This is a genomic window from Secundilactobacillus paracollinoides DSM 15502 = JCM 11969 (assembly GCF_001311135.1).
Lineage (GTDB): Bacteria > Bacillota > Bacilli > Lactobacillales > Lactobacillaceae > Secundilactobacillus > Secundilactobacillus paracollinoides.
Genome location: NZ_BBAG01000002.1, coordinates 1 through 57,671, shown reverse-complemented (window position 1 = coordinate 57,671; position 57,671 = coordinate 1). Strand labels below are relative to the sequence as shown.

At 46.8% G+C, this 57,671-nt stretch carries 49 protein-coding genes, 8 pseudogenes, 1 riboswitch and 1 other annotated feature (1 of these 59 running past the window's edge); of the genes and pseudogenes, 43 read left to right on the top strand and 14 right to left on the bottom strand.

From position 1 onward, the window contains the following. The 3 genes and pseudogenes from JCM11969_RS20180 to JCM11969_RS17485 all read left to right on the top strand — a co-directional run. Nucleotides 1-149: pseudogene (locus tag JCM11969_RS20180) on the top strand (FecCD family ABC transporter permease) (it extends 387 nt beyond the left edge of the window). Continuing rightward, entirely contained in the window at nucleotides 139-927 is a 789-nt protein-coding gene (locus JCM11969_RS01650) for an ABC transporter ATP-binding protein (protein WP_054707443.1), read from the top strand. The pseudogene JCM11969_RS20180 and the gene JCM11969_RS01650 overlap by 11 nt, the downstream one beginning before the upstream one ends. 41 nt (nucleotides 928-968) lie before the next feature. Then, nucleotides 969-1,139: a hypothetical protein gene (locus tag JCM11969_RS17485; RefSeq protein ID WP_156319222.1), complete on the top strand. Its 171-nt coding sequence runs from the start codon at nucleotides 969-971 to the stop codon at nucleotides 1,137-1,139. 128 nt (nucleotides 1,140-1,267) lie between these two features. Here the strand turns inward: JCM11969_RS17485 and rpsN are convergent, their stop codons facing one another. After that, a complete protein-coding gene (gene rpsN / locus JCM11969_RS01645; RefSeq protein WP_054707440.1) occupies nucleotides 1,268-1,537 on the bottom strand; it encodes a 30S ribosomal protein S14 in 270 nt (89 codons plus the stop codon). Between the two features lie 382 nt (nucleotides 1,538-1,919). On the opposite strand from rpsN, the gene JCM11969_RS01640 reads away from it, so the two are divergent. From JCM11969_RS01640 to thiW, 3 genes and pseudogenes are all read left to right on the top strand, one after another. After that, nucleotides 1,920-2,837, top strand: coding sequence for a metal ABC transporter solute-binding protein, Zn/Mn family (locus JCM11969_RS01640; RefSeq protein ID WP_054707437.1), 918 nt, complete (start codon nucleotides 1,920-1,922; stop codon nucleotides 2,835-2,837). A gap of 440 nt (nucleotides 2,838-3,277) precedes the next feature. Then, a riboswitch (TPP riboswitch) is annotated at nucleotides 3,278-3,379 on the top strand. A 100-nt stretch (nucleotides 3,380-3,479) separates the two neighbouring features. After that, the gene (cytX, locus tag JCM11969_RS01635) at nucleotides 3,480-4,661 is read left to right on the top strand and encodes a putative hydroxymethylpyrimidine transporter CytX (RefSeq protein WP_054707435.1); all 1,182 of its coding nucleotides are present in this window, start codon (nucleotides 3,480-3,482) and stop codon (nucleotides 4,659-4,661) included. A gap of 21 nt (nucleotides 4,662-4,682) precedes the next feature. Continuing rightward, nucleotides 4,683-5,132 (top strand): annotated as a pseudogene (gene thiW / locus JCM11969_RS01630) (energy coupling factor transporter S component ThiW). Nucleotides 5,133-5,172: 40 nt separating this feature from the next. On the opposite strand, the gene JCM11969_RS01625 reads toward thiW, so the two are convergent. The 5 genes and pseudogenes from JCM11969_RS01625 to JCM11969_RS01605 form a co-directional block, all read right to left on the bottom strand. Beyond that, nucleotides 5,173-5,616, bottom strand: coding sequence for a GNAT family N-acetyltransferase (locus JCM11969_RS01625; protein WP_054707432.1), 444 nt, complete (start codon nucleotides 5,614-5,616; stop codon nucleotides 5,173-5,175). Between the two features lie 681 nt (nucleotides 5,617-6,297). After that, nucleotides 6,298-6,752: pseudogene (locus tag JCM11969_RS01620) on the bottom strand (MarR family winged helix-turn-helix transcriptional regulator). A gap of 16 nt (nucleotides 6,753-6,768) precedes the next feature. Continuing rightward, nucleotides 6,769-7,720: pseudogene (locus JCM11969_RS01615) on the bottom strand (FAD:protein FMN transferase). Between the two features lie 2 nt (nucleotides 7,721-7,722). Continuing rightward, nucleotides 7,723-8,004, bottom strand: coding sequence for a LysR family transcriptional regulator substrate-binding protein (locus JCM11969_RS01610; RefSeq protein WP_054707429.1), 282 nt, complete (start codon nucleotides 8,002-8,004; stop codon nucleotides 7,723-7,725). Nucleotides 8,005-8,038: 34 nt separating this feature from the next. Next, nucleotides 8,039-8,647 carry a LysR family transcriptional regulator gene (locus JCM11969_RS01605; RefSeq protein ID WP_054707426.1) on the bottom strand — a complete coding sequence of 203 codons (609 nt, stop codon included), beginning with the start codon at nucleotides 8,645-8,647 and terminating at the stop codon, nucleotides 8,039-8,041. Between the two features lie 263 nt (nucleotides 8,648-8,910). Here JCM11969_RS01605 and JCM11969_RS01600 point away from each other — a divergent pair, with 263 nt between their 5' ends. From JCM11969_RS01600 to JCM11969_RS01570, 9 genes and pseudogenes are all read left to right on the top strand, one after another. Beyond that, nucleotides 8,911-9,339: an NADPH-dependent FMN reductase gene (locus tag JCM11969_RS01600; RefSeq protein ID WP_225353081.1), complete on the top strand. Its 429-nt coding sequence runs from the start codon at nucleotides 8,911-8,913 to the stop codon at nucleotides 9,337-9,339. Further along, nucleotides 9,329-9,472, top strand: a complete 144-nt coding sequence (locus tag JCM11969_RS18445) for a hypothetical protein (protein ID WP_225353080.1) — start codon at nucleotides 9,329-9,331, stop codon at nucleotides 9,470-9,472. Before JCM11969_RS01600 ends, JCM11969_RS18445 begins: the two co-directional genes overlap by 11 nt. Then, nucleotides 9,469-10,401: pseudogene (locus tag JCM11969_RS20645) on the top strand (NADPH-dependent FMN reductase); the annotation flags it as partial. The gene JCM11969_RS18445 and the pseudogene JCM11969_RS20645, both read left to right, overlap by 4 nt. A gap of 231 nt (nucleotides 10,402-10,632) precedes the next feature. Next, nucleotides 10,633-12,537, top strand: a pseudogene (locus JCM11969_RS20640) (flavocytochrome c); the annotation flags it as partial. A 197-nt stretch (nucleotides 12,538-12,734) separates the two neighbouring features. Continuing rightward, the gene (locus tag JCM11969_RS01590) at nucleotides 12,735-12,989 is read left to right on the top strand and encodes a hypothetical protein (RefSeq protein WP_156319221.1); all 255 of its coding nucleotides are present in this window, start codon (nucleotides 12,735-12,737) and stop codon (nucleotides 12,987-12,989) included. Nucleotides 12,990-13,191: 202 nt separating this feature from the next. Then, complete coding sequence (locus JCM11969_RS01585; RefSeq protein ID WP_054707420.1) at nucleotides 13,192-13,611, top strand: hypothetical protein; 420 nt, start codon at nucleotides 13,192-13,194, stop codon at nucleotides 13,609-13,611. Beyond that, nucleotides 13,580-14,053 carry a hypothetical protein gene (locus tag JCM11969_RS18020; protein ID WP_054707417.1) on the top strand — a complete coding sequence of 158 codons (474 nt, stop codon included), beginning with the start codon at nucleotides 13,580-13,582 and terminating at the stop codon, nucleotides 14,051-14,053. Before JCM11969_RS01585 ends, JCM11969_RS18020 begins: the two co-directional genes overlap by 32 nt. A 122-nt stretch (nucleotides 14,054-14,175) precedes the next feature. Further along, nucleotides 14,176-15,147, top strand: coding sequence for a bacteriocin-associated integral membrane family protein (locus tag JCM11969_RS01575; RefSeq protein WP_156319220.1), 972 nt, complete (start codon nucleotides 14,176-14,178; stop codon nucleotides 15,145-15,147). Between the two features lie 111 nt (nucleotides 15,148-15,258). Further along, nucleotides 15,259-15,888, top strand: coding sequence for an ATP-binding cassette domain-containing protein (locus tag JCM11969_RS01570; RefSeq protein WP_191982288.1), 630 nt, complete (start codon nucleotides 15,259-15,261; stop codon nucleotides 15,886-15,888). A gap of 646 nt (nucleotides 15,889-16,534) precedes the next feature. On the opposite strand, the gene JCM11969_RS01565 is transcribed toward JCM11969_RS01570, so the two are convergent. Beyond that, a complete protein-coding gene (locus JCM11969_RS01565; RefSeq protein ID WP_054707408.1) occupies nucleotides 16,535-17,476 on the bottom strand; it encodes an L-lactate dehydrogenase in 942 nt (313 codons plus the stop codon). A 584-nt stretch (nucleotides 17,477-18,060) separates the two neighbouring features. On the opposite strand from JCM11969_RS01565, the gene JCM11969_RS01560 reads away from it, so the two are divergent. Beyond that, entirely contained in the window at nucleotides 18,061-18,495 is a 435-nt protein-coding gene (locus JCM11969_RS01560) for a GNAT family N-acetyltransferase (RefSeq protein ID WP_054707405.1), read from the top strand. A gap of 323 nt (nucleotides 18,496-18,818) precedes the next feature. Here the strand turns inward: JCM11969_RS01560 and JCM11969_RS01555 are convergent, their stop codons facing one another. From JCM11969_RS01555 to JCM11969_RS01540, 4 genes are all read right to left on the bottom strand, one after another. Beyond that, a complete protein-coding gene (locus JCM11969_RS01555; protein WP_156319219.1) occupies nucleotides 18,819-21,743 on the bottom strand; it encodes a beta strand repeat-containing protein in 2,925 nt (974 codons plus the stop codon). Between the two features lie 24 nt (nucleotides 21,744-21,767). After that, nucleotides 21,768-22,625 (bottom strand): hypothetical protein, encoded by an 858-nt coding sequence (locus tag JCM11969_RS01550; RefSeq protein WP_054707399.1) that lies wholly within the window; start codon nucleotides 22,623-22,625, stop codon nucleotides 21,768-21,770. Then, the gene (locus JCM11969_RS17480) at nucleotides 22,622-22,795 is read right to left on the bottom strand and encodes a hypothetical protein (protein WP_156319218.1); all 174 of its coding nucleotides are present in this window, start codon (nucleotides 22,793-22,795) and stop codon (nucleotides 22,622-22,624) included. The genes JCM11969_RS01550 and JCM11969_RS17480 overlap by 4 nt, the downstream gene beginning before the upstream one ends. 206 nt (nucleotides 22,796-23,001) lie before the next feature. Beyond that, entirely contained in the window at nucleotides 23,002-23,241 is a 240-nt protein-coding gene (locus JCM11969_RS01540; protein WP_054707393.1) for a hypothetical protein, read from the bottom strand. A 551-nt stretch (nucleotides 23,242-23,792) separates the two neighbouring features. Between JCM11969_RS01540 and JCM11969_RS01535 the strand changes: the two genes are divergently transcribed. The 13 genes and pseudogenes from JCM11969_RS01535 (at nucleotide 23,793) to JCM11969_RS01490 (ending at nucleotide 38,160) form a co-directional block, all read left to right on the top strand. Next, nucleotides 23,793-24,296: a hypothetical protein gene (locus JCM11969_RS01535; protein WP_054707390.1), complete on the top strand. Its 504-nt coding sequence runs from the start codon at nucleotides 23,793-23,795 to the stop codon at nucleotides 24,294-24,296. A gap of 1,932 nt (nucleotides 24,297-26,228) precedes the next feature. Then, nucleotides 26,229-26,369: a hypothetical protein gene (locus JCM11969_RS20175; protein WP_369523174.1), complete on the top strand. Its 141-nt coding sequence runs from the start codon at nucleotides 26,229-26,231 to the stop codon at nucleotides 26,367-26,369. 53 nt (nucleotides 26,370-26,422) lie between these two features. Next, nucleotides 26,423-27,573 (top strand): annotated as a pseudogene (gene gdhA, locus JCM11969_RS01530) (NADP-specific glutamate dehydrogenase). A 176-nt stretch (nucleotides 27,574-27,749) separates the two neighbouring features. Continuing rightward, a complete protein-coding gene (locus JCM11969_RS01525; RefSeq protein WP_054707387.1) occupies nucleotides 27,750-28,232 on the top strand; it encodes a GNAT family N-acetyltransferase in 483 nt (160 codons plus the stop codon). Nucleotides 28,233-28,322: 90 nt separating this feature from the next. Then, nucleotides 28,323-28,754 (top strand): universal stress protein, encoded by a 432-nt coding sequence (locus JCM11969_RS01520; RefSeq protein WP_054707384.1) that lies wholly within the window; start codon nucleotides 28,323-28,325, stop codon nucleotides 28,752-28,754. A 98-nt stretch (nucleotides 28,755-28,852) separates the two neighbouring features. Further along, the gene (locus JCM11969_RS01515; RefSeq protein WP_054707381.1) at nucleotides 28,853-29,311 is read left to right on the top strand and encodes a hypothetical protein; all 459 of its coding nucleotides are present in this window, start codon (nucleotides 28,853-28,855) and stop codon (nucleotides 29,309-29,311) included. Between the two features lie 5 nt (nucleotides 29,312-29,316). Next, nucleotides 29,317-29,460, top strand: coding sequence for a hypothetical protein (locus JCM11969_RS17475; protein WP_156319217.1), 144 nt, complete (start codon nucleotides 29,317-29,319; stop codon nucleotides 29,458-29,460). Nucleotides 29,461-29,817: 357 nt separating this feature from the next. After that, nucleotides 29,818-29,958 carry a hypothetical protein gene (locus JCM11969_RS18165; protein WP_169790382.1) on the top strand — a complete coding sequence of 47 codons (141 nt, stop codon included), beginning with the start codon at nucleotides 29,818-29,820 and terminating at the stop codon, nucleotides 29,956-29,958. Between the two features lie 58 nt (nucleotides 29,959-30,016). Continuing rightward, nucleotides 30,017-30,664: a KxYKxGKxW signal peptide domain-containing protein gene (locus JCM11969_RS01510; protein ID WP_054707378.1), complete on the top strand. Its 648-nt coding sequence runs from the start codon at nucleotides 30,017-30,019 to the stop codon at nucleotides 30,662-30,664. Nucleotides 30,665-30,679: 15 nt separating this feature from the next. Then, nucleotides 30,680-31,774, top strand: a complete 1,095-nt coding sequence (locus JCM11969_RS01505; RefSeq protein WP_054707376.1) for a hypothetical protein — start codon at nucleotides 30,680-30,682, stop codon at nucleotides 31,772-31,774. Continuing rightward, nucleotides 31,732-36,360 carry a beta strand repeat-containing protein gene (locus JCM11969_RS01500; RefSeq protein WP_054707372.1) on the top strand — a complete coding sequence of 1,543 codons (4,629 nt, stop codon included), beginning with the start codon at nucleotides 31,732-31,734 and terminating at the stop codon, nucleotides 36,358-36,360. The genes JCM11969_RS01505 and JCM11969_RS01500 overlap by 43 nt, the downstream gene beginning before the upstream one ends. Before the next feature lie 37 nt (nucleotides 36,361-36,397). Then, a complete protein-coding gene (locus JCM11969_RS01495; protein WP_156319216.1) occupies nucleotides 36,398-37,513 on the top strand; it encodes a mucin-binding protein in 1,116 nt (371 codons plus the stop codon). Then, a complete protein-coding gene (locus tag JCM11969_RS01490; RefSeq protein WP_225353086.1) occupies nucleotides 37,426-38,160 on the top strand; it encodes an LPXTG cell wall anchor domain-containing protein in 735 nt (244 codons plus the stop codon). Before JCM11969_RS01495 ends, JCM11969_RS01490 begins: the two co-directional genes overlap by 88 nt. 152 nt (nucleotides 38,161-38,312) lie before the next feature. On the opposite strand, the gene JCM11969_RS01485 is transcribed toward JCM11969_RS01490, so the two are convergent. The 3 genes from JCM11969_RS01485 to JCM11969_RS16890 all read right to left on the bottom strand — a co-directional run bounded on the left by JCM11969_RS01485 (nucleotide 38,313) and on the right by JCM11969_RS16890 (nucleotide 40,371). After that, complete coding sequence (locus JCM11969_RS01485) at nucleotides 38,313-39,002, bottom strand: PTS sugar transporter subunit IIBC family protein (RefSeq protein ID WP_156319215.1); 690 nt, start codon at nucleotides 39,000-39,002, stop codon at nucleotides 38,313-38,315. A gap of 172 nt (nucleotides 39,003-39,174) precedes the next feature. Continuing rightward, on the bottom strand, nucleotides 39,175-39,690 hold the full coding sequence (locus JCM11969_RS01480; protein ID WP_054707360.1) for a PTS sugar transporter subunit IIBC family protein: 516 nt from the start codon (nucleotides 39,688-39,690) through the stop codon (nucleotides 39,175-39,177). 273 nt (nucleotides 39,691-39,963) lie between these two features. Next, nucleotides 39,964-40,371 (bottom strand): EAL domain-containing protein, encoded by a 408-nt coding sequence (locus JCM11969_RS16890; RefSeq protein ID WP_082409116.1) that lies wholly within the window; start codon nucleotides 40,369-40,371, stop codon nucleotides 39,964-39,966. A gap of 776 nt (nucleotides 40,372-41,147) precedes the next feature. On the opposite strand from JCM11969_RS16890, the gene JCM11969_RS18160 reads away from it, so the two are divergent. The 14 genes and pseudogenes from JCM11969_RS18160 to JCM11969_RS01425 all read left to right on the top strand — a co-directional run bounded on the left by JCM11969_RS18160 (nucleotide 41,148) and on the right by JCM11969_RS01425 (nucleotide 57,345). Beyond that, entirely contained in the window at nucleotides 41,148-41,288 is a 141-nt protein-coding gene (locus JCM11969_RS18160) for a hypothetical protein (RefSeq protein WP_169790381.1), read from the top strand. A gap of 62 nt (nucleotides 41,289-41,350) precedes the next feature. Next, nucleotides 41,351-43,150, top strand: a complete 1,800-nt coding sequence (locus tag JCM11969_RS01470) for an MBG domain-containing protein (protein WP_054707357.1) — start codon at nucleotides 41,351-41,353, stop codon at nucleotides 43,148-43,150. 8 nt (nucleotides 43,151-43,158) lie between these two features. Next, nucleotides 43,159-44,202 carry an MBG domain-containing protein gene (locus JCM11969_RS01465; protein WP_054707354.1) on the top strand — a complete coding sequence of 348 codons (1,044 nt, stop codon included), beginning with the start codon at nucleotides 43,159-43,161 and terminating at the stop codon, nucleotides 44,200-44,202. Beyond that, nucleotides 44,199-47,354, top strand: a complete 3,156-nt coding sequence (locus tag JCM11969_RS01460; RefSeq protein WP_156319213.1) for a beta strand repeat-containing protein — start codon at nucleotides 44,199-44,201, stop codon at nucleotides 47,352-47,354. Before JCM11969_RS01465 ends, JCM11969_RS01460 begins: the two co-directional genes overlap by 4 nt. Further along, on the top strand, nucleotides 47,255-47,653 hold the full coding sequence (locus JCM11969_RS01455; protein WP_082409114.1) for an LPXTG cell wall anchor domain-containing protein: 399 nt from the start codon (nucleotides 47,255-47,257) through the stop codon (nucleotides 47,651-47,653). Before JCM11969_RS01460 ends, JCM11969_RS01455 begins: the two co-directional genes overlap by 100 nt. 328 nt (nucleotides 47,654-47,981) lie before the next feature. Continuing rightward, complete coding sequence (locus tag JCM11969_RS18155) at nucleotides 47,982-48,122, top strand: hypothetical protein (RefSeq protein WP_169790380.1); 141 nt, start codon at nucleotides 47,982-47,984, stop codon at nucleotides 48,120-48,122. A gap of 37 nt (nucleotides 48,123-48,159) precedes the next feature. Next, nucleotides 48,160-48,300, top strand: a complete 141-nt coding sequence (locus JCM11969_RS18150; protein WP_169790379.1) for an RH3 domain-containing protein — start codon at nucleotides 48,160-48,162, stop codon at nucleotides 48,298-48,300. Nucleotides 48,301-48,349: 49 nt separating this feature from the next. Continuing rightward, nucleotides 48,350-48,478, top strand: a complete 129-nt coding sequence (locus JCM11969_RS20170) for a KxYKxGKxW signal peptide domain-containing protein (RefSeq protein ID WP_082409113.1) — start codon at nucleotides 48,350-48,352, stop codon at nucleotides 48,476-48,478. Next, a complete protein-coding gene (locus tag JCM11969_RS01450) occupies nucleotides 48,460-50,874 on the top strand; it encodes an MBG domain-containing protein (RefSeq protein ID WP_054707345.1) in 2,415 nt (804 codons plus the stop codon). The genes JCM11969_RS20170 and JCM11969_RS01450 overlap by 19 nt, the downstream gene beginning before the upstream one ends. Nucleotides 50,875-51,688: 814 nt before the next feature. After that, nucleotides 51,689-52,600, top strand: coding sequence for an EAL domain-containing protein (locus tag JCM11969_RS01445; RefSeq protein ID WP_065928475.1), 912 nt, complete (start codon nucleotides 51,689-51,691; stop codon nucleotides 52,598-52,600). Continuing rightward, the gene (locus JCM11969_RS01440; RefSeq protein ID WP_225353079.1) at nucleotides 52,503-53,135 is read left to right on the top strand and encodes a hypothetical protein; all 633 of its coding nucleotides are present in this window, start codon (nucleotides 52,503-52,505) and stop codon (nucleotides 53,133-53,135) included. Before JCM11969_RS01445 ends, JCM11969_RS01440 begins: the two co-directional genes overlap by 98 nt. Before the next feature lie 46 nt (nucleotides 53,136-53,181). Continuing rightward, nucleotides 53,182-54,444 carry a glycosyltransferase family 2 protein gene (locus tag JCM11969_RS01435; protein WP_082409128.1) on the top strand — a complete coding sequence of 421 codons (1,263 nt, stop codon included), beginning with the start codon at nucleotides 53,182-53,184 and terminating at the stop codon, nucleotides 54,442-54,444. A gap of 228 nt (nucleotides 54,445-54,672) precedes the next feature. Beyond that, nucleotides 54,673-54,910: a binding site (T-box leader), on the top strand. A gap of 162 nt (nucleotides 54,911-55,072) precedes the next feature. After that, nucleotides 55,073-56,478, top strand: a pseudogene (brnQ, locus tag JCM11969_RS01430) (branched-chain amino acid transport system II carrier protein). A gap of 561 nt (nucleotides 56,479-57,039) precedes the next feature. After that, nucleotides 57,040-57,345: a hypothetical protein gene (locus tag JCM11969_RS01425; protein ID WP_054707337.1), complete on the top strand. Its 306-nt coding sequence runs from the start codon at nucleotides 57,040-57,042 to the stop codon at nucleotides 57,343-57,345. Nucleotides 57,346-57,671: the final 326 nt, after the last annotated feature.

Genomic DNA, 57,671 nt, shown 5'->3' with positions numbered 1-57,671 from the left:
TACTGAGTGGGGCTTGGTTACTCTTGATCTGTGATACGGTTGGTCGGCTGATTATTTTACCGAGTGAACTGCCTGTGGCCACATTAATGACTGTCATTGGTGGCCCATTCCTGATTTGGCTTGTCTTGAAAGGGGGTCTTGGCCGTTGAACTGAAACACGTTAGTTTTGCGTATACTCCGGATCACCCGCTGGTAAAAGACTTCACTGCCCAAGTACCAGAAGGCCAAATTTTGACGATTTTGGGGCCAAATGGCGCGGGTAAGTCGACGCTCTTAAACTTATTGGATGGTCAGTTAATGCCTAGTGAGGGCGAAATTTTGCTGGCTGATAAGCCGTCGGCAGATTATAGTTTGAAGGATCGGACCGCTCAGATTGCGGTTGTGAGTCAGCAACACCAAACATACGATGACATGACTGTCCGCGAAATTGTTAAGATCGGCCGACGTCCGTTTCATGGGTTATTGGATACGGTGACGGATGCTGAAGTAGCGCCGTTTTTAGATCAGGTTCAATTAACGGCATACGCTGACCGGGCACTGACTTCACTTTCTGGTGGTCAGCAGCAACGCGTATGGATCGCGATGGCCCTGGCACAGGAACCGAACTATCTGTTGTTAGATGAACCAACGACCTATTTGGACATTCGCTATCAGGGCGAATTGATGGCGTTGATCAAACAACTGCAACAGGATCAGAGCATGACCGTTATCTTGGTGCTGCATGATATCAACCAGGCGTTGCAGGTGAGTGATGCGGTCTGGCTAATTAAAAATGGGGCGCTGGTTCAGGCTGGGACGCCGCAGGATGTGATTAATGAGCAGTTGTTGAGTGATGTGTTTGAGATGACTGTTCGGATTGTGGACCTGCCGGATTACGGGCGGTATGTGATTCAAGTGCCGGAGGTTGTTGGACAGGATTTTGATTAGGACACTTATATATACGAAAAGCGTTCCGAGGATGGTCTTTTTTGACCGGGCTCGGAACGCTTTTTCTTTGGATGTTTGGGGATTTTTATTTAGGAATAGTGTTTGATGCTTTTTATGCGGAGGGCTTACTTTATTTAGTGAACCTTCCAATTTTTTTGGAGTGGGTTTTCGTTGATTTAGTGCTTGTTGCTGCGCTGGTTTTGGCAACGTAGCCGAAACGTGTTCCAGGGGGCTGAGGGCTCCTGCGTAAGGCACTTCGACCCAAAAAGTCAGGCCCGGACTTTTCGGGTCAAAGTGCCTTACGCTCCGCCCTCAAAGCGCCCCCTTCCACACTCTTATACTACCAACTAGCCTTCTTAACCCCCGGAATCTGCCCTAAATGCGCATACTTGCGGAAGTTCAACCGTGACATTTCGAACTTTCTCATATAGCCGTGGGGACGGCCGTCTATTCTGTCTCGGTTGTGCAATCGGACTGGACTTGAATCCTTTGGTAACTTAGCTAATGCTTCGTAGTTACCCTCTTTTTTGAGTTGCCGACGGATGTCAGCGTACTTTGCGACTAGTGCTTGTTGCCGTTGGAACTTTGCGATTTTTGATTTCTTTGCCAAATTTTGGCCTCCTAATGATGTAGTGTTTGGGTAATGGTGTTGGTTTTCTCGGCCACCGTGCCGAAACGTGTTCCGCAAGGCTGAGGCTCCTGCGTAAGTAACTTCCGGCACAAAATCCAAAACCGGGATTTCTACCGAAAGTTACTTACGCTCCGCCCTCAAAGCGCCTTGCTACACACTCTATAAAATGATCACGAACAATCTACCATATTCAAAAAGAATAACGGTTACGGTTTAGAATTATGCCTGAAAGTCGTTGTTAAAGCAAGTAAATAGCTTACGAATTTGTAAAACGTAACATTTACTATTTACAAAACTGGTTGACTTTGGTAACCTTTAAAACGTAATAATTACTATTTAAAATCATTTGGAGGTTATTGGTATGTTTAAAGGTAGATTAGAACGTAGTTTGGTCGCGATAGCAGCACTGATTGGGATTGGTGCCGCTTTGACCGGTTGCGGGAAAGCGTCGACTAGTAGTAACGGCCACAAAATCGATGTGGTCACGAGTACTGATTTTTATGGTGGCGCGGCTAAGGCTGTGTTGGGCAACAAGGGGACGGTGCATTCAATCATCAATAAACCATCAGTGGATCCCCACGCCTATGAGCCAACACCGGCTGTGGCCAAGCAAGTGCACGCGGCGGATGTGACGGTCGCAAACGGTATCGGCTACGATAGCTGGATGACAAAGCTGACGGCAAATAGTAAAGCGACTAACATCAAGGTCGGCGACGATCTAATGGGTAAAAGAGACGGCGACAATCCGCATATCTGGTATAATCCGGCAACGATGCTGAAGCTAGCAAATCGACTAGCAGCAACCTTTGCGAAGGCGCAGCCAAAGAACAAAGCCTACTTCGAGAAAAAAGCGCAGACCTACATTAAATCACTGAAAAATATCCAGACTGAGATCACAACCATCAAACAGTTAGCCCAAAAATTGCCGAATAAGCGCGTGTACGTCAGCGAACCGGTCTTCGACTATGCGTTGGAAGCAACTGGTTTTAAGGTCGCAAACAAGTCATTTGAAGAGGCTATTGAAAACGAAAGTGACCCATCGCCAAAGTCTATTGCGGCAATGCAGGCGGGCATTAAACACCACAAGGTTGCCTTCTTTGTCAACAACAGCCAGGTCACCAGCAAGACAACGCAAAATATTATGAACCTGGCAAAGGCCAACCACGTACCGGTGTTACAAGTCACAGAGACATTGCCAGCTGGCAAGAATTACGATCAGTGGATGATGAGTCAGTACCGGCAGTTGACGAAAATTTTGAAGACTGAAGTCGGAAAATAGCGGGATGTCTGTGTCTGGTTAACCAATAGTCATGAAAAATGAGTCCATTCAATTATGACTTGAGAACAACCGGCAGTCACCACGCCATGAGAAGCAATGCTTTTAATAGGCTAGGCACAGTCGAGGGCGGATTTCTCTGCAAACAGTCTTTGATTATATTTCGATAGTTAACAAGTGGAAAAAGTAATTTCAATGTCAGTGGAATGCAGTAATTTGGCACGGCGCTGTGGTGTCGACATCAGTTGGCGACCGTACTTTGGTCGGTTACTGATGTGCGAGACGATGAAGATCCATTCGAGAGCTGCGCAGCAGAAATCGAATTAGCTTCATCGCGAGCCACTTCAGCGTCGTGCCAAATTGCGGAATGCAACGGACGCTTAACACCATCATTTTACAGACTTGCACAGAAACAAATAAACCGATAAAATTAAACTAAATTGAAAACGCACTAGGGGTGCCAGAAATGGCTGAGATAGAAGAAATTCTGATCCCTTCGAACCTGTTAAGTTAATTCTTGCGAAGGAAAGTGTCGACATCCATCGGGTAAAATAAGGATCTCTCACTGGTTGCGGTTAACCGTATTCAGTGAGAGATTTTTTGGGTTAAAGCGTCCGATGGCAGTTAAAATGAGGAAGGTTTCACTTGGGTAACACGAAGTTGAGCGGTTTGTTCCTGTTGTGGGCGGGGGCCGCGATTTCCATCGCTGAAATTGTAACGGGGACGCTGGTAGCGCCGCTGGGTTGGCTGGAAGGGCTGACGGCGATTTTGCTGGGGCATTTGATTGGCTGTTTTGTGTTTCTGCTGCCGGCTGGCTATTTGTCGGCTAAGCGAGACCAGACGGCGATTCAAGCAACAGGCTCAGTGTTTGGCAGCGCTGGCGTCGGGTTGTTTTCGATTCTAAATGCGGTTCAACTATTGGGCTGGACGGCGGTGATGATCGTCAACGCACAACAGGCGATGAACGGAATCGCTAAAACGCTATTCCACTACCAGTCTGCGGTGGTGATGTCAGTGATTGTGGCGGTTCTGATCGTTGTTTGGCTGCTGATGGATCACAACTGGCTGTTCAAAATTAACAACGCAATCGTTATTCTGTTAGCCGTTGGCATGCTGCTGATCCTATGGACGATCATTGCCCATAGCGGCGGACACACTGCGTCCAATTTGGCACCCATGAGTTTCGGGTCGGCTGTTGATTTGAGTGTGACCATGGCGCTGTCGTGGCTGCCGCTGATCGGTGACTACACGCAGCATACTGACAAACCGTTTCAGGCCAGTTTGGCCAGTGTCAGCGGCTACTTTGTGGCCAGTTTCGGCATGTTTGCGTTGGGGATGTTCACCGTTATTTTAACCGGTGAATCCAATTTTACAGTGGCTCTGTCGCAAACAAAACTGGGGTTGATTGCGCTGTTTATCATTGTGTTTTCAACGGTCACAACAACATTCATGGACGCCTATTCGGCAGCAACGAACATTGCTAATTTGGTCAAAGCCAAGCGCGTTAATGTGATTGCTATCATCGTTACTGTGCTTGGTTTGGTGATTGCGCTGGGCGTTTCTATGGCGTACTACGAAAACTTTCTGTACGCGATTGGGGCCGTTTTTGCGCCGTTGTTTGCGATCCTCTTCGTCAGTGTGTTCTTCATGCACGCACGGCTAGCCGTATGGTTGAACTTTGTTTGGTGGTTAATTGGTGTGGTGGGCTATTCCTGGCTGCAGAAACTGGACTTCTTTTTGGGGACAACGTTCTTCCTGGCGCTTATTTTGGGTGTCGGCGTCTACCTGACTGGTCTGGTGGCTAGGAAATACCCATTGCTGGACTAGACAAAGGGGTTATTTGGTCTCATGACAAAACGCGTTTACTATCTCGCCATGACGTCGGTGCTGGTGGCACTGGGCGTTATTGGTGGCAGTTTATTTGAATTTACGGTCGGTGTTGCCAAGGTGGCACCAATGCAACATTTGATCAATGTGGTTTCAGGCGTGTTACTCGGGCCATGGTTGGCAACCACGCAAGCGTTTTTAACGTCCTTGATCCGCAACTTGATGGGAACGGGTACAATTCTGGCGTTTCCCGGCAGCATGTTCGGTGCTTGGTGAACTCATTGGCACAGGCATTATTGGCGCCTTTGTGGCTTACCCGATTGCTGCGCTATTTCTGGGAACGAAGGGCGCACTTTGGTGTTTGTCCCGAGCTTTTTCTTGAGTGCTTTGGTTGGCGTGATTGTTGCCTACGTTGTGCTGAAAAGCATGTGGGCGACGGTGATCAAACCGCAAATGGATCGATTGAAATGAAAAAAAGCGATGGTCACCAGTAACCCGGTGGACATCGCTTTTAGTTTTGTTTTGGCATTAATACCATATCTAAGTGTGGAATATCATCTTCAAGATAAACATCAGATTTAGGTTCAAACCCAAATGATTCATATAATTCTTGTAGGTATGCCTGCGCTTGAATCTTGATCGGCTTATTCGGGAAACGTTGTGCAATCACGTCCAGCGTTTCTTGGACGATTTTTCTGCCAAGGCCATCTTTCCGAAATTGGTCAACAACCAGTACCCGACCGAAATTTACTTCGGTGTCTCTATTCATGACTCGGGTGTAGGCTTGTAGGTCGCCATTATCGTTAAAAAGGGCCACGTGCAGGTCGTCGAAATCATCATCGTCCACTTCCTGATAGGGACAGTTTTGCTCGACCACGAAGACCGCAACACGGGCTTTAAGGATGGTAATCAGTTGTTGGGGTGTCAGTTCATCAGTTTGTTTGATAAGAAGCATACGCATTCCTCCCATGAATTAAATGAATGCATCGAGTATAAAACTATTTTGTGGTAAATGCAACTAAAACTATTTGTAACGTGTAGAATTAGATGATTTATATAAATCTTGTATGCCGCTTCGTTCCGCCGGTCGGCCCTGCAGGCTGAGGTGGGTCGCTTCGGAGCTATTGAATTTCCTTTCAGAAATTCAAGGATTTCCTATGTCTCCCGTATTAGTAGCCGACCCCAAAACGGTCGCTAACTAATACCGACACCACAACCTGCAATGCCGACCGGCTCCACTACGCTACAGCGTGCAATCTTGATAGAAACTGCTTGCCAATACGTATCTAAATTAGGTCAACTGATCGTCTGGTCGCAATCCATCCTAATACTGCAACTGAACTAGCATACCTGAAATTGATTGACTAGCAGTCGAGTGCGGATTTCTCTACAAACTGTGTTTGACTGTATTTTGATACTTAACCAGCGTAATCAGTAAGCTCACTGTGAGTGGAATGGAGCAATTTGGCACGGAGACATGGTGTCGATGTCACTTGATGGCCGTTTTTGGGCCATTTAGTGACATGCGAGACGATGAAGATCCATTCGAATGGCGCACAGCGACAGTCGAATTAGCTTCATCGCGAGCCACTATGGCGGAGTGCCAAATTGCGCAATGCAACGGACTACATACACCTTAGTAAGCTCGCTGATGCCCATCCTTAACCAGCGTCCAATCAGCCCAACATTCTGTGCCATCTGGTTCGTCAGTTCAAGTAATTTCTGCCGGTCGGCTTCACTGATACCGGTCAGGGCGACTTCATTTGAGTAGTCGTTTTCCCGTTTCAGCGTTGGGTAAACGGCCATGCCCTTATCCGTTGCGAACAGTGCCTTATTCTTATCGTTACCGGGCTGTTTGCGCCGTTCAACTAGCCCGTTTGCTTCCAGTTTTTTGATGGCTCGGGCAGCGGTGGAACGGTCGATCTTCACCAGTTCGGCCAAGTGGCTCTGGACGATACCAGGATGCTCGCAAATGCGCACGAGGTACACGTACTGGCCTTTTGTGAGGTCGAATTGTTTGAACTCCACGTTGGCAATGGCGTCCAGTGCGCGCGCAATCGTGCCGATATTTTTTAAAACGTCATCTTCCATTTAATGACCTCCGATCCTAGTGGGTGCTGATCATGTGGTATTCACTATCAACTAAGCGGAAGGTGTCTTCCAGACCGCTTGTGACGGCGACTTCGTGGTTCCGAGTGACAAAGACAGCCTCAAGTCCCGGTTGGGCTTCGATCAACGCCGGTCCCTTTTCCATGCCTTGATAAAACGCTTGGGTGGTCCAAATATCACCGTCGATGGAGCGGTCGCTGACGATGGTCACGCTGGCCAGGTCGTTTTTGATCGGGTAGCCGGTGTGCGAGTCAAACATGTGGTGGTATTCTTGGCCGTCAATGACGAGAAAGCGTTCGTAGATGCCAGATGTGACCAGCGATTTTTCAGCAGTGTTTAGGACGCCAGCTGGCACATCCCGTTTTTCGTCCGGACTCTGAATCCCGACACGCCATTTTTGGTCGTCATGGGTGCTGGGTCCGACTAACAGAATGTTGCCGCCGAGGTCGATGATGCCCGTTTTGACGCCGCGTTGCAGCCACAGCGTTTTGATGGCGTCGGCAATGTAGCCCTTCGCAATGGCACCCAGGTCGAGTTCCATGCCTTTTTTTGTCAGGAAAACGGTCTGGCGCTCATCGTTGAGTTCGATGTTGTCTGGGTCGATCAGCTGCAGCCGTTCTTGAATGTCGGCGTCCTTGGGCAGGTTAGCGCCGTCGAACCCGATGGCCCATAGTTTAACGAGCGGGCCAATGGCAACGTTAAACAAGGTGCATGGCGCTCACCGCCACCGCTCGTTTGACCAGCAGGTAGGTGATGGGCGATACCCCAACGGCGTGGTCGCCCGCCGCGTGGTTGATGGACATGACCTCAGACTCATTCCGGTTGACGGTCAGCAGGTCTTCGTAGTGTTGAATGAGTTGGAAACCGGCAGTGATGTCGGCTTCAGTAGCGGGTTCGGCAACGGTCAAATTGATGGCCGTGCCCAGTCCGTAAAATTCTTTATGCAGCAAGATTAGTCGCGCTCCTCGTGTGTGGTTTCAAAAATTCTGGTTGCTAGGTCGATAAAGCTTTGCGCCTGTTTTGTCGGCTCATTTTGATTGTTGTAAACGATGGCGATGTCGCACTGTAATGCGGTGGGTGTCAATTTGATGACCTGGGTCCGTGCCAATAATTCCGGTGTGAGTGCCGACTGTGGCGCAATCGTGGCACCCATACCACCGGCTGTGAGACTCATCGCGGTGGTAATGTTGGCGGTGCGCAGTACGATGTTCGGCCGGACGTTGTACTTGGTCAAATAACTGTTTACGATCCGTTGAAAGCCGGTCCGCTCAGTTTCGACAACGAAGTCCTTGCCGTTGATCAGTGGCTGATGTCCAGTTGTTCTTCGGGTACGTGTTCGATTGCCCACTGTTTTGGCAGCAGTAGCGCACCGCCATCGGTATACAGTCGCTGATAGTGCAGGCGTTCGTTATAGGCTGGCGTAATGCGACGTACAGGTCAAGTTCCTGGTTCAACACTTCTTCTTCCATTGTAGCAGACGTTTTCTCGCTGAGCTGCACCTGAATCTGCGGGTAGCGCCGGTGAAATTCAGGCAACACGGCAGGCAACACCACCTGGGCCAGCGATTGGTTGACGCCGATAGTGAGTCGGCCGACTCGGTTATCCGCAAAGTTATTGAGGTCGTGGGTCATGGTTTGATAATCGGCAACCAGTTTGCGGACTCGGTCGAGGTAAAATTCTCCGGCGTAGGTGAGTTTTAACGGATGTTCGGTTCGGTCGAGAAACGAGATTCCGTACTGTTTTTCCTGATTGCGGATGATCTTGCTAACCGTGGGCTGGGTCATAAAGAGTGCTTCAGCGGCCTGTGAGACATTGCCGTAAGCCTGGATGGCCTCTAATATCTGAATCATTTGGCGTTCACGTTCCAACTGTTTCACGAAATAACCCCCTTCAAACGTGGTAGATAGTTATAGTATGCCAAAAACGGCATAGTTTTTCAATTAAGAATCTATTTCACAAACAAGATTAGCCGTTGCATAATGGTAGTGTCAAAATAGATAAGAAAGCGTTTTAATTTTATGCTCACCAAATAACAACTGGGCGCATCAACCTGCCAACCAGCTCACTTTCTTAAACACGTTGGCCGCGGGGACTTACCCGCGTTGTGTCAGTACTAACTCCATTATTTGAGGTGAAAACTGTGAAAATAACGGCACTTGTTGGATCAAACTCGAAACACTCGTCTAACCGCAAACTCTTACAGTTCATGGCCCGTCACTTTGACGACCAGGATATTACGGTGGCCGACATCGACCAGATTCCAATGTTTAATGAAAACTATCCGGGCGGTGACCCTCAGTCGGTCATTGACCTGGCGCACCAAATAGAATCGTCGGACGCGGTCATTATCAGTTGCGCCGAACACGCGCACACGGTGGCCTCGTCACTGAAGAGCGTTATCGAATGGTTGTCCTACAATCTTCATCCGTTCGCCAACCAACCCGTCATGATCGTCAGCGTCTCGTCGAAGCCACAGGGTGGCTCGCGTGCAGATGGCCTTGCGCGGCATCCTGAACTCGCCCGGTGTCAACGCGGAAGCCTGGCAGGGCAACGAATTTATGCTGGGTAACGGCGACACCGCGTTTGATGACAACGGTGACCTGAAGGACGCTGGGACTGTTAAGTTTCTCGAGTCTTGCTTCAGCGACTTTTTGACGTTTGCTGAACGCAAGAACATGGGTAAAAAGGAGGCCGCTAAATGAAAATTGCTGCCATTGTCGGCACGAACGCTGACTTTTCCTATAACCGTCTGCTGCTAAAGTACATGAAGAAACATTTCAAGCAGCTGGCTGACATTGATGTGCTGGAAATTGCTCAGCTACCAGCATTTGACCAGGATCTGTCCTACGAAGAACAGTCCATGGCTGTTTGGCAGTTCAAACAGGCCGTGAAGAACGCGGACGGGGTGATCTTCTCGTGTCCCGAGTACGACCACGCCATTCCAGCGGCGCTAATCAGCGCCATTGAGTGGCTGTTCTACAACCCTAAGAACATCTTAGAGGAAAAGCCAACGATGGTCGTTGGCGTGTCTTACGGGACACAGGCAACGTCGCGGGCACAGGAACAAGTGCGGGCCATTCTGGCTTCACCTGACTGTAACGCCGCCGTGTTGTCCGGCCATGAAGTACTAGTTGGCAAAGCTGCCAGCAATTTCACCAAGGACGGCAACATTACCGATGCCGCTGCTGTGAAGAACCTGGAAGAAAGCTTTACCAGCTTTGTTCAACTGATTGATGCCTTAGAAAATCGTACGAAGGAGGATGATCTTATGACTTTGAAACAACCATTCGTCAACGAAGCCTATATTAACTTCCCTACTGGCCGGCTGACCTTTAAGGAAGCCCAACAGATTTTTAGTACCATTCCGTTTGAAATTGATTTAATTGACCGGACCGACCACTTTGCTTGGTACTCCGATAAACCAAATCGTGAGCACGTCCGCCACGTGAATGAAATTGGTGAAACCGTCGAGGAATGTCACCCACCGAAGGCCTTGCCTGCTGTCAAAGCCATCATCAATAGTTTCAAGGATGGCTCACGGGACATGGTCGAACGGCCATTGATCATGCACGGTCATCGAACACTGATTCAGTACTATGCCTTGCGTGATGTAGACGGGTCATACCTTGGCACCATCGAATTTACGGGTAGTGTGGAACACATTATCGGCTTATTTGAAAAGGGTGCCTTTGCGGATGTCATGAGCGGTGCGTCAAAGCACGGGTCAGACGCTGCTGATACGACCACCGCGGCTTCTGAAGCCACCGGTGCGCCAGTGGACGATGCTGCGGATGGTGCTGCTGACGCAACGACCAGTGCGTCAAAGACGGAAGCGGCCTCTCCAATTGCCGTGCCTGCTCAGGACGACCAACATTTTAAAGCTGGCAAGTACACGGTTCAGGCCAAGGGACACAACGGTGATTTTCCGCTTGATGTCACCCTGTCAGACGACCGGATCGAAGCCGTTGAAGTGAAGGGCGATACTGAAACGAAGGGAATCGGCGACACGGCTTACGTGAAACTACCTGCTGAAATCGTTGCTGGTCAAACCTTAAATGTGGATGTTGTGACCGGTGCTTCTGACACCAGTCACGGGATCATCAACGGGGTTGCCGAAGCCGTACAACAAGCTGGCGGGAACCCGGATGCGCTGAAGGCCCGTGCGAAATACGTGAACCCGAATGCCGATACCGAGGATAAGACCATCGAAACGGATGTTGCTGTGATCGGTGGCGGGGGTGCTGGCTTGTCAGCAGCTGCCACTGTGTTAGATCAGGGCAAGAAGGTCGTTTTACTTGAGAAGACTGCGGCACTTGGCGGCAACACCGTCCGTGCCGGGGGCCCAATGAACGCGGCTGACCCAGACTGGCAGAGCAAGTTCGATGCCCTTCCTGGTGAAGACAAGTCGCTGCAGGCTTTCGTGGACATGTACGTCAACGATATTGATGCCGACTACCAAGAAGACTTCAAGACCCTGCAAAAACAAATTACCGATTATTTGGCTGATACCAAGAAATCTGGCCACGAGTACCTGTTTGACTCCGTTGAACTGCACCGGATCCAGACTTACTTGGGCGGTGTGCGGACCGATCTGAAGGGCAACCGGATCTTCGGGAAGTATCCACTGGTTAAGAAGTTGACTGACAACGCGCTGGCCTCACAAAAATGGCTGGATAAGATCGGCGTTGACTTTGATTACTCGCAAGTCACGATGCCCGTTGGTGCGCTCTGGCGCCGTGGTCATAAGCCTGTGCAAGAAGCCGGCTTTGGCTACATCTCAGCGTTAGGCGACTACATCAAGGCCCACAACGGCCAAATTTTGCTGGAAAGTCCCGTGACGGAACTGATCCATGAAAATGGTCAGGTCAAGGGCGTTATCGTGAAGAAGGCCAATGGTCAAACCATCACCATCCACGCGCAAGCCGTTATTTTGGCTGCCGGTGGCTTTGGTGCCAACACGAAGATGGTGCAGAAGTACAACACGTACTGGTCAACCATCGATGACAACATTGCCACAACGAACTCGCCAGCCATCACTGGTGACGGGATCCGACTTGGCGAAAGTGTCAATGCTGGGGAATTCGGGATGGGCTTCATCCAAATGATGCCCGTTGCGGATCCTGAGACCGGCGAACTGTTCTCCGGGATTCAATGCCCACCCGCAAACTTTGTGATGGTCAACAACAAGGGGAAGCGGTTCGTGAACGAATTTGCTGAACGTGACGTGCTGGCTCAGGCGGCCTTTGATAATGGTGGGTTGTTCTACTTGATCGCCGATAACGAGATCAAGAAGACGGCTTACAACACCAGTGAAGACAAGCTAGAACAACAGGTCAAAGAAGGCCGGTTATTTAAGGCGGACACCCTGGATGATTTGGCAGACCAGATCAACGTGGACGCTGCGGCCTTGAAGGATACCGTTGCCAAGTACAACAGTTACGTCGATGCCGGCAAGGACCCAGAATTCGGCAAGAACGTCTTTGATTTGAAGGTTGAACACGCGCCATTCTACGCAACGCCGCGGCGGCCAGCCATTCACCATACTATGGGTGGTCTGACCATTGATCCGGATGCGCATGTTTTGGATAAGGACGGTGCTAAGATCAGCGGTTTGTACGCAGCTGGGGAAGTTGCTGGTGGGTTACATGCCGGAAATCGTCTCGGTGGGAACTCATTAGCTGACATCTTCACCTTTGGTCCAATTGCTGCTAAGACGGCAATTGGCGAGCTGGTGGATACTGTTTCTTCAGCTTCTAAGACTGATTAGCGGTTAAATATATTTTTAAAAATCGGTTTCTCTTTTGACGGAGAAATCTATTTTTGCGTAAATTGACCTTTACACGATCTTTACAAGTTCGACATAAAACATTTACATTAGTTTTTTATAATGACATCAGCAGCTAAACGAAACTAAAAGGATGTAGTAATTAGTTTAATTTGCTGAATTTATAACTGAAGGGAATTATGATGAAAAAAAGTTTGGTGAAAGTGGCATTAGGTGTTGCGCTATTAACAGTTGGAGGAACGGTTGCCAATGCTTCGGTTTCAGAAACAGCAAATCAAGATATTCATAGTGGTCAAGCATACGCCTCAGATACGGCTGTTGTTAACCGTTCGTCTGAGGGAAGTAAAATAATCGTTGGGGGTAAAGATTCTCTTGGAAAAATGACCACGCACCTTTGGGAGGAACATTCAATTATGGGGTTCATGGACTTTTGAAATTTTCTCAATTTGCGGACTTTAAATGCAACCGTACACATCGAGCCACAGCCATGATGAATAAGCATTACACAAAAACAGGGTGGGAGGCTAAAAATACTTGGGCGAAAGCAGAAACTCCTTCATATTGGAGTTATAGTTCTAATAATTCATATTACGATTATAAATAGAAATCTGTGACTGAAAAAGGAAGTGCCGTGAAATGAAGATAGTCAACAAATTACTGTTGATTTTCATGACGACGCTTTCTTTTTTGATTATTTTTCCTGCTTTTATGAATGCTCACTACAATCAGGTAACTTCATCTATTGAAAAGGAAATGTACAGAGTGAATTTACCAATTAGTATTGATAGAGATACTTCTATGAATCTAACTAAACTGAATGGTTTAGTAAAAAAGCATTGGAAAATTATCAAAAAAGAAAACAATATCGTCACAAAATCAACCACTTATTTCTATTTTCCAAATGAACAAGGAATACAAGTAAAATCATCGAAGGATATTATTGAGAAAGATATTTTTGGGAAAATTATCATTGAAAATATCAATAGTCTGCCATCTAATAGTCTACTCGGAGGAACTTTTTTTTATGAAGCCAAGTCAAAAATTATCCTCTTATGATGTGCAGAAATATTTAGTGAAGCAATTTAACGAGCCAAGGATAACGGTTGATAAAGCTAGACAAAAACAATACACACCTTTTGTTGCTCATAAGCAACAATTATTATTAGTTTTAATAATCAGTATTATGCTTTTACTGTTTGCACAGATTATTGAACAATTGCTATCCTTTAAAGAAATAAGTCTTCGAATACTATTTGGATATTCAAGGTGGAATATAATTTGCTTTCAGGCAAAAGCCAACCTGAAGAACCTTTTTCAATCCACGTTAATAGTAATCCTGTTAACTGGGTTAATATCAATCAGATTTATTTATGAAAGTTTCTGGTGGCTCATATATAGTGATCTAGCGGTAATAGCATTTGTATCAATTGCCATGACTATTTCGATGATTCTATATATAGCATATGTATTCATATATCAGCCTAAAAATTTTACCTAAAGGGAAAATATCCAGCAAAAAGAATTTTTCAAATGAATATCTTCTTTAAAACCATACTTATGCTGGCTTTAGTAATTGTTAGCTTGAAATTTGTTCCATAAGTTACGCAAACTGCTCTGTCATTGTCAAATAGTAATAAGACGAATACTGTTTTAGCAGGATACTCTAATGTACCTTTAATGCCAACTAGAAGTATGCTTAAATTTGAAGAGGAAAGGCCAGACTTGCATATTAAGGCGACGCAAAATTTATTTACAAATTTATACGCACACAAGTTACTTATTTTTGCACCAACTGATGAAACTAAAAATAGGCTGTTTGAACATAAAAGAATTAAAAAGAGCACTATTAGAAGCAATATCGTTTATGTTTCTCCTGAATACATTAGAATTAATGATTTGAAAACAAATCAGGGGAAAAAGTTAACAATCCATGAAAATACAAATTTTGCTACGGTTCTCATTCCGAAAAATCTTTCCAACCATACAGATAAAATTATGAAAATTATGCAAAAAAGATATTTTGAAGAAGCGTCCTCATTAGGTAGGAGCTTAGGAGTTTCTGATAAGCTGGGAAACAACGTTAAGATACCAAAGTTGCATTATCAGTCTATTAAAAGTAATCCAAAATTAATCAAATTTTTTGATGAATATTCAGCTTTGAAGAATCCGATAATCTTTGTTTTACCACAGCAGCTTATGAAACTTCCAGCTTCAGTTTTTGCTGATAATATTGCAGGAGATTCAAATAATTTTTTCTTCCAGGATAAAGACGGTCAAGTTGAAAAGTTCATTAGGAAAAGTATCATTTCAGGAGATTACCCGAAAATGGTTTCTGCACAAAAACTAGTTGCGACTATTTTTGATCAGAACGTAAAAGCAAATGCAATGATTGGAATACTTAGTTTTCTGCTGGTAATCAGTTACTTAGCATTAACTCTATTTGCTGCAGAAGCCTATTTAATTACTAATGGTAAGACGTTCTTTTTAAAGAGATTGTCCGGATATTCTCTTCTTCAGATATCCAGTAGTTATTTTTTAATTAGTTCCATTTTCTGGAGTGGTGTTATTTTTGTTTCAAATTTTAAATCGTGACGGCATATCCTCTATCGGTTTCTGTTTGATACTTGGGTTAACAGATCTTTTTATCAGTTATAGCGCAATCTATTTAAAATTAAAAGAAATCCGAGGTACTGATATTTGGAAGTGACTGTGAAAAGTATAAGTAAAAAGTTTAATGATCGAAAGATATTTGGACCAATAACACACCAATTTAAATCTAATAGCTTTACTGCTATAAAAGGGGCAAGCGGGACAGGAAAAAGTACATTTTTGAATATAATTGGTTTAACTGAAGAAGCCTCTACTGGGAAGGTTTTGTTTAATGACGTTGATGTTTCAAACGTTAGCAAGTCAAAAATTCGCAATTACTACAAAACAATTTTAAGTTTTGTTTTTCAAAATTCTTTACTAATTCCTAACTTAACTATTGAGGAGAATTTATCAATATCAAGCAAGTTTTTGAAAATAAAAAAAGGTGAGGAAAAAGAACTCTTTAAAATTGCTCTAAGTCAAGTTGGATTGGATAACTTCAATCTTAAGCAACGTGCTTATACACTAAGTGGTGGTGAACAACAAAGAATTGCAATTGCGAGAGCTTTCATTAAGCCAAGTAAAATCATTATTGCTGATGAGCCTACTGGATCATTAGACGATGAAAATGGCTTTGTAGTTATGAACTTACTAAGTAAATTACAACAGAGTGGTAAAACTATAATTTTAGTGACTCATGCCAATCAATTTGATGAATTTTTTGACGAAGTTATGTATATATGATGAATCTTAGATTTTTGTAATTTTTTTCAAAGTATGGCGATAAGTTTCCAATATTTTGAATTACCAACTAGCTATTCTACGTTTTAGTGGGTAGCGAGTAATTATTTTTGGTGTCGATGTTTTTAAGAATGCTCACTTTTAAAAACTTTCAATTTCAAGCATCTCTATCGTTTTTTACAATAAAACCCTCACAACAATTATAGGGGAATGTTGTGAGGGAGTCTCCAATAGCCTAGTACTCAATTACAAGTATCGAGTAAAGTAATTATACCTTGAAAAGGGTTTAAATACAATGCTTTTTGCAAAAATGTATTGCGTACAATTTATTCTTAAGACGGTGGTTTAACAAACAATATTTATAATTATGTTGGTCATTCGTTAATTGTCGTTGTATTGAAATAAGCTATTACACAAATTAGACTAATAGTGATGCATAATATGACTGATAATGAGACGTTATTATAGACGTGTTTATGACCAGAAAGCACCTCAGAAACGATTAGTCGTTATTGCGTAAAGTATGTGGTCTACAATAGTCGGATGATACTGTTGGCACACAAAAACACCCCAGCTGAGAAGGGGCTGAGGTGTCAGAGAAACGGATGTCGCAATTTTGCACTTCAATTGATGAATCAGCAAGCAAGGCTTACTTGTTTGAGTCGATATCATCACGACTTTCAGCGAACTTCGTCTTGATGAAGTCGGCAGAAGTCTGTAACTTCTTAAGTTCTTCTTCAGTTAGATCGAGTTGCAGCTGTTCTTGAACGCCGTCCCGGCCAACGATGGCGGGATATGAAAGGTAGGTGCCGTACTCTTCGCGGTAGTTTGACACTGGCAGTTCAGTTTGAGCGTCACTCATGATCGTGTAGGCTAGCCGGACGGCAGAAGTAGCAACCCCGTAATTGGTGTACTTTTTGCCATGGAACACGGTGTGCCCACCGATGCGGGCCAAATGATCAAGTTCGTTTAAATCGAGGCCACGTTTTTCAGCAATTTCGGTAATGGGATGACCCAGAACCCGAACCGTTGACCAGGCTGTAAATTGGGAGTTACCGTGTTCGCCCAAGTTATAGCCGACAACGGAACGTGAGTCGATGTTTAACTGTTCAGCAACTGAACGACGCATCCGAGCGGAATCAAGCAAGGTCCCTGTTCCGATAACGTGGTTCTTAGGCAGGCCGGTCACTTCTTGGTAGATTGAGGTGATCACATCCACTGGGTTGGTGATAACAACGATCTTGCCGTTGAAGCCGGATTCCTTGATCTGCTTAGCAGCGCGCGGTACTTGAACTCGGGTAAATGGGAGTTCAGCGAACCGGTCGTCCGTTGGGTTATCCTGCAACTTGATGTTCCCAATGGCTGAGATGATGACGTCAGCATCCGATAACTTCGAATAGTCGTTGGTGAAGATGTTAGTGTGGTATGGCAAGTTCGCAATGGCATCGCGAAGGTCCAACGCATCAGCTTCCACCTTGTCTGTCCGTGTATCGATCAATACTAAATCATCCGCAAAGCCCATGGCAACGACGTAGTGTGCTGCAGCTGCGCCAACGTTACCCATACCGATAATACCAATTTTACGTGTCATTTTAAAAATCCCTCCAGATTTAATTTACTAAGTCAGGCACTGGGGCATGCCCAGGTACAGCTGCTTAGTGATCATTTTGAAGCTCGAAACGGGCGATAACTGAAAAACACATCCCGTTATTGTGTGGTTACTATGTAATCTTGCGTGCTGTGACGCCGGTTTATTTCATTGGCCTGACCTCCTTTGCGAGTCCTTGTGCTATAAAAAAAGCCAGAAGCTTAATGAACAGCCCCTGGTTTGCACCAACACTGCCCGTGGATTATACGGGCACTAAATCAACGGCCCGTACGCTAAATGACGACGACCCGGATGACTAAAGATTTAGTTGACGTGTTCGTGTTTTTCATAGTCAATTACCTCGCTTGTAGTATGTGCTTAATTTATCATTAAAGGAACATAAAATCAAGATTAAAAACAGATTAAATGTAATCGATTTACAATGAATGCCGTTCTCATGGGGCTGGTTACCACTAAAAAGTTTTCCAAGTCTGAGTTAAAAGGGTGGTATTTTGCAAGAAAAGAGACTACCTTATCATGAGAGAAAGAATTCAATTATAGATTGTGGATAGATTAGAGGGTAAACGATGCAAATTAAAAATTTAAACGGAATTACGGATGCCCAGATGGATCAGTTAATGGGCATTTGGCTGTCGAGCAACTTGGCCAGTCATGACTTTATTCAACCAGAATATTGGCGGCATCAACGCGAGGCAGTCGCTAAAGAACTACGTGAAGATGATGTCATTGCGGTGATGAACGAGGATGATGAAACGATTCTCGGTTTTGCGATGCTGGATGGCGAGGTCGTCCGCGGCGTGTACACGAAGACAACTGACCAGAGAAAGGGCGTGGGCGGCATGCTGATGTTTGCGTTAAAGGCAACGCACAACCACCTGAAACTCAGCGTCTTCCAAGAAAACGAAGCAGCAACGGCATTCTTCCAGCATCACGGGTTTAAGACCGCAACTGCGCATAAGGATGAGACGGTTGGGGAAGAGATGTGGGAGATGAAGTTGTAGAGTGCGGAAGAAGGGCGCTTAGGGGCGGAGTGTAAGCGACTTTCGGCATCAAATCCCGGTCTTGGATTTGGTTCCGGAAGTTGCTTACACTCCGCCCCTTGCCCTTCAGGAGCACGTTTCGGCTATGTAAGAGTAGAACTGCAAGCAATGTAGCTAGAGTTCGCAAAAGACTCATAAGAGTACCTGCCATATCTTCTGAACAGGGCTTTTAATAAAAAGTAACAACAGACATTCCCAGAATATAAAATAACAGCACCAAAAAACGCCAATCATCAGCATTAACTGCAGATGATTGCGTTTTACTATCCACAAAACATGCCAACCTACCGACCAAAGTTGATCTTTCCCGACAAAACAGAGAAGTACTTTCCAAGTTCAGTAACGGCATCGCCGCCACCAGCGGGACCACCATCACCGTGTTGATGACCATGGCCGCTACCGGAAAAGGCAACGCTCTGGTGGGCAAATTGGTCGCGTTGGTTCGCGTCTTCTAACTGTTTCAAAGCTTCACGCTGAACACGCTCATAGGAAGCGCGTCGAGCGGCAGCTGCCTTCTTAGCTGCAGTAATTTGTCGTTGCTGGGTGGCAGCGGCTTCGGCGGCCTTTTGCGCAGCAGCTTGCTGTGCTGAGGTTGAGTCGTTTGAAGGCGTGTTGTTCTGGGCCTGAGCAGCCGTCTGCGGTGTTGCATCCGCCGTAGATGGGGTGGTTGCGTCAGTATTTGGAGATGGTTCATTGTCAGCCAACGTTACAAAGGCGGCACTGGCTGTTGGTAAGTCAGCATCGTTTGCGGCCGTTGACGACGTATTAGGAGTATCAGTTGCCATAGGAGTAGTGTTTTCACCGTTATTTGTTGAAGCAGCGGTGGTGTTGCTGTTGCTTGAACCCGGTTGTTTCATGGTTGATGGTAATTTGACCCGGGTTGCAAGTTTTGGTGTCTTTGAAGAATTTGAGTTGTCGCCGGAATTTGATTTGGCGCCAGCGTCAGTCTTTTTAGTACCAGAAGCCGTACCGTTTTCTTTTGATCCAGTACCTTTCGTGTCAGTATTACCAGTAGTATCTGTTGCACCATTACTGCCAGTGCCAGTTGTGCCATTAGCGCCGGAAGCGTTACTATCCGAGTCGCCACTGCCATTAGTGTCACTGCCGGTACCAGTAGAACTATTGTCACCTGTGTTATTGCCAGTGCCGGTAGAACTGCTATCACCAGTGTTGTTGCCAGTAGAGCCATTGTCGCCAGTATTATTACCAGAGCCAGTAGAGCCATTGTCACCAGTATTATTACCAGTACCAGTAGATCCGTTGTCACCAGTATTGTTACCAGTGCCAGTAGATCCGTTGTCACCAGAATTGTTACCAGTACCAGTAGAACCATTGTCACCAGAATTGTTACCAGTACCAGTAGAACCATTGTCACCAGTATCATTGCCGGTAGAACCGTTATCGCCAGTATTACCACCAGTACCTGCTTGCTTCTTTAGCGTCACAGTAAGCGTCTGACCAGCAGTCGTGTACCAAGCGGCACCTAACGTTTCGTTGTTTTGAACCAGATAGCCATCCTTTAAAAACCCGCTGACAACAGTTGTTGTGTCAAACGGTACCCGATCACCAACAACGCCGGTAAAGGTTTCAGTGTCGAGAATCTTGCCAGTATCTGCATCGACATAGTTCACAGTTACAGTGCCGTAATCCTGCGCAGACAACTTAACGAGATGGATCGTCAGGTTGTTCTTAGTGCTATCCGCATTTGTCCAGAGATAGGGAACCGACGCCCGCTGACCAGAAGCTAATTCGTAACCGGCTGGCACAACTGCCGTGTAAATGTGCATTGAACTGGCCGTTACCGTCATGGTTTTAGGGGTACCAACAGTGTTACCGTCCTGATCGACGTAGGTCACAGTCCCAGAAACGAGGATCGCTGGGGCCTTTTTGACCTGCACGGTTAACGTGCCATCAGGGGTGAAGGTGTATTGCACCTTTGCGTCTTGACCATCGGCCAGAACGTAACCCTGAGGCAACGTTGCGGATACATCAAGCGTGTCCGCAACATCCTGGACACCACTGATCGTTGTTGAACCGACCTTACTGCCATATTCATTCACATAATTGATGGTGTTTGAAATGGGTGTGGTCGATGTTGATGATGAGTTATCAGCACCTGTGGAATCAGTGTCGGATCCACCATTAGAATCGGTCGAGCTATCTGTTGAAGAGTCTGAAGATGTCTTAGTCCCTGAATTGTCAGTGGTAGACGAACTCGTCGAACTAGTTGAATCCGTGCCAGTTGTCCCAGTATCGTTACCATCCGAACCAGTGCCATCAGAGGGCTTGGTGGACGAACTTGAACTGGAAGAACTGGTGCTGGAACTAGACGAGCTGGGGCCTGGCTGAATGACGTTAAAACTAGTAGACGCATTCAGAATATCCTGAAGCGTTAACTGAGCCGCAATCCGCTGTTCGCCACTGTCGTTCAACGTATAACTGCCAGTACTTGAAGTCGGCGTTGCCTCAATATCTGAAGAAATCAGGTTGATGTTAAAGATATTTGAGTCACCTAAATCATCGCTGACATAGGCATTTGCCGTTTGACCCTTCAACGCTGCAGCAACCGAGTTTTGATCCGTAATGCCAGAAATCACTGGCAGGTGCACAGTTAATCGCTCATAAAAATCGAGGGCAATCGACGAAGACACACCAGTTGGCCCATTTTTTATCTGTAAGCTGGACAATTGCCCCTGGATGTTTCTTTTAAGCACGTCGTCAACCATGGCACCATCGAGATAGATGCCATAGTAGGTCTGGCCATCAATGGTCAATGAGCGGAAACTACCGCCATCATAGCCGTCACCATCACTTTTACGACCGTTAATGACATAGGTGCCCTTACTCAGATCTTGGTCACTATTAAAGAGAAGGACGAATTGAGAGTCTGCAGAATAGACCGTGTGCCCGCCAACAGTCGTGACGTTAGTGGCAAACATGGTGTAATCAGAGGTTGATCCAACTAGCTTCCATTGATTAGTTGTCGACGTAAACGTATCGCCAGACTTACTAAAGCTTGAACCAGCTACTGGCATGGTATCCTGTGCTGCTGCGATTTCAGATGATGAAGACGCATTATCAGCATGGACAGTCTTAGCTGGTGCGAGCTGCGTCGTCTGGCTTGCTAAAAATAATACGGATGATGCCACACCTAGCGTGAGCCATTTGCTGAATTGGTGGTCGTGCTTCTCCCCTGTGACCTTCATCATTCGCCCCTCCTTTCTGGCATTCCCCTATGAATCGTTAGTGGTGCTTAACTGTTTTAATTTACTATGTTTACGTTCCAAGATCATATCAGCAAGATTCGACCAATCATTAGGGGTCGGCGGATCTTGCCAAACGACTTGCGGTGCCGTGACTTTCTTTGAGTGAAAGTCAGAAATGTAGATGTCGACATCGTCGCTCAACTCGCTCTCCAAAACGAGGTTGGCGTTATCAAATGCATTGAGTGATTTCTTAACGTAGCTGCTATACAGGCATCCCTGTGAGAAGTCTACGAAGATGTGTACGCGATCGACCACGGCTTCCGGCGGTACGGAATTGATCAGTGAGAACATGTAGCTAAAGTACAGGTTGACCTGACTGTTGCCGTTGACCGGCACGAGATGTGACTGCACAAGGTTCGTAATGAAACGCGTGATGATCACGTCAAAGGCCGGGTACAGATCCCGGAAGAAGGTGGTCTTGCTGGGATCGGTGAACGTGGTGGGCTCAATGTAAAACGACGTGTACTGCATGTGGACGCTGAACAGGCTTTCGCGAAGTTCTGTCCAGTTTAACTTGTCGCGTGAAACGATGATCCGACCGCCCTGTAACGAGGTGATGAAGTCATCTGTCAGGCGCTTGGCTAGCGGAAAAGTTGCCGCAAGTTCCTGGTCATCTTTAGGTGAAACGAGATCCTGTGATAATAGGAAGTAGTAGACGTAATCCAATTCCTGTTGGCTGACGCTGTATGTGTCGCGTAATAAGTCTTGAATCTGTGTCAGAAAGCCAGTTGCTGTTTCGTCAGTGACTGGCGTTTTGATCGTTTCTTCAGTTAAATTTCCTTGGTTGCCTAACCGTTTGAGCCAGACCTTCAAAAAGAAGCTCAATTTGACTTCCTGAGTAGGTGCAAGTGTCCGGTCAAAACACTGATGGTAACAGTCCAGTAACTTCGTGACGAGGTCGTCAGATCTGGAAATGGATCATCAATGTCGTTGAACAGGGTGTAGTACAACTGGAAAAGATGGAGGCGGATGGTGAACTCGGGATCTTCGACCAAACTTGTGGCTCGTAGAAGTTTTCCTTCTTTAATAGCTTCGCTAAAGCCCGTTCGCCGCTGTAAAAGGTGGACCGGCTCAGGTGATTCGCTTCGGCAAAAGCCGTTTTACCCGATAGTGTTGAGTAGAAGAATTGGTACTCCAGAATCACATACTTAGTTGCCCGATAAAGGTACTGCAGTTGAATGCGCTGCAAACATATCTGCTGTCACATTGTTGACGTGCCAGATGCCTTGAATGGCTCATCGACGTAACTCGGAGCCTCACCTGCGACCAGGCTTAAATCATTATTTAAATTATCGAAACATTTATCTAATTGGTAACGGGTCAGTTCCAGCTTTTCTGCGAGCTCGGCACGTGAGATAGTCCCGGAGTCCGAGTCTGTCAAAAGGTGCAGCACGATAAAGCTGGTCTGGTCGTCATCGTTAAACAAAGTCGCATAATTCATCTGTGGGGTTCACCTCCGGGTCTGCTCACCCTCCCCAATGCTAATGATTACACATATTTAACAAATAGTGTGTGTGCGTTTTTTGCAAAATTTCAAAAAAACGCACACGCGCAAAGGGTTGAGTTTTAGACGTTTTCACTCTAGAATTTTGGGTATAGAGAGGTGACACATTACGAAAATAATGGTCACGCTATTACCACTTGATTATACACCATCTGCGTGGATTATTAATCTGATTCACAACGGTAACTGATCGGGTAATAAAATCTATGGCTGCTTGAGACAAAACCGAATCTCAACTTATTGTATGCATTGACAATGTGGTTGGTCATAAGGGTGACCAGTCATCTAAAAACAGTTTTCGTTAATGGTGCCGATGCCAAAGAACCGGTGAAGTTGAAAATCGATTTATAGGACAGTTTCAAGTGGCTGGCAACAGTCATTGGCGTGAGTAACGTCAACACAAGCTCGGGGGAGTGAGGTGTTGACAGCTTACATACCAAGATCAAGAGGGAATTTTAAGGGTTATCAATAGATAGGGGGAAATGCGATTGCGTGCCATTGATTTAATTGGTAAGCGATACAACCGGTTAACGGTGATCGCCCGAGCAACATTAAATGCTGCGAATGGCGATGCCCGTTGGATTTGTCAGTGTGACTGCGGTCAACAGTGCGTAGTAGATTCCTACCGCTTGCGGAAAGGGAGAACCAAGAGCTGCGGGTGTCTACGACGCGAAGACTCAGCCAGACGGAGCAGTGACAACGATGCCTTCATTCAAATGAAAGCAAACAACGCGTCACAGCTCAAAAATGAAGACGGCGTTTGCTACTCGTCACTACGACGCAGTAAGCGAAACCGCTCCGGCCACATTGGCGTTTCATACGTCAAACGAACGGGACTATATGTTGCCCGCCTGCGTTACAACGGTCAATACGTGTTGAACAAGACGGTGACAACATATGAACGTGCCTGCCAGCTTAGGGAAGAAGCTGAAGACACATACTTACATCAACTGAGTGAAACGGCTGAGCCAAGATTACTGGCCGGTCGGTAGATTCACGACGTTTAGGAAAATAAATCGAGACTAGGGAGTATCGATTTATGCGGCAAGGTAGTTTCATTGCAACACGAGTGGATAACTAGGGAGAGTTTCAAAAAGTCATCGTTGCAGCGTAGGAAACTGTTACGACGCATTCAAATAAGACTGTCAATTCCTAGTATTGGAGTTAACAGTCTTATTTTGTTTCATCACCACTGTGCCTGGCTGAATACCATCTAAGTTTAGCTGGTGCATGGATTCTAAATTCTTACAGTATTGTTTTAGCGCTGGATTGAGGGATCTGGTGCTTTTTTTGCGTTGATAGGGAGTCCGTTACATTCCGCAATTTGGCACTCCGTGTGGTGGCTCGCGATGAAGCTAATTCGATTGTTGCTGCGCGCCACTCGAATGGATCTCCATCGTCTCGCACATCAGTAACCGACCATAGAACGGTCGCTAACTGATGTCGACACCGCAGCTCCGTGCCAAATTGCTGCATTCCACTCACATGGTGCATATTTCAGACGGTTGTTAAATATTGAAATTCAGGCAAAGACAGTTTGTAGAGAAATCCGCCCTCGACTGCTTATTGCCCACTGTTAACAATGCTTGAAACTAAAGTTAGAATCAAACAGTTTGTAGTTGATCGATACTAATACAACGGTATCATTGTTGTTGATTAGTCTAGCAATTGTAGCGTAGTGGAGCCGGTCGCATTGCAGGCAGTAGCGACCCCACTACAGCCTGCAGGGCCGACTGGCGCAACGAAGTGACAGTCAACCACTCAAATATGACTACATACGCGCTTAATAGTTTCTTACCAATCTTTATCAGGCCTTTATTTCATTTTAAGCTGCCATTAAGCCCACGACCGTAACATAGATTTCGAACATCAAGTTCATAACAACTACAGCACAGATCAGAAAGAAAGTCCTTTTTATGGAAAAACTACTGAATACGCACTGTAACGCAACGATTTCGATTCCACACTCGCTTATTAACACAGGTTCATTAACTAAAGAAAACTAGCTCCTGCATTGAGCTAACCCCAAATAAAGAGATTTCTGAACAACCAACATTCCTCAAGCATAAACAGGATTCAAGAAACACCTCTCAAGCAGCAACATCCCACTTAAAGAGATTCCAAATAAAGTAATACCCCCAAACAAAATGCCTCACGATTCCCAAATTACCCCATTCACCTCTCTATAAAATCTGATCAGCGTCCTCCAAACACTGATCACACCAAGGTAAATCGTCCCAACTCATCCCACCCCCTTGATGATGCGGGACCGGTAAATAAAAAAATATTGCACACCCACTAGAATACAGCGCTAGTGGGTGTTTTTGTAGAGTGTGGAGCAAGGCGTTTTGAGGGCGGAGCGTAAGGCACTTTGACCCGAAAAGTCCGGGCCTGACTTTTTGGGTCGAAGTGCCTTACGCAGGAGCCCTCAGCCTTGCGGAACACGTTTCGGCACGGTAAAAGCGAAGCACGTCGCCAAAACTACTCAGAAACCAAACAGCAGAAAAGTCCGGGTCTGACTTTTTTGCCAGAGTCCGTTACACGTTAGCCCAGTACAAGGATAAAAATTAATTCAAAATACTTAATCAAGCTTAAAGTAATACCTAATCCACATACAATTATGATGCAAATATTCCTACCAGGACTATTTTTAACTTAGAAATTATACCAATGATTATTTTGCAAATTTTTTTGATACGTCAATCCTTGCTATTAATGGACTTTAACACCCTATATCAAAATATTCCAATTTTGTAACAAAAAAATAAAATTTGATGAGACAACACTCCGAAAACCCGCTAACTCATGCGCTCACAATGCATTTAAATTAGCCTTGAGTATAATTATTAGCGTTTTTTAATGTGCTATACTAGTCTCATACAGTTTTAACTTACTGATTTCACTCACGAGAGGATTGATTTAATTTGACAGAAGCAACAGATTATTTAGCATCAGTTCGTGCACAACTTGAACAGCGTGACCCTAACCAGCCTGAATTTTTGGAAGCTATCGATAATTTCTTTAAGACAATCGCACCCGTTTTGGAAAACATCCGGAATACGTAAAAGCCAATATCGTTGGCCGCCTCGTTGAACCGGAACGGGCCTTCCAATTCCGGGTGCCGTGGGTTGACGATGATGGTAACGTCCAAGTGAACCGTGGTTTCCGGGTTCAATTCAGCGCTGCCATCGGCCTTACAAGGGTGGGTTGCGATTACACCCAACCGTCAATTTATCAATCGTGAAGTTCCTAGGGTTTGAACAGATCTTCAAAAACTCCCTGACCGGCCTGCCAATTGGTGGTGGTAAAGGTGGGAGTGACTTTGATCCGAAGGGTAAGTCCGACGGCGAAGTCATGCGCTTCTGTCAAAGCTTCATGACCGAATTACAACGCCACATTGGGTTAGACATTGACGTGCCAGCCGGTGATATTGGTGTCGGCTGTCGTGAAATTGGCTTCTTATACGGCCAATATCGTCGGTTACGCGGTGCAGAACGTGGCATCTTAACCGGGAAAGGCTTGAGCTACGGCGGGAGTTTAGCTCGGACTGAAGCCACCGGTTTTGGCCTGTTGTACTATACCAAGGCGCTGTTAGCTGCTAACAACGAAACGTTAGACGGCAAGAAGATCAAAGTTTCCGGCTCCGGGAACGTTGCCATCTATGCCATCCAAAAGGCAACTGAATTAGGTGCCACAGTTGTGACGGCTTCTGATTCCAACGGTTTCGTTTACGATCCTAATGGTATTGACTACAAGGTCATTCAACAGATCAAGGAAGTTGAACGCGGCCGGATCAAGGATTACGCCGACCGTGTGTCAACAGCGGAATACCATGAAGGGTCCGTATGGGACTTCGATGCTGACTACGACATTGCGTTACCATGTGCCACTCAAAACGAAATCGATGCTGACCAAGCTGACCGTGTCATCAAGAACGGTGCGACCGTGGTGGCTTCAGGGGCCAACATGCCATGTACGCCAGCTGCTGTGACTGCCTTCAGCAAGGCCAACGTGCTCCTCGGCCCAGCTAAGGCTGCCAATGCCGGTGGGGTTGCCGTTTCTGCCCTTGAAATGAGTCAAAACAGCGAACGACTTTCTTGGACCTTTGAAGAAGTCGACAACCGGTTGAAAGACATTATGCAAAACATCTTTGATGAATCTCAAGCCGCTGCTGAAGAGTACGGCTTGGGCAAGAACTACCTTGCTGGCGCCAACATTGCCGGCTTCAACAAGGTGGCCGATGCCATGTTAGCTCAGGGTGTTATCTAGGCTTCAATAAAAGAATAAATTGTCACACAACATTAGTGAACCCCCAGTCAGAACCCGTTTATTCTGACTGGGGGTTTTGCGGTCTCTTGGAAATTTAACACAAGTGTGCAAATCTTTAGAAACCGGTTTTGGGCGTGGCATGCTAAACTAGGAGGAGATATAATAGGAAAGAACTGATGCGGATGCGAATTCGACCGGCACGGAAAACAGACGATTTTCAGGCGATCGCACAACTATATTTGACCACTTGGCGGGCGACGTACGCGGGGTTGTTTGACCAGACATTTTTGGATGGCCTGACAACAGCTGTGTGGCATCCAGATCAGCAGTGGCGGCGGATGTTTCTGGCAGAAACGGATGCGGGTGAACTCGTGGGTGTTTGCACGTATGGGCCTTCGCGAACACCTGAGTTGGCTGACTGGGGCGAGGTGTATGCCATTTATATTTTGCCGGCATACCAGCACCGGGGACTGGGACCGCGGCTGTTGACCGCGGCCCTAGACCAGTTGAAACGACGGTACCGCACGGCATATCTATGGGTGCTGCGGGATAACGTTTCGGCGGTGCACTTTTATCTTGAACAAGGCTTTGTCCTGACCCAAACCGTGCGCGATGACCACGACTGTATTGAACAGGTGTACTGTACGCAACTTATTTAGGAATTGTGTGGCGTCTCGGCTGACAGATGAGATGGAGTTTGCTATTGTTAAGAGAGTAGATTAGGACCTAAAATAGGAGGGACCCGCTGCATGTCTGAACAGGGAAACTACGTTGTTGTCGCAATGGAAAATACGAAGAACGCAAACCGGATCTTTAATTACGCCTTGGACCTTGCTGCAGAACGGCATAAGTCAGTTTACGGCATCTACGTGATCGACACTGTTCAAACGCTGCCTTACGATGAAGACCAGTGGGAGACCTGGATTGAAACGCAAGAGGCGCTCGGCGCGTTCAACATGCAACGGCACAGCGAAATGGCAGCGGAGGCTGACTTGCGTTTCATCTGGTCCGTCATGTATGGCGACCCGGTGCTCAAAATTGCCCGGTTCGCCAACCTCGATAACGTCTGTCACCTCGTGATGGGTGCGTACGGCGAGCGCCATTTAGCAACGGACCTGCTGGGACACAAAGTTCCCGATATCCTGAGCCACGTCAGAGAAAACGTCACGCTTGTTCATTAATAGGATTTAGTGTCATTAAAAAGAAAACGTGTTTTGTGAGTTGCAATTTCGGTGTCCGTCACTTATAGCACACGCTACATTAACTAGGGGGAATCATTATGTGGCTTGTATTAGTCATTGTTTTTATTATTTCAACGGCCATCGGCGGGGTAGCCTGGTGGTACGCAGCACATTACGACGGGTTAGTAGGCGTGACCCGCGCGATTACATTTATCAGTATCATCTGTCTGGTCGGCAGTGGGGTCGGCCTGTGGAAGAACGGCTTTACGTGGGGGTCAAGCAACAACGCGACCAATTCTGCGAAGTCGTCTAGTTCTTCAAAGAAATTAGCAAACTCACAGTTCTTTGCCGAGCGGGACTCCGAACAGACGGCTGCTAAGAATCTCGCCAATAATGAAACGGCTGTGTTGAAGCAGTTGAACAAGATGTACGTTAATCAGGGTCCAGTGACGTTTGATAAAGCGACAAAGACCTACACGGTTACCGCTCAGAAGCCAAAGTTTAAAAAGCAATTGCCACCATTTGGAAATATCCAAGCAAGAACCAAAAATCACTGACGTCGTTGAAGACAAACTATCTGAAAGTTAGCAAGTCGATCAATAAAACGCTGAAGGCACAGTATACCTTGCAGTTGAAGAATGCGGCCGGGAATGTGATCATTACTGTTAAGAATGGGACGGTTACGTTTAGTGGGTTGAATAACTAAATAAAAAACACCGGCTCAAGAAAAATACTCCTGGAGGTATAAGGTGTCAAAAGACTGAATTAATTTTATTTAAGTCTTTTTATTTTGCACAAATTTATAATTTTTTATCAAAAAATTCCTAGTAATAGGGTTTCGCTTGCCAAGATCAATTGAAAGTTAACCCATCTTTACCTAATAAATATTCACACATAAAATAAATATTTTAAACACTTGTTGGTTATAATGTATCTGATTAGCACTTATTTCAAACAGAACAAAATTTTTGTTAAAAAACTTATTCACACGTATTTACTTCCCAGATTAAAACCCTTATGTCTATGTACTTATAAAATTAAATATTTGGAGGAGTTGACTTCGATGGGGAAAAAGAAGTTTACCACGACGCTTGATAGCGACATGATCAAACAATTGAAGATCATCGCTGTTGAAGAAGATACCAGTGTCGCAAGTTTGTTGGAGAACCTTGTGCAATCGTATCTGTTAGCAAAAACGTCGTAATTTAGCATCACTGTATGGGAGTGCAGACGGCAATTTAAGAACGGGGGATTCTTTAATCATGGTTGGCAAAAACAATCGCGTAAAAGACGTAGCAACAAATGAAAAGAAACATTACAAGGATTATAAATCGGGTAAACGATGGGTATTTGCTAGTATCGCAAGCCTATCATTAGGGACCGCATTATTTTTTGGGTCCGGATTAACGACGTATGCTGATAGCAGCACACCTTCCAATTCAACAGACACGTTAAGCGACAGCACAGCAGATGCGGCCGCAGCCACTTCGTCTACAAATAAAGTGACGTTGACATCACCCTCAACTGGTAGTTCAGATACGTCAAACAGTGCTGATACGAGCAGTGATACGACTGCAACTGCAGATTCGGACACATCTTCGAGCACAGTTGCAGACAGTGACTCCTCATCGTCAGATAGTTCAGTGGGTTCATCAGTTGAGGATGATACGCATGCATCACAATCTGACACAGACACAACAGCTGCTAACAAAGTAACAACTACGGATACAGGAAGTACTACAGCAACAAGTAAGCCAAATTCAGCAACTACTAAAAGTACAACTGCGACAAATAATGGTGTAACTAATGACCAGATCACTGATAGCACACCTGCCACAGATATAACAACCGACGCATCCACCGTGGACGATACCTCAACGGGGGATGGGTCAGATAAGACTGTGTCCTAAGATACAGTTGACAACGTGACAGGTGAGGTTTTAGACACACCAACGATCTCTACTGATTCACTGGCTGTCAATAGTGAGACGATCATTAACCCGACTGACGCAGATATTGATACAGCCAAGGAAACAATGGAAGCTGCCTATAAGCTGACGGGGCAAGCTCAGCAGTTGAACATGATGCTAGATGAAGCAACACCAAGTGAAACTAGCGCTACAGTGACGTTGACATCCGACACCACTACGGTGGGGTATGAGACGGGTGTGACAGCAATTACGTTAACACTAACCGCCACAGGCGCTGAAACGGGTGATACCTATTCAGTTACAATCCCAACAACTAGTGTTCTTGGGTACGACGGCATAGATCCGTTGTCCGCAAATCAAGGTACTGTCACTACAACAAAGACAGCAGATGGGACGATCGTTACTGATACCATTGTTAAAAATACGGCCGACATGTCTCAGCAAATTACGTTATGGGTTTCGAACAACTATGCAGCAAAACCTGAACCGATTGCTGACGTCGGCACGGGCGTTTACAACATTACGTTAGCTGTCAACGGGACCACGACAACAACAATCCCAATTACACAGACAGTGACACCGACAATTAATTTGGATCCAATCACACGAACATCGCCGGATACGACAAATGTTCCGGCCGTTCAGCCTAATACCGATTATGTCTATGACTTTGATGTGAACGAATCCGAGGGCCTTATAAATAACGGGTATCAAACAAAACAAGTTAACTCAAATGTAAATTATGGAATGACGATTACGATTCCGGTTCCAGAAGGGTTTACCCTGGATAGTACCCTCACCGATAGCTTAAACAATTTTAATGATGCAACAACGATTACACAATCGGCTGCTGGCGCAGATATTATCATTACCGTTCCCAAGGGGTCTGGTAAGCAAGGTTGGGAAGGTCAAAATGGGTATCAAATTGCAGGGTCTTATGGCGTTACACAAACTGCTGATGATCAAACGTTGACCGCAGCCGGCCCAATTCAGTTTTCGCAGGTGATTTCAGCTGATGGGGCAACGCTTGATGCACTGGATCAACGATGTCTGAAACCATTGCCGGAACAAGTGATATTGCCTCTGTGAGTGGTATCAGCGTTTCTATTGGTGGTAACAGTTATGGGGCTGGTGCACAAAATCAATTGACATTAAGTACTGACCCCGCCGATGCAACCAGTTACTTAGCCACTTACGGACTTTCTTCAATGATTGCGAGTGCTTTGACGGATGATGCAGTTGTGACCATTTCTGTTCCTGACGGGATAAAAATGTCATCATTGACGGTTCCAGATTCTGGTGCGAATTCATCACAGTATCTGACTGGTACAACACAGTACAGTTACACAGTAACGTTAGCTGATGGGACGACTCAAGAGGGCGTTGTTGATGCTGGTGGCGAAATTACGGCTGCAGCTGGGACGACAATTCGGTCGATTGCGCTGACGCCTAACTACCTGTCTTCAGGTGCCTATACAGTTGGCGCAAACCACGGTACCGATTCAGGATTTGTTTTATCAGGTTCTGTTTCACAAACCTATGATAATGGAAATGCGGTGCAAGTGGGTGATGAAATCAACTTTGGTATCAGTGTCGCACTGGCCTCTGATCCAACAACAGTTATCGCATCACAAACTTATACGGAAACGATTTCTGTTCCGATTGATGGTGTCTATGCCTATATGTGGCAACCTGCAGATGGTCAGGTTGCAGGTAAGGTGTATGCTGGCCGGATTTCAGTTGGCAGAACTGGTGGCAACAAGCACACGACTGACAATGTTTATGAACCAACTTTCTACTATGTATTGCCATCAGGAACCAGCATTTATGGCATGAGTGGTATTTCAGATGACGCAAAAGTGACGGAATACTTGAGTGATGATGGTCGCACAGTTGTTGAGGTTGATTACTCAGGAACAGGAGAATCTGTTAACACCGATTCAACTGGGCCAGTTCAAATTGATTTATCAAACAACCCGGATGCACTCCCCGGAGAATATCCGTTCTCGATGTATGTCTACTCACCGACAACTGCCCTAACTAATGGGACGAAGGTAACGGATACCTCATACACAAATGGAAATGCTGATGCCTATTTAATGATTGGCGGTGACATGAATTGGACGATTAGCTCTGCCAGCGTTTTTGATGAGTATTCATTTGCCCAAGGAAATCAAGACGTGACCGGTATCAGCGCTGGTACTTCTGATGATCAAGGGACTGATGACGCAACCTTTTACACAACACTCATTAACACGGTTGCTGATGGTGCTGATAATACGGCTACCAGTGTCATCAATTTACCAACTGACGGCGATGCTAGTGGCTCCGGCTATACGTTTGACTTAACCGGTCCAGTCACATTACCAACAAATTATATTACCAGCACAGGTACAGGTGACGCTATTCAAGGCACAGTGCTCTATTCGACCTCAGCACAAACCGTAACAAACGGGCAAGCTGCCCCAGATACCACGGGTTATGTAACCGCAGATGAAATTGGTGACAATTGGTCTTCAGTTCGGTCAATTATGATTGAAGTGGATAATGTCGCCAAAGGGACATCAACAGGTCGAATTGCCATCAACGGCACGATTGAAAATATGGAAAATCTGGCAGGCCAGACTGGTTATCTATCCACCGCCGTTTTCGTCAACGGAAATAGTGCAAGTACTGAGGCTAAAGCAGCATCAATTGCCATCACTGGGACTTCCAGCGTAACAACTCGTTTCCATTACGTTGATGCGGATGGCAACGACCAGTACATTACATTGGATGACCTCGCACAAAACGACCTTCAGGATAACGTGGACACGCTCAAAGATATTTATCCAACTAGTCTCGATGGCTTTTCTGCAGCTGATCAGGCACTAATTCCTGAGGGTTACACATTAGCAAGCGATGATTACACACTTGTTTCCGGTCCCAATGCTGATGGCATTGAATCCACCGCAACGACCAAGGTTGGCGATACCGCAATTTACAGCACTGACGGCGAAATTGTGCAGTATGAACTGGCCAAGAGTGCAGACTTAACCGTGACCTATGTTGACGATGACAATGGCGGCAGCACAGTGGGTGACGTGGCTACTGTTTCTGGCGTGCTCGGGACTAGTGGCAGCTATCAGACTACGACACCAACAGGATACGATTTGGCAAGTGGGCAAGCTAGCACATTAGCGTACACGTTAACGGATGATGATACTGACAACTTAACGGTCCATCTGGTGCATAACATCACGACCACTGGCACAGTGACAACAACGAATACGGTCACGTACACTGGTCTGCCAGCAGACAAAACGCCTGCCACTCAAACGGCAGATGTCACTTGGGCTATTGAAACGGATGATGTGACAGGTCAGACAACATACGTACCATCCACGGCCGGCACCACCACTTATCAAACGACTAATGTTGCTGGTTACAGTTTTGATCCCTCTCAAGCTGAGGTTAGTTTTACCACTGCTTCTCAATCGGACGCACCGACGGACCAAAACACCGAAGTTGCATACACTGCTGATAAGCAAGCCACAGATATTGAGTTTGTCGATGATGACGAAAACGGTGCTTCAGTCGGCGACTCGACAGCACTTAATGGGACAACGGACCAGGCTGTTGATTGGACCGCTGCAGTTCCTGACAATTACGATTTAGCTAAGAACCAATCGGCGTCTGGGACGTATACGTTCCAAGCTACTGACAATGCGCCAATTGTTATTCACTTAGTCCATCAACATACCACGACCTCGATGACCACAACGGACACTGTTTCGTACACGGGGCTACCAAGCGATAGGACGGTGTCGGATAATAGTGCTACTGTCAATTGGACTGTTGATACAGATCAGGTTACGAATACGGTGACCTACACAACTGCAACTCCAACTACGGAAATTGCATCGCCGACAGTAACAGGGTACACAGCTGCCGACCCTTCCGTGACCTTCACTCAGTCTGCAAGTACAACGACGGAACCAGTCGACCAGCAACAAACCGTTAACTATACGCCAAACGCAACGTCGTTTACGGTTTCTTATGTGGATGATGATAATGGCGGCGCGCAGGTTGGTCAACCTGCGACCGTTAATGGGACGACTGATGAAACCGGCGCGTACACAGTTGATGTGCCAGCGGGTTATCAATTGGCCGCGCAACAGGATGTTACGATTGGCGCTGATAATACCGTTGCTTACACGTTGCCAACGGATAACATGACGATTCATTTAACGCACAAACATGCTGTTTCAACCACAACTACGACGAATACTGTGACGTACGCTGGGTTGCCAGAAACTAAAACACCTAGTGATGACGTTTCGACAGTGACCTGGAATGTCGATACTGATGAAGCAACTGATACGACAGTCTATACACCTGATAATGCAACGACTACTGTTTCAGTGCCAACGATTGATGGGTATACAGCCGCGGCAAACGAAGTGACGTTTACTCAAGGCACAACACCTGAAAATCAAACGAAGACAGTGACTTATACGGCTGACCCAGAAAGTTTGACCGTAACCTATGTCGATGATGATTATAGCGATGAAGCCCAGGTTGGCAACACGGTGACGTTGACGGGTAACATGGATGACACAGGAACTTACACTGTGACCATCCCAACCGGTTACGCCTTAACAGCTGGTCAGACTGAAATCAGCGATGCAAATACGATTGCCTACACACTGACGAACGATGATAGCGATAATTTAACGATTCATCTGTCACACGTTCATACCTCAAGTACAGTTACGACGACAGATACAGTGACCTATACCGGTCTGCCAACTGACAAGGCACAGACGCCGAAGACTGTCGCTGTTGATTGGACAGTCGATACCGATGAAGCCACTGGTCAGAGTACCTATACACCATCAGTAACATCAACTGTAATTGATTCGCCAATAGTTGATGGTTATGCGCCAGCCAGCACAACGACTGACTTCCCGCAGGAAACCATTACGGATGTCCCTACAGATCAGACAACAACAGTCGCGTACACGGCTACTGGTCAAAGTCTGACAGTGACATACGTTGACGATACAACTGGTGATACGATGACAAACTTGGGTGGCACGTTAACTGGTGTTACGGATGAGACTGGTACGTACACGGTTCAGGTGCCAACCAACTATGTTTTAAGTGACGGTCAAACGGCTGAAGTTGCTTACGCATTTACTACCGATAATACAGATAACCTGACGATTCACTTGAGTCACGGTATCGCAACTGGAACGGCAACCACTACGCGAAATGTTTACTTTGTTGTTCAGGGAGATAATGCACTAAACCCTGATCCGGTTCAACAAACCGCAATGTGGAATGTGACTGAAGATATGGTCACTGGCGCCGTTACTGCGACAACTACGGATAGTTATGGTCAAGTCTATACACCGGCTGTTTCAGGTTATACCGCAAATACAACCACAGTACCAAGTGAGACGTTAGGCACAATTAACACGTTACCTACGAATGCTGAGGATGCCTTTGTGACCTACGCAGCTGACCCACAAACAGCCACGGTTGAATACATTGATGATGATAATGGTGAGAAGACTGTTGGCACGCCAACTACACTAAACGGCGTTACGGGAACGACTACCGACTGGAATACGACTGATTTGCTAACGGGTACCACCTTGCGACTGACCAGGCAGCCAGCGCACTTATGAATTTACGGCTGGCGGTGATCAAGTTGTCCAGATCCACGTGGCGCATACGCATACACAATCGTCAATGACGACCCAGGATACAGTGAGCTATGAAGGCTTACAAACTGATAAGGCACAGACCGCAAAGTTACAATCAGTTACCTGGGACGTCGACACCGACGAAGCTACTGGTACAAGCACCTACACACCAGAGACAGCACAGACTGCGATTGAGAGTCCCGCCGTTGACGGGTACACAGCGGATCAGACGACGGTCTTGTTTGATCAAGCTTCTGATACGACCGCACCGGAAAATCAGTCAAAGACTGTGACCTATACAGCTGATCCTCAAACGCTAACTGTGACCTATATTGATGATGCGACTGGTGAAACGATGCCCGCGCTCGATACAACTTTAACCGGTACGACGGATGAGACTGGCACCTATACAGTATCAGTACCGACTAACTATGTTTTGAGTCAGGGACAATCAGCCAGTGTCGCCTACACGTATACAACGGATAATACGGATGATATTACCGTTCATTTAACACACGCTATTGCTGATGGGACGACGAACACGACACGGACGATTTACTACGTGGTTGAAGGCGATAACAGTCAGAACCCAACGCCAACCACGCAGACTGTGACGTGGAAGGTTGAACGTGACATGGTGACTGGTGCAATTGTTGCCACAGCCGAAGGCGATTACGAGGCTTCAGATAGCCCTGAAGTGAGCGGCTATACCCCTGATCAGGCCACGGTTGCAGCAGAAACACTGGGCGCAATCGATACCCAGCCAACGGATACAAAGGTATATGTGGCATACACGGCTGATCCTGCGACTGAAAAGGTCACCTATATTGATGATGCAACTGGCGAAGAAATGCCGACGCTTGACACCACCATTGATGGCTACACTGGGATGAAGGGCACCTATGATGTAACAGTTCCGAACAACTATGTCCTAGGTCAGGGTCAATCTGCTGAGGTCGCCTACACGATGCAGCCTGGCGAGACGGCGCTAACCGTTCATTTAAACCACATGATTGTTGACGGGACACAGCCACAACGACGAGAACGATTACGTACGTTGTCCCTGGTGACCCAAGCGCAGCACCAAAGACGGTTACCCAAGATATCACGTGGAAGGTCGTTCGTGACATGGTGACTGGATCAAGTTACGCGACGGCACAAAATGGATATGATGAAGTTGATACTCCAACATTGGTTGGCTACACAGCCGATAAGTCAAGTGTTGCGCAAGTATTGTTTGGCAACGAACCTACGAGTGATTTAGCGGATTCAACCGTTGTTGTCACATACACAGCTAACCCAGTTGCCCCAGATAATGGTGGCAATGGTGGGAATGACAGTGACGGTGGCACGCCTACCACAACGGGGACTGATTCATCGACTCCGGGTAACGATACGGCGACTGACAACGATGGTGACACCGTTTCAGGCAATGACAATGGCAAGAGTGGCGATTCTGGTGACACAACTACCAGCAGTTCTAGTCATGGCGATACCGTTACTCATGGTCAAGCTAATGAAAATTCTTCAGTGGCAACAACAGCTAAAGGTGATACCACAACTGGTAAGCAAGAAACTACTAACCGGACATTGTCTGGAACACTGACCACTTCAAGCGCTGATACAGGTGGTGACAAGTCAGTAACTGGCACGGCTGATAAGACTTCTAAGTTGCCGCAAACGAGTGAGCAACAAAGCGGTGTATGGGCAATTGTTGGAGCTTCATTGATGGGCTTACTTGGTTTGATTGGTTTTGGTAAGAAGAAACGTGAAGATGATTAGTGACTAGGAAATGATGAGTTACTAATGAATATAAGCGACTGAATGTAATTAAGCATTCAGTCGCTTTTATGGCCTTCGGGAGCGCGTATTTTGAATAGGACGTTACTGCAGACAAAAAAGCACCTAAATTGGGTGCTCTTTTACGTTGATATTTATTCAAGTGACCCCAAAGCCTTCGCGAGGTCATTTTGTTCACTGACAAAATGATCATATTCAGGTGTATTCAGGTAGTTATTAATACTGATGATGGCGTGCGCATCAGGCGCTATTGCCTGAACGCGCTCCAAATAATCATGACGCACAAAGATGGTCGCGTTGGTGGTATTTTTTAAGCGGTTGATTGGCTCCGACGTGAGGGCAAACTCATTGTGCCCGGCACGGCGCAATTTGTCGTGCAGAATTCTAGCGCCCATTGATGGTGATCCCATGCCAGCATCTCCGGTCACAATCACATGATTGCTCGTTGATACTGCTTGAGCGTCGACTTGCTGGTGACGGTACTTGGGTGCGATCCAAGCCAACCAAGCCGCAGTAATTGAAAATGAGACTAAGGTTGAGGACAAAATACCGGCAATGACACCAATGTAATTATGCCAGCCACTTGGTGTGAGCATCAGAATAGTAATAATGGATCCAGGTGACGGGTCGGCACGCAGGCCAACGTGCATCATACTAAAGGTGAAAGTGCCTGTGACACCGCCACAGATAACTGATACTAATAGCTGGGGGTGTTTTAGGACATATGGAAAGTAGACTTCGTGAATGCCACCCAGTGCGTGAATAATAAGCGCATTGCCAGCATATTTTCTAGCACGGTGATTGCCAAACAGTGCAAATGCCAAAAGCAACCCGATTCCAGGTCCAGGATTGGTTTCTAGCAGGAACAAAATGGAGTGGCCAGAAGCAATGGCTTGATTAGTCCCCAGCGGTTTAAAATGCCGTGGTTGATCGCATTGTTTAGGAAGAACACTTTGGCTGGTTCGATGACGACATTCATCAGTGCTAGTAAGTGGTTCACAAATAACCAGTGGGTTGCAGTCTCCAGTACCTGACTGAACCAGTCGATGATGGGGGCCAATACAAAATAGGCGCCAAGCTGGTGACCATGCCAAGAAAGGCTGCCGTCAGGTTATTGACTAGTAGTTCAAATCCCTGGCTAACATGCTTACGCAATGACGTATCGGTGATTCGCATCAGCCAACCGACTACTGGGCCAATAATCATGGCACCGAGTAATGCCGAGTCTTTCATCCCACAAATTAGACCAAGTGTCGCAATTGCCGCGACCAGGCTGCCACGTTGACCGCCCTTGATCCGTCCACCAGTGGATGCTAGCAAGATTGGTAGTATATATTTTCCCATCATCGTGACAAGTTGATTGATTTGCGGATTGGGGAACCAGCCAGAGTTACTAAAAATTGCCGAAAGTAACCCCCAAGCGATGAACGCTCCAATGTTGGGCATCACCATGTCGGTTAGGCTGGTGCCGATTGCCCTGATTTGTCGGTTGATTATTTTTAAGTATTTCATGCCCCGCCCCTCTTTGCGACGATATTTACTCGAGTTCAGTTAGGCGAGGGCGGCCAAAATAGTAACCTTGAACGATATCGGCCGGATAGTTGGTCGCCACTTTCAGGTCACTTTGCGCTTCAAACCCCTCAATTGCTAAAAATGTATTATTAATCCGCGCTTGTTCCCACCAAAATTGCAGTTGGGGACTCACACTTGTGATGAAGTCTCGCTTGCCCCGAAAATTCTGAAGCGCAAACTTATATTCTTGGACCACATCTGACATCTGTTCAGCTAAGGTAATATCATTGGCACCGGTGCCACATCATCGAGACAGACCCATAATCGTTGTTGCTGCAAGGCACTAGCGGCTGAACGAAGCTGCCCGATGTTGATGCCGTATTTGTGTTCAGTTAGTTCCACAATGATCTGAGTATCAGGGCAATCACGTTGTGCTGCACCAAGTTCTGTCGCATATTGGGAATCAATGAACTGGGGTTGATCGAGATTCAATGATACCAGTTGAATGCTGTCTGGCAGTGACTTTATAGTTGACACCAATAGGCTCGCAATGTCTTTTTGTGAAAATTTGCCGAAGTCTTTTGGGAACACCCATTGACCTTCTTTTAATTCACGCAAAAACAGTTCATACCCGATCAATTCGCGGGCTGAGTACTTTTCTTGACTCATAAAGCGCAACATGTGTTCACCCCCAAAACCTTTGGTGTAAGTCTATACTATGCATTATAGACCAATTCCCGGCTAGTCACACTATCAGTATAAGAATATTTACACTTCACCGTATATATTGGTTGAGCTAGTATCCAATCACGAATTCGATGCTTGAGGCTTAGCAAATAAACTTGTCACAAGAAAGTTGAACAAATAGTCTTACACCGATGAATCTCATTTTAGTGAATGGCCGATTAACAACATATTTAAATGAAATAGACAGTGAAAAGTGGGCTAAGTGCGGCTATTGCATTTGGTCTCCTTTTCCGGTATAGTCGTTTTTTTATGTGACGGTTCGTCATTCTTTTACACGATATAGGGAATCACTGGTTACGAACTGGAGAGTTCTGTTTGAGTTTTCTGGCTGCAGAGCTTGGCTGGCGACGTGGGGCTATGTCACATTGCCTAAACGTGTTCAGCAAGGCACGGGGCTAACGTGTAACGGGCTCTAACCAAAAAGTCAGACCCGGACTTTTCGGTCAGAGCCCGTTACACACCGCCCCTAAACCGCCTTGCTTCACACTCTGTTCGTCTTATACGAACAATTAGTTAAGCTTTCAAATTCACTAAAAAGAAGTAAGCAAAAACTAGTGCATTACCCAGCAACATGTGTTACAGTATCATAGTTGAATACGGGAATTAGTTTTATAATAAAACTAGTATATACGTATTTACTTTCAGACGTGTAACAACTACAATTAGATTGTAATCATTAAAAACTAAATATTTTGGAGGAGGTGGACTTCTTGGGGAAAAAGAAGTTTACAACAACGCTTGATAGCGAGCTTATTAAGCAGCTGAAGATTCGCGCGGTGGAGGAAAACACCAGTGTAGCTAGTCTTTTGGAGGGATTAGTTAAGCAGTATCTTCAAATCAAAACGTTGTAAAAATGCATCAAGCATAGGTAATGGGAGCAATATAGGCATTTAAAATGAATGGGGGTTCTACCATGGTCGGCAAGAACAATCGGAGTAAAGAAGTACAATCAAATTTGCAACAACACTACAAGGCATACAAATCAGGTAAGCGCTGGGTTTTCGCCAGCATCGCTAGCCTGTCTTTAGGTATGGCCTTGTTTTTTGGCGCCGGTGTGACATCATACGCAGATTCAACATCAACTAGCACAGCAGACACAACCGCGACTGCCACCAGCAGTGCCAACCAATCGTCACAGTCGTCTTCAGATACAACCAGTGAGTCAACAACGGCTGATAGTGATGCAGCATCGACCACTTCAACAACGACAACGGATGATGCCACAACAGCATCATCAAGCAATGACGCAACGTCGGCTACGTCTTCTAGTGATGCATCAACGCAATCAACTGACGCAGCAACTGCATCTTCAACCACTGCTGCAACTGCCCAAACGGAGGCTGCAACTGCATCAAGTGATGACAGCACTTCTACTGATCCGGCAAGTGACGCAACTACTACTAACGAAAATACAGACAACTCATCAACTCAAACCAATACAGCTTCAAACTCAAACAGCACCAGCAGTGACACGGCCAGCACGGACACCTCAACCGACGTCAAAACAACTGACCTAGGATCAACGGACAACGACACGCTTAACGCTGCCAAAACAGCCGCTGCAGCCGACTACGCAACAACTGGTCAAGCACAAAAGATCGTTGCCTCCTCCGCAGCGCAAACTGCTGAGATCGACGCAACCGTTGGAACGACCACAAAAACGTACGACAACGACGCGTCAACACCATTGAACTTCACGGTCACTCTGGCTAACGGGGTGAACGCGCCGAGTGAATGGTATGCCACTGACACGGCAAACGAATACTATGTTGCCTCAGATTCTGGCAACCTGGATATTGATACAACTGACCAAAACGTTGGCACGTACGCTGTGACCCTTTCAACAACCGGTCTGGCAAACTTGCAGGCGGTTAACATTGGCAAAACGATTACGACCGACAACATCGTTGCTGGTTCATTAGTCATCAGCAAGGTTGAAGCGGCCTCAAACTCAATCGTGATTGCCGGCGATAACAAGAATTACGACAATGATGCCTCAACTAATCCAACAAGCTACGTTGTCACACTGGGCAGCGATTTGGTTGCACCAGAAAGCTGGACAGCGAACACCGATGGCACTTACACAGTTGACCTTTCAACCAACGATATCGATGCTGATATCACCAGCCAGCAGCCAGGCAGTTACGAAATCACGTTATCTGCTCAAGGCATCGCTGATTTGGAAGCTGTTAACACGAACTACACGATTCCAACGACAGCAGTACGTTCCGGCTGGTTCAACATCGTTAAAAATGATCAGGCGGTTGTTGGCTCCATCAGTATGAATAAGGGTACCAGCTTACCATCAGGTCTGTACGTTACCATCAACAATGCAAGCAGCTACCAAGTTCCAACCGACTGGACTGCTAGCTATACTAACGCAGCCCAATCCAGCATTGTGTACACTGTGCCGATGAGTTATTTTGATACATCAGCTGTGAACACTAGCACCGATGGCCAGTACACGATTAAATTGAGCGATGCAACGATTAGCTCATTGAACGCTTCGAATGCTAGCCTGCAATTGACCGCTAACAATGTGTCAGATGGTACGGTTACGGTTCATGATGCAACATCGACCTCTACTGAGTTTACGCCAGCCAATATGTATACGACAATTTCTAATACCTCAGCTGTATATTCAAGTGGGTCGTTGTTGAATCTTAACCTCAGAATTTTGAACAATAATACGGTTGCTAACTGGATAACCTAACTGAATATTTGGTTGTTCCAGCAGGTTTCGTTATTGGTGAAACTGATAGCACTGGTAATGCAGTGGTCGCATCTGATCCAGCAAGTACGATTACTTCCGAAATCACGCAATCACTTACAGATTACAATGTTGCATACACGGGCTTGTCTGTTACCCAAGAAACGTCATACAAAGATCGTCAAGTCTTCAAGATTTCATTTGACAGTGTCACAACGTTCAACGGAAGTGTCACGCTAGATAACTTGTTCCCTGTTACCATCGTGACAGATCCTAACTCAACTGTAACGAGTGGGTACATTGGTCCGAACACTTCAGCACCTGACAGTGGGGCACTTTACATTACCGATAACTTTGCAGATACTCAAGGTGACTATGCCGTTGATGGGTATGGTGCTTATGTAAATGTTCCTGAAATTGCCAATGCACTTGGAATAGACGACGCTTATATTTTAAATAGTACTTACACTAACTATATTTACCAATATGGCATCGTCCAAGCTCAAGTCCAAGACACCTACAACTTCGTAGGCCCAGACGGCGTTTCTCTCGGCAGCAAGACCATAATCGGCACACCGCAAACAACCTACAACACGCTGTCACTCGTCCCAACGACCATCGTCCAAAACGGCATCACTTATGAACTCAAAGACGGTGCAGTAGCCACTTACGCAACCTACCCAGCAATCACCACGACCGTTTCAGACGCGGCAACGGTTGCTACGGGGAACACGTACACGGTGCAATACCTGCAGGTTATGGACACCACGCAAGCTGCCGGTGCCATCACTGATCAAACGATGTCATGGACGGGCAGCACACCAACCAGCTACACGGTCACTTTGCCAACTGGTTTGACTGCGCCAACAGGTTGGACTGCTAACGGTGACGGTACCTACACTATCGCAACCACCAGCGGCGACCTGAACGTCTCTGCCGTTTCACCAAACGTCGGCAGCTATGACGTCAGCCTTTCCGCTACGGGTCTCGCTAAGCTGGCAGCCGCAAATCAGGACTACCTGTTTGACAGCAACGTTATCGCACCGGGACTGTGACAGTAAAAGCGGGTCAATCTAACTATACGGTGACGATTACCGATACGGCTGGTAACAGTCTGCAACCAACGATCACTGAAAACTACACTTGGCCAGATGGCACCAGTGTTGATGGTGTCAACGTTGCGGTTAACGGCTATACTGCTGATGAGCTTCAGCAGGTCGTTGCAACGGCCAACACGAACTCACCCTACAACACTGAGGGCATCACCAAGATTACCTTCACAAATAATGGCGATGGGACGACAACCGCAACCTTCTTGAACACCGACAGCAGCAAGGATACAAGCTCAACTGTCTCTGCGCCAATTACAGCACTGATGGCAGAATTCGGTATCGGTGTCGGCAGCACGCCACAACTGACAGACCAGATGAAACAACAAATGGCTCAATTTACAAACATTGATGTCATCTACAATACTCAAGCTGCTTCAGCAACGGTTTCGTACGTTGACCAAGACGACAACAACGCGGTGATTAGCACTGATACAGCCGGCACATACGTTGGCGAAAACGGCAACTACATCATCACGATTCCGGCTGGTTACGCTCTTTCAGACGATCAAACCGCTACGATTCTTTCACAAGACGGCATCAATGCGGTTGCGTACAAAGTAACGGCTGATGACTCAGATGATCTGACCATTAACCTGGTGCACAAGTTGGACTACGGGACGGCAACGTCGACTCGGACAATCACTTATCAATTGGCCGATGGTGACGCCAGCAAGACGCCTGCTTCAACCACGCAGACGTTTAACTGGAACACGGTAACCGACGAAGCGACCCACGAAACTTACGCCACGATTTCAGGGAACACGACCTACGTTGTTTCACCTGAAGTTGCAGGTTACACAGCAAATCTGACAACGGTCGGTACTGTACCAACGCAAGCCTCGGTTGCTTTAACGGATATCGCAAAGGTTACCCCTGATGTGACCGTCACTTACACGGCAAATAAGCAAACAGCTGACCTGGTTTACGTTGATGATGATGCCAGTGATAACGCGGTTGTTAAGACTGATCAATTGACTGGTACAACGGATGCTACCACTACTTGGACTGCAACCATTCCAGCAGGCTACGAACTCGCATCCGACCAAGCTGCTTTCGGCAGTTACACCTTCGCAGCCAGCGACAACCCTGATGTGACGATTCACTTAGTCCACAGCCACACACTGACCCAGAATGCTGCTACAACGACGGATACCATTTCAAAAACGGGCCTCGCAACTGGCGACACCACCACATCGTACACGGTGAACTGGGATTCAGACACAGACAATGTGACGAAGACCACCACGTACACCCCAACGAGTGACGAACCAGCAACCTACACCCCAGCAGCAGTTGCCGGCTACACGGTAACACCAGGCTCAATCGACCTCACAAAGACTGCCACGACTGACACGCCAACTGACAACACCTACACGGTTACCTACACCGCTGACGCTCAGGCCGTCATCGTTAACTTCGTTGATGACAAGGGTAACACCTTGGCAACAACCACGATCAACGGTCAAACGGATGCAGCTGTTGATTACAGCTCAGCCGTTTCACAGGAACAAGCCCTCATCAACATGGGCTACACGCCAAAGGCTGGCACAACGAACACGTTGACCAGCGCCGCAACGACGTTTGATAACGTGGCCGATCCGGCCGGCAGTGCCTCACAAGTTTACACGGTTACCCTCGTGAAAAACAGCAACGTGAAGGTGACTGCGACGATCGTGCCAGTTGACGACAACGGGAACACGATTCCAAACACCACCAGCACCACGGTTTCAAACTATCCTGGCACGAGTGTTGACGTGCCAACGGTTCAAGGCTACACCGCCACCGTTTCGACTGTGACGATTCCAGCCGAAAAGACGCCAACAATCAAAGTGACCTACACCGCCAATGCCCAACAGGTCGTTGTGAACTTTGTGGATGACAAGGGGAACGACCTTGCCTCAACCACAATTGATGGTGTCTCAAATGGCACGATCGATTACAGCAGTGCGGTTGCTCAGGAACAAGCGCTGCTTAACCAGGGCTACACGCCTCAAAGCGGCAGTCTGAACACACTGACCAACGCTGCCAAGACGTTTGATACCAACGATGGCGTGAACCAGACCTATACGGTAACGTTGGCTAAGGTTGCGCCCGTTAAGGTCACGACGACCATTTCAGTGGTTGACCAAAACGGCAATGCGATTCCAGGCGCCAGTGACGTAACAACCACCAGTTACCCTGGTGACGCCATTAGCGTTCCTGAAATTGCGGGTTACACGCCGGAAACGACCACAGTAGCTACGCCTGCAACGAAGAATGGCAAGATCACTGTGACGTACACGGCTAACGTCCAATCGTTTGACGTGACCTACGTGGACGACGTGACTGGCCAACAAGTTGGTGTCACTGAAACCGTTACTGGTGTGACGAACGAAGACGGCACCTACACCGTTACCGTTCCTGCCAATTATGTTATGGCTAAGAACCAGGATGGTCAGATTGCCTACACCTTTACTGCTGATGGGGCTGCCAACCAGACGGTTCATTTGGCCCACAAGATCGTTGACGGCACAACTACCACAACGCGGACGATCAACTACGTATACGCCGATGGCACCCAAGCCGCAGCGCCCGTTACCCAGACAATGAACTGGAAGACGGTCAGCGATTTGGTTACCGGCACGTCATACGCCACCGCGCAAAACGGGTACGACGCTGTTGTAACCCCTGACCTAACTGGCTACACAGCTGACAAGGCCAGTGTTGCCCAGGAATTACTTGGCAATATTGCCACTGCTGACTTAGCTGACAGTACTGTCACGGTAGTCTACACTGCAAACCCAACTAACCCAGACAATGGCAATGGCGGGAACACGACTGACCCAACCAACCCAGATAATGGGAACGGCGGGAGCACAACTGACCCAACTAACCCAGACAATGGGAATGGCGGGAGCACGACTGATCCAACCAACCCAGATAATGGCAATGGTGGAACCACAACACCTGGTAACAACGGCAACGATGTCGCTACCAACCCGGCGATGCAGTCGTTGTGCCAAATGATGGTGACAACGCTTCTGGCTCGAATCAGACAAGCAACGGTACTGGGACAACCGGCAACGATGTGCACACGACCACGAATCAGGTCGTAACAGGCACAGACAATCACCAAACTGGCCAGCCTACTGGTAACAATGGCCAATCAACCGGCTTGACGGATGTGGCAACAACCACTGGCAACGCGACTGCTTCGGCAACGAATAGCCAAGTTGGTGCTGCTGACGCCACTACTGGTTCAGCAGTTACCGGCAAGGATGCTGCTAAACAACAAGCAACTGGCAAGCTCCCACAAACCAACGAGTCACAGTCTGGCGCATGGGCAATTGCCGGGGCATCACTCCTTGGACTGCTTGGCCTTGTAGGTTTTGGTAAGAAACGTAAGGAAGACTAAGTAGTTTGACTTAAGAACGGTGAATAACCTGTTTTCGATGTTCATAAAATAAAAGAAGTGTCATCCGAAGGCCACTAAAATGTGGACTTTTGGATGGCACTTTTTTTGAAGGATAATTGACAGGTGCCATATTTCAGGATGAAATGGGGCTGTTCAATAAAATTTATACCCATCAATTTCGAGTGTTATGTTGTCTATACAACAATACTTAAATACCTTGCGTCATATCTTACATCTTGGCGAGTCATACGTATTTACTAAGACGTGGGAACCGTATACAATGACACTATACTTTCGAGTAAATCTATTTTGGAGGAGATGAACTTCGATGGGGAAAAAGAAGTTTACCACAACATTAGACAGTGATCTGATCAAGCAACTGAAGATCATTGCGGTGGAAGAAGATACCAGTGTCGCAAACTTATTGGAGAAGCTTGCCAAGGATTATCTGACCACAAAAGTATCATAATCATCACGTCATTGTTTTTTAGAGGAGATGAACTTCGATGGGGAAAAAGAAGTTTACCACGACGTTAGACAGTGATTTGATCAAACAACTGAAGATTCGTGCGGTGCAGGAGAACACCAGCGTAGCCAGCCTTTTGGAGAGGTTAGTGCAAGCGTATCTGAAGTCGAAATCATTGTAATTTGACTGTTCGATTATTGTCATAGGAGTACAAACGGGGGTATTTGACTATGGTTGGAAAAAATAATCATGCACAGGATTTAAGGGATAATTTAACAACCCATTACAAGGCGTACAAGGCTGGCAAGCACTGGTGTTTGCGAGTCTTGCAAGCCTTACTTTGGGTGCAACCATTTTAGTAAGCGGTAACATTACGACTCATGCGGATACAACAAGTGCGGCTGATTCGGCCACGACAACCACAAATGACGGTAGTGACAGTGATTCAGCGGCGCTACAGTCGTCATCTAGTGCCACACTCAGTTCATCAACGGCTAGTTCAACGGCAACTGACGCGAACACAACCGGTGAAACGACCGCAGATTCGAGTAGTAGTGCGGCAACGGATGCTTCAACGATTACCGGTACAACCAGCGACAGTTCGACTACGGGTAGCACAGTAACTGATTCCAGCAGCAGTGCCACCGATTCGAACACCAGCTCTGCCAATAGCACGACGACCGAGACTGATTTAGGGGCCACCGATAGTGCAACCTTAGCCGCAACGAAACAAGCTGCGGCAGCGACCTTCAGCGCAACCGGTCAAGCACAGAAAATTACGGCCTCGTTAGCTGAAGCTGAGACAGCGGACGCAACAATCGGCTCCGTTACCAAAACATATGACGGCGCTGCGGTTGAGAACTTTGACGTGACGCTTGCTGATGGTTTAGTTGCGACAGATCCAGCAAGTACCGTGCAATCAGATATTGAAGCGACATTGACGCAGTATGGTGTGACAAGTACTGGACTTACTGTGACGCAGGAAGCAAACTATAACGATCGTCAGGTATTTAAGATTCAGTTTGCCAGTGTTACGACGAACAATGGTACTGTTTCTACGCAGAGTTTCCCGATCGACATTACAGTTGATCCAAATACCACGGTGACATCCGGGGCCTTCAGTCAATATAAAACGCGTGACCAAAGTGTGCTGTACTTAACTGATGATCCCGCTCAAACTCAGGGTGACTATGTTGTAAATGATTTGGGTGTGTACACAACAGTACCCGAGGTTGCGAATGCTTTGGGACTCACGGATGCATTTGCCTATGATAGTTCAACCGGTGGGCAATATGTCATTGTAAAGTCTCAAGTTGAAGATGTTTACTACCTCCAAAATGAGAACGGCGCTATTATTGACACGGTAACCACGACTGGAAATCCAGGCGACACGTACCTTACATCGTCAGTTGTACCAACGACGGTTGTGAATAACGGCATCACGTATCAGTTGGTTACGGGTTCTGTGCCAGCAACGAATACGTACACCTTAGATACTTCTACTCTTTCCAGTGCCAGTTCAACCATCATTGGCGGCCTCTATTACGTTCAATACAACCAAGTGGTCAGCGCACCAGGTGCAATCACGGACCAAACCATGACTTGGACGGGCGAAACACCAGACAGCTATACGACGACACTACCAGCTGGCATGGTCGCACCAACTTCTTGGACAGCAAATGGTGATGGCACCTACACATTGCCTGCAGATAGCGCAGATCTCGATACCAGTGCTGTTAAAGCGGATCCTGGCACCTACACGATCTCTCTGAGTGCCCAGGGACTGGCTGATTTGGCTGCTGCTAATACTGGTTACTTATTTGACAATCAAGTCGTGACTGCTGGGACGTTAACGATCACTGATGCTGAAGCAAAGTACACGGTCACGGTTCAAAATGATTCTGGTACTGTGCTGAGTACTACCAATCAGGATCTGACTTACCCGACTGGAACTGATGCTAATGGTGTTGACATCAGCGTGACTAACTACCCAGCAAGTGACTTGAAGACAATCACTGTCACCCAAAGCGACGGGACGGTTATCACGTACACGACGAATGGCGACAATTCAACCAAAGTAACGACAACCACAGCTGATGGCACGACTACCAGTCAAACACTGGCAGTTGGCATTACAGATGCTTCAATTTTGACGCCTTATGGGCTTGGGTTCGGGACTACGCCTTCGCTGGATGATACGGCTAAGATCGCCATGGCACCTTATTCAAGCATTGTTGTCACGTATGGCACGCTATCTAACCCAGGCAATGGCGGTGGCACCACTAACCCGTCAAATCCGGGCGATAACAATGGTAACGGAAATGGTGGTACGACGACACCAGGTGGCGATAACAATGGTAATGGCGGCACCACAACTCCAGGCGGCGGAAGTGATGTTACGACCACACCGGGGCAACCAGTTGTCGTTCCAGGTAACAATGGCAATGGTGGTAAGGGTAGTCAAACCAGTAATGGTAAGGGCGATAACCCAACCACGACGACACCTGGTTCAGGTGTTTCGTCAAATGGCGGTAGTGGAATTTCAACTACTACTGCACAAGCAACGGAGTCTGCAGCTATGAACGCCGAATCTGGCGCTAATAACACTCAAATGACTCAGAATGTTGCAGCAAACGCCGATAAGTTGCCACAAACAAATGAGCAACGGAGTGGTGCTTGGGCTGTAGCGGGCGTAACCTTGCTTGGATTGCTTGGCCTTGTAGGCTTAGGCAGAAAGAGACGTAAGCAAGATTAGTCGGTCAAATTTGTAATCAAGAAAGACACTCATCGTATGTAAGTGATGGGTGTTTTTTTGCGTGCTGATTGCTGATCCTAAATGTTATTAAACTGTAATATAAGGGTTCTTTGTGATAAACACGACATAGCATACAATACGGTTAGACGTGTAATGGTTGTAAAATCAAGTCTGATATAACACGGTGGGTGGGATTGAACTTGTGTGATGAAGTGTGTTTTAGGTTAGCTGTAGAATAAAACAACAAAACTAGCTTGTAATGCCGTTAAATAGGCTTTATGATAATAGGACTAAAGGGGCAATTTTAAGGCTATTTTGGTAGTTGGAACCTAAATTTGGTCGGTAACACTTTAGATAAGGAGTCTTTCCACAATTGAACGAGTAAGATGTCGCTTCTTAGCGAAATAGACCAATACAGGCAGTCTACTTGTTCCTTAATCGATACTATCAAGTCGACCTTAGTATGAAGCATAGCTATTAATAGCATTAGCAGCAGTCAAGGGCGAAGTTCTCCGCGAACAAGGGTTAATGCAATTGTGATGCTTAATCTGGGCAATAAGTAAGCTCAATGTTAGTGGAATGGCCCAATTTGGCACGGAGCCGTGGTGTCGACATCAGTTGGCGACCGTATTTTGGTCGGTTACTGATGTGCGAGACGATGAAGATCCATTCGAGAGCTGCGCAGCAGAAATCGAATTAGCTTCATCGCGAGCCACCACGACGGAGTGCCAAATTGCGGAATGCAACGAACTGATTAACTGATTATTCACACTTCAAAGGGAGAAACAAGTTTCAAGCAAAGGGGGAGATTGGGTTGCTTTGGCAGCTAGGTGTCAGGCTATTCATCATCTTCTGGGTGATCGTGGCGTTCTTCGCAATTTGGGTGGCGCATTTCTACTACGCGACTAGAAAGCGTACGAACGACTACTTCGATGATCCGGACCTTAAACTACAGTATTTTATACAAGAACAGGTCAATTACCGCGGCAAGGTGATCGGCTATGAATGTTTATTACGCCAGCAGCACCACGACGGCACGTGGACGCTGCCCAAGCAACTGGCAGGGATGCCGTTGCAACGGGTGGTGGTTCTCTTGGAGGAGACGTTCCGGCACTTACCAGTGGTGCATTACAGTCTATCGATCAACCTCACCTACGAGCAGATCATGGATCCTAACTTTCCATTGTTTGTCAGGTGGGCAATCAGTAAGATCGACCCGATGGACCTTGTGATCGAGTATCACGCAACGCAGCAACTACATAGTATTAGGCAAAAACAATTTATGCGTCAGATCACTAACGCAAAAGAGTATGGGGTTCGCATCGCCATTGACAACGCTGATTCAGAATTGACGAGTCTGCACAATATCGAGTGGCTGCTGCCGGCAGTCGACATTTTGAAATGTTCCATGCGGTCGTTTCGAAAGGAAGACCCGAATGTCTGGCTCGATTTAAATCTGCAATTCTGGAACAATTTGGCTAAGGACAACCACATATCTCTGTATTTAATGGGCATTGAGGACGCCAAGGATGAGGCCCTCGCCGAACAACTACAGATCGATTTTCGTCAGGGATATTTGTTTGGCAAGCCAGTCAATGAGATTGAGACTGGAATTGAGGCGACAGGCCATGCAACAGACGCACACCACAACGATCAAACCCTGCAAGTCACCGTCAACGACGGCGGCGACGCCACAGCCGACCCCGTCAACGGGCGACCGTGCTAAACAGCAATTGTATACGGACCTTTTCTTTGAAAAAGGGCACTGGGGACTCAAAATCAAGGAGTCGCTGGTGGCCTTGTTTGGCTTAATTTCGATGATCGTGCCGATCGTGATGACAGGCATTATTTTGACGCACCGGTCGATTCGTCTGTTTGGCGTCACCATTGATCTTCGTGGTGGGATGTATACGTTCGGATTCTTAGGGATTATCCTGCTGTTTTGTTTTGCGGTCACCGCGGTGTTTGCGATTTCGATGGTCCTGATTCAAAATCGAAAACGAGAGCGGCTGATCGAACAGTGGCCGACGTTTGATCCGTTGGATGAGCGGAACCGTGAGACTGAGTTGACGAAGTTCATGACAAAACGATTTGGTGAAGAGAAGTTTCGGCAGAACGTCCGGTTGTATCGGGTTCAGCCAGAACAAAATTTGGATACGCACGAGTTAGCTGAAATGGGCCAGGTCGATAAGGATAAAATTCTGGCAGAGCGTCAGGCCGAAAGAGAGGCCCTTGAGGAAGTGGGTGAGCGGCGTGCTTAACGGTATCTTTTCAACGAATTCGTTTGGTGACATTATACAGTTTTTAATGCTGATTCTGTGTTTATATCCAATCGTCGGCTCGTTCTTTTGGTTCTGGGGTGCGTTGTCGTACCGGTTCTTTAAAATCAACAAATGCGATGATTGGCACAGACTTAAGCCCGAAGACCAGCCGTTTATCACGATTATGATTCCCGCCCACAACGAGGAGATCATGATCGAACAAACCATTACCTATTTGTTTGAAAATCTGGATTACGAAAATTTTGAAGTGCTGGTCATGAACGATGGGTCGACCGACCATACCGCTGATATCGTCCACCGGTTGATGACAAAGTACGATCGGTTAAGGACTGTTGAAATCATTAAGAATAAGGGCAAGGCACACGCGTTTAACATCGGGATGTTCTTCGCTAAGGGCGAGTATATTTTGAGCAACGATGCCGACACGATTCCTGAACCAGAGGCGCTGATGAAGTACATGAATTTCTTCATTCACGACCAGGACATGAATACGGCTGCGGTGACCGCCAACATGGACGTGCAGAATCGAACGAGCATGCTGGGCAAGTCGCAAACCGTTGAGTTTTCCAGTATCGTGGGCGTTATCAAGCGTAGTCAGAGTGCCGTCAACGATTCCATGTACGCGTATAGCGGTGCCAACACGTTGTACCGAAAGAGTTCCCTGATTGAGGTGAATGGATTTCGGCAGGACCGGGCAACTGAGGATATCAGTGTGGCCTGGGACCAGCAAGTTAGCGGCAGTGTCCCACGGTTTGCCCCCAATATTATCTTCCATATGAACGTTCCTGAAACTGTGAAGGACCTCTATCATCAGCGCAAACGCTGGGCGCAGGGCGGCACGGAAGTCTGGTTAACCAACCTGAAGCCGTTTTTACGTCATCCCTTTCAACGGCGGTTTCAAATGTCGATGTTTATTGACTCAACGCTGTCCATCGTTTGGTCGTTCTTCTTTGTGATCTCGAGCCTGATCTTCGGCTTCTCCATGGTTAGTTTTCTGTTACAGGGTGACATGCAACTGTTTCTTCAAACGCTTTGCATGGCCTGCATCGTTGTGGCATTTGAACTTGTGGCTGGGTTGGTCCAGCTGGTGACAGCGCTGTTACTTGATCATCGAGGGGCCAAACTGAAATACTTGCCATTTGCACCGTTATACATGTTGTACTACTGGATGGTGAATCCCTTTACGGTTGTGACGACGTTTATTCCTGCGGTGAAAACAATTTTTGACGCTGGATCTGGGACCTGGGTCAGTCCAACGCGGCGAAAGTTTTCAGAGTCGAAGAAGTAAACTGAATTTTTATACACATTACGGTCGGCCATTTTTCTGTTGGCCGTTTTTCTAATCAGCAAATTAAGTTGAAAAAATTTTGCGATTAACCAAGAATAGGTCAACGCCTTATCATGCATGGCCTGGTGGGACATTGTTGACGCCCTTAACAAGTCGATTCACATTAAAATAACCTAATAAAATTGTTGACAAGCTGCTGAACCCTGATTATGATGGGGTCATAAATTAATAAACGCTATGAGAAAGTTGAGTAGCGATTAGGTGTCCGCAAGCGAGCTTCGTTTGGTGAGAGGAAGTGGGACACTAGTCGTGAAAATCCCTTTTGAGCGATGTACCGAACATCAGTAACGTACATTGGGCACACCCATTATCGTGTTAGCGTATCGCAGTTATGCCGTACGTGAAGAGGTTACATCAGCAATGATGCAACAATGATAAGGTGGTAACGTGCAGAGGCACCCTTAATTTAGACAATCGTCTGAATTAGGGGTGCCTTTTTGATTACATAAGGACTCATAGAGAAAGCGGGTGGTTTCAGTGGAAGATCAGATTAGTGGCATTAGCCAGATTCAAATTTATAGGTTACAGGTCGTTTGCGTCATCAAACATAATATGGGGGTCTTCAGTTATGGAACCAGTCAAAGATTTAAATCCAAAGCCTTTAACAGGCAAACAGTATTTCGTTGTTAGCTCAATGCTTTTCGGGCTCTTCTTCGGAGCCGGTAATCTTATTTTTCCAATTCATTTAGGGCAGCTTGCCGGGGGTCACTGGGTGTTAGCGACAGTCGGCTTCCTGGTAACCGCCGTGGTCTTACCACTCTGCTCCGTTCTGGCCGTTAGTGTGACCCATTCAAAGGGTGTTTATGACATTGGTCGGCCGCTGGGACCAGCGTTTGCGTTAGGCTTCATGGTCCTGATCCACGCCACCATCGGCCCGTTGTTTGGGACACCACGGACAGCCACGATTCCATTTTCAGTCGGTGTTCAGCCATTATTGCCCGCTAGTTGGGCGCACGTGGGTCTGTTTGTATTCTCAGCATTGTTTTTCGGAGCAGCCTTTCTCGTTTCCTACAAGGAATCCAACATCATGAATTCCGTTGGGAAAGTGCTCAACCCACTATTTCTTGTGATGTTATTCGTCGTCTTCCTCATGGGATTCGTTCATCCCATGAGCAGCGCTGGCACTCAGGCCGTGACCGCTGCATACAAGCACGCTTCCTTCTTTAACGGGTTTTTGGAAGGGTACAACACGATGGATGCCCTGGCCGGATTGGCCTTTGGGGTCACGGTCGTTACGGCTGTTAACCAGCTAGGCAAAACGACCGCTAAGAGTAACGCTAAAGTAACTGCCAAAGCTGGTGTTTTCGCCACTGGCATGATCGGCGTGATCTACGTTGGGTTGATCTGGTTGGGCGCCACAACGCTTGGCCGGTTCACGGTCTCCGCGGATGGTGGGACGGCTTTTAATCAATTGGTGACCTACTACATGGGTGCCTTTGGCCACGCACTGTTAGCCACTCTGCTGACAGTGACTTGCCTGACCACTGCCGTTGGTTGATTGCTGCATTCGCACAAGATTTCCACAAACATTTTTCACGGTTCAGTTACCGTCAATGGTTAGGCTTCATGGCCCTAGCGTCATTTCTGACCGCTAACTTCGGCTTGGATACGATCATCCAGTGGTCAACACCAATGCTGATGTTCCTGTACCCATTCGCAATGGTGCTGATCTTGCTGTCGATCTTCTCACCACTATTCCATCGCGACCCAGTAGTCTACCTGTTCGTCGTGGTCTTTACAGCGGTACCAGCATTCCTGGATATGATGGCATCGTTCCCGGCTGTTGTGAGTCAGAGTGCCTTAGGAAAGGCATTGGCTGGCTTCCAACAAAGCGTCTTGCCATTCGCAAATCTAGGCATGGACTGGGTCGTCCCAGCGGTTGTCGGTGCGGTACTTGGGTTAGGCGTTCACTTCTTGAGACCGGTATTTGCAGGTAAGCGGGATGTGAATTCGGCGCATGTGAGTGGTCGTTAGAGTTTGGAGCGAGGCGGTTAAGGGGCGGAGCGTAAGTAACTCTGGCAGAAATGCCTGAACTTGGCATTTTTGCCAGAGTTGCTTACGTAGTAGCCCCTTGCCTCGCGAAACACGTTTCAGCGTGGCAGCCTAAGAGCTCGACGCCAGAGGCACTCATCCAAGAAAAACCACAATTCTGAATTTGATATATGTGCCGAAGTTGCATATACAATAGGCTTTCACCTCATGGAACAAGAAATTGTCTAGAAGTGACAGCCAGGCACACCAAAAAATACTTTAATTTGTTTTCCAACCTTAAATCACACATAGCAATCTAAACAACAAACACATAGTCTCACCTTAACCAGCAAAATAATAGCGTCACTGACAGGCGTCAAGATTGAGCGGTTAAGCGAAAACACCCCTGTACATCTGACTGTGTACGGAGGTGTTTTTTTCTGCTTGATTTCTTAAGAACCAACTAAGAAATACCTGTCTAACATCGTTCCTAAGCCCGTCATATCAGGCTCATGGTACAATGAATCCAGCATCAAATGAGTGAAAAAAGGGGAGATAAGCACCATGTCATTACTAGCTATTATTGTAGACATCATTGCGTTAGGCGGCTATTATTTCCAGCTGAACGCCGCAAGTGTTGGCGTGTATTGGGTTGGCTTTATTTTAGAAATTATTTTAACTCTGATCTTGATTGTCTTTTGTTTCAACTACAAAGGACGTCGTTTCCGGAATCCGTGGATCTTTGGGTTTTACATGGCGACTTTGCCGTATGGGATTATTTTGATTTCGATGGTGCTTAATTTGATTATGGTATTTCTTTATGGGTTGAATGTTTTTGGTGTGAATTCGGTGGTGTTTAGCGGGTATTAGAGAGTGGAGGAAGGCGGGTTAGGGGCGGTGTGTAACGGACTCTGGCCGAAAAGTCCGGGCCTGACTTTTTGGTCAGAGTCCGTTACACGTTAGCCCCGTGCCCGAAACTCGTTTCGGCGTGGTGGCCTAGCAAGCCGGATTGATTACCACGCTTGATAGTTAAGCACTAACCTTAAAACCCACCCTCCAGGTAAATGGAAGGTGGGTTTATTTTTCGATTAGTTCTGGCGACGTGAGTTCTGGCCACATAGCGGAAACGTGTTCCGCGAGGCAGAAGGCTCCTGTGTAAGCAACTCTGGTCAAAAAAGTCAGACCCGGACTTTTCT

Coding starts and splice junctions, on each gene's coding strand:
- JCM11969_RS18165 (WP_169790382.1), top strand. CDS start 29,818: ATGGGGAAAAAGAAGTTTACCACGACGCTTGATAGCGACATGATCAAA.
- JCM11969_RS18150 (WP_169790379.1), top strand. CDS start 48,160: ATGGGGAAAAAGAAGTTTACCACGACGTTAGACAGTGATTTGATCAAA.
- JCM11969_RS01640 (WP_054707437.1), top strand. CDS start 1,920: ATGTTTAAAGGTAGATTAGAACGTAGTTTGGTCGCGATAGCAGCACTG.
- JCM11969_RS18445 (WP_225353080.1), top strand. CDS start 9,329: ATGCTGGGTAACGGCGACACCGCGTTTGATGACAACGGTGACCTGAAG.
- JCM11969_RS01500 (WP_054707372.1), top strand. CDS start 31,732: ATGTCTGAAACCATTGCCGGAACAAGTGATATTGCCTCTGTGAGTGGT.
- JCM11969_RS18020 (WP_054707417.1), top strand. CDS start 13,580: ATGAAGCCAAGTCAAAAATTATCCTCTTATGATGTGCAGAAATATTTA.
- JCM11969_RS01560 (WP_054707405.1), top strand. CDS start 18,061: ATGCAAATTAAAAATTTAAACGGAATTACGGATGCCCAGATGGATCAG.
- JCM11969_RS01585 (WP_054707420.1), top strand. CDS start 13,192: ATGAAGATAGTCAACAAATTACTGTTGATTTTCATGACGACGCTTTCT.
- JCM11969_RS01590 (WP_156319221.1), top strand. CDS start 12,735: ATGATGAAAAAAAGTTTGGTGAAAGTGGCATTAGGTGTTGCGCTATTA.
- JCM11969_RS01480 (WP_054707360.1), bottom strand. CDS start 39,690: ATGAAATACTTAAAAATAATCAACCGACAAATCAGGGCAATCGGCACC.
- JCM11969_RS01540 (WP_054707393.1), bottom strand. CDS start 23,241: ATGAATTATGCGACTTTGTTTAACGATGACGACCAGACCAGCTTTATC.
- JCM11969_RS16890 (WP_082409116.1), bottom strand. CDS start 40,371: ATGTTGCGCTTTATGAGTCAAGAAAAGTACTCAGCCCGCGAATTGATC.
- JCM11969_RS01435 (WP_082409128.1), top strand. CDS start 53,182: ATGCTGATTCTGTGTTTATATCCAATCGTCGGCTCGTTCTTTTGGTTC.
- JCM11969_RS01425 (WP_054707337.1), top strand. CDS start 57,040: ATGTCATTACTAGCTATTATTGTAGACATCATTGCGTTAGGCGGCTAT.
- JCM11969_RS18155 (WP_169790380.1), top strand. CDS start 47,982: ATGGGGAAAAAGAAGTTTACCACAACATTAGACAGTGATCTGATCAAG.
- JCM11969_RS01525 (WP_054707387.1), top strand. CDS start 27,750: ATGCGGATGCGAATTCGACCGGCACGGAAAACAGACGATTTTCAGGCG.
- JCM11969_RS01470 (WP_054707357.1), top strand. CDS start 41,351: ATGGTCGGCAAGAACAATCGGAGTAAAGAAGTACAATCAAATTTGCAA.
- JCM11969_RS01520 (WP_054707384.1), top strand. CDS start 28,323: ATGTCTGAACAGGGAAACTACGTTGTTGTCGCAATGGAAAATACGAAG.
- JCM11969_RS01625 (WP_054707432.1), bottom strand. CDS start 5,616: ATGCTTCTTATCAAACAAACTGATGAACTGACACCCCAACAACTGATT.
- JCM11969_RS01555 (WP_156319219.1), bottom strand. CDS start 21,743: ATGATGAAGGTCACAGGGGAGAAGCACGACCACCAATTCAGCAAATGG.
- JCM11969_RS20170 (WP_082409113.1), top strand. CDS start 48,350: ATGGTTGGAAAAAATAATCATGCACAGGATTTAAGGGATAATTTAACA.
- JCM11969_RS01565 (WP_054707408.1), bottom strand. CDS start 17,476: ATGACACGTAAAATTGGTATTATCGGTATGGGTAACGTTGGCGCAGCT.
- JCM11969_RS01515 (WP_054707381.1), top strand. CDS start 28,853: ATGTGGCTTGTATTAGTCATTGTTTTTATTATTTCAACGGCCATCGGC.
- JCM11969_RS01440 (WP_225353079.1), top strand. CDS start 52,503: ATGCAACAGACGCACACCACAACGATCAAACCCTGCAAGTCACCGTCA.
- JCM11969_RS01510 (WP_054707378.1), top strand. CDS start 30,017: ATGGTTGGCAAAAACAATCGCGTAAAAGACGTAGCAACAAATGAAAAG.